A 57,671-nucleotide genomic window follows, 5' to 3' on the forward strand; every position below is an offset into this window, starting at 1 on the left:
CGGCATCGGCCTCGGCCTGCTCACCAATCCGGGCCGGGGCGTGACCCTCGACCTGGGTGGCGCGGCCGCGCCGAAGAAGACCGGCTCGTGGACCGACTTCCTCACCGGCATCGTGCCCACCAACCCGGTCGGCGCGTTCGTCGAGGGCAACGTCCTCCAGATCGTCTTCCTCGCCGTCGTCATCGGTGCCGCTGCGCTGCTGGTCGGCGAGGCCGCCGAACCGTTCGTGGCGCTGAACCGCTCCCTGCTGGAGATCGTCCAGAAGGCGCTCTGGTGGGTCATCCGACTCGCCCCGATCGGCACCCTCGGCCTGATCGGCAACGCCGTCGCCTCGTACGGCTGGGACCTGCTGGCCCCGCTCGCGAAGTTCACCACGGCCGTCTACGTCGGCTGCGCCATCGTGCTGTTCGTGGTGTACCCGCTGGTGCTGATCCTCGCCGGTCGCCTCAACCCGCTGCGCTTCTTCGCCGGCGCCTGGCCGGCGATCGAGCTGGCCTTCGTGTCCCGCTCGTCGGTCGGCACCATGCCGGTGACCCAGCGCTCCGTCGAGCGCCTCGGCGTCCCCCGCGAGTACGCCTCGTTCGCGGTGCCCTTCGGCGCGACCACGAAGATGGACGGTTGCGCCGCCATCTACCCGGCCCTCGCCGCGATCTTCGTGGCGCAGGTGTTCGGCGTGCAGCTCGGCATCGGCGACTACCTGCTGATCGCCTTCGTCTCGGTGGTCGGCTCGGCGGCCACCGCCGGCCTGACCGGCGCGATCGTGATGCTCACCCTGACCCTCAGCACGCTGGGCCTGCCGCTGGCCGGCGCCGGTCTGCTGCTGGCCATCGACCCGATCCTGGACATGATCCGCACCGCCACCAACGTCGCGGGGCAGGCGCTGGTGCCGACAGTGGTCGCCGCCCGCGAGGGCACCCTCGACCGCGCCGCGTACGAGTCCGCCGGCCGACGCGACCTGACCGAGCCGGAGCCGGTAGCGGAAACCCGGCCCGACCTGACCCCTGTTCCTGCCTGATCAGATCAACCGGTACGGCGGCGGACCTCCCTCCCCGGGGGCCCGTCGCCGTCGCCGTTTCGAGAGGATGTCCCCATGAGCTCCCTGTTCACCCCCCTGGCCCTGCGCGGGGTCACCCTGCCCAACCGGATCGCCATGGCACCGATGTGCCAGTACTCCGCGGGCCCCGACGGCCTGCCCACCGACTGGCACCTGATCCACCTCGGCAGCCGCGCGGTCGGCGGGGCCGGCCTGGTCATGACCGAGGCGACCGCCGTACTCCCCGAGGGCCGGATCAGCCCCCAGGACACCGGGCTCTGGTCCGACGCGCACGTCGACGCCTGGCGACCGGTGACCGCGTTCGTCGCCGCCCACGGCGCGGTGCCGGCCGTGCAGCTCGCGCACGCCGGCTTCAAGGCATCCACCTGCCGGCCCTGGGCGCCCGAGCGCGGTGGCGTGCCGGACTCCGAGGGCGGCTGGACGCCCGTCGCCCCCGGCTCGGAGCCGTTCACCGCCGACTACCGGACGCCGACCAGCCTCGACGAGGCCGGCATCGCGGGTGTGGTCGACGCGTTCGCGGCCGGAGCCGTACGCGCCCTGGACGCCGGCTTCGCCGCCGTGGAGATCCACGCCGCCCACGGCTACCTGCTGAACGAGTTCCTCTCGCCGCTGACCAACCACCGCACCGACGCGTACGGCGGCGACCGCGCGGCCCGGATGCGGCTCACCCTGGAGGTGGCCCGCGCGGTGCGCGCCGCGGTCGGCGAGGACGTGCCGGTGCTGACCCGGATCTCCGCCACCGACTGGGTCGAGGGCGGCTGGACGATCGAGGACAGCGTGGTGCTCGCCGGCGAGCTGGCCGGCGTCGGCGTCGACCTGGTCGACGCGTCCTCCGGTGGGGTGAGCACGGACCAGCGCATTCCGCTCGGCCCGGGTTACCAGGTGCCGCTGGCCGCCCAGATCCGTCGCGAGGCCGGCGTGCCGACCGGCGCGGTGGGCCTGATCGTGGAACCCGAGCACGCCGAGCAGATCGTCGCCAGCGGCGAGGCTGACCTGGTGCTGCTGGGCCGGGAGTTGCTGCGCGACCCGTACTGGCCGCGCCGGGCCGCCGCGAAGCTCGGAGTCGCGTACTCCGGACCCGCCCAGTACGCCCGCGCCTGATCCTTCCGGTCGGGCGGCTGCTCACCGAGCAGCCGCCCGTCGGCACTCAACCCGCCAGGTGTGACCAGTCGCCCTCCAGGTCCTGCCAGGTGCCCTGGGCGGCCACCGTGCCACCGAGCAGCACCACCACGTGGTCGGCCCGGACCAACGCGGCGCGCTTCGCGGTCGAACCGACGACCGTCACCCCGTGGCCGCGCAACGCCTGCCACAACGCCAGCTCGGTGGTGACGTCCAGCGCCGACGACACATCGTCGGCGACCAGCAGTTCGGTACGCGGGGCCAGCGCGCGGGCCAGCGCCAACCGCTGCAACTGCCCGCCGGAGAGCCGGGTGCCCTTGTGCCCGATGAGCAGGCCCAGCCCACCACCGGCGGCGGCCAGGTCATGGTCGAGCTGGGCGGTGCTGACCGCCCCCGCCGCGTCCACCTGGTGCCCGAGGGCGATGTTGTCGGCCACTGTGCCGGACAGCACCCGGGGCAACTGACCGACGTAGCCGACCTGGTTCGGGCGCAGGAACAGCTCCGGCTCGGTGACCGGGTCACCGTTCCAGGCCAGCTCACCGGTGTGGTGCACGATCCCGGCCAGCCCGCGCAGCAACGAGGACTTGCCGGACCCGACCGGCCCGACGACCAGCACCAACTGCCCCCGCTGCACGGTCAGGTCCACGTCCCGGACGGCCACCGTGCCGTCGGAGTGCACCACCCCGAAGCCACGCAGCTCCAGCCGGCGCAGCGGATGCCGGGGCGGCATGGTCGGCGCGGGCGCCGTCCCAGCCGTCAGGTCGACCTCCGGCACCCCCGCGGAGTACGTGCTCACGCCGGTCATCGCCACGGTCCGTCGGGTCCAGACCCGGGCCGAGGGCAGCTGCGAGATCAACGACGCCGTCGTCCAGGCGAACCAGCGGGCCGCGCCCAGTGTGGAGACGGCCACCAGCACCGCCCCGGCGGAGAGCGACCCGTTCAGGTAGAGCGCCCAGGCCCCGATCGGCAACAACCCGCTGGCCATCGACGGTGTGGAGCGGGCCCACACCTGCACCGAGATCTCCCGCCGCTGCCGGTCGCTGCGCAGCACGTCCAGGCCCGCCAGGTGGCGAAGCACCGCCGTGGTCGCGCCGGCGAGCTTCACCGTCCGCGCCGCGGACAGCGCGGAGACCAGCGCCGTGGCGAAGGAGGCCCGCGCCGCCACCGTCGCCCGCGCCGCCCGCTCCAGCTTCGGCCCGAACAACGTCGCGGCCAGCCCCGACACGACCATCGTGCCGAGGAAGAACAGCCCGGGTACGACGCTGCCGGTGACCGCCGTCATGGCGACCACGAGCACCAGCGCGACGGTCTGGTCCAGCACGTTGTCGGCGAGTTGGACCACCCGCTCGGTGTCCCCACCCTGCGCCACCACCTCGGCGGGAGTGTGTGAGCTGACCCGGCGCGGCCCGGTCTGGCCGTGCACCAGCCGAAGGCCGATCCGCAGCATCTGCCGCACCCACCACTGCGGGAACCAGACATGGGTGTAGAACGGCAGCGGCAGGGTGACCAGCAACCCGGCGACGATCCCCACCGCTGGCAGGTACGGGTTGCCGGTCCCGTCGACCAGGTCCGCCCAGAGCCAGGGCAGCATCGGGCCGTCCAGCCCGAGCAGGCTGAGCCCGAGGAACAACACGATCGCCGCCGCCCCGTACCGGGGATCGTTCCTGCACAGTCGGAAGATCTCCCGCAGCGTCCGGGCCGGCGGCACCGGCGGCAGCGGCGGCGGGTCGGCCCGGTTCGGCCCGACCGCGTTCCGCGTGCTGTCGGGGGGTGTCTCCCGGGTGGCCTGCTCACGCGGCTCGGCCCGCGTCGACGCCGGTTCGGTCGGCCAGGCGGCGCCCGCCCCGGTCGTTGCGACCGGCTCGTCCCGCGCGGGCGCCGGCTCGCTCGGCCACGCGTCCGGGCCGGGGCCGACCAGCAGGTCGGTGCCGACGCCGGTACGACCGGCCGGCGCCGCCGTCGCGTACGCGGCGGCGTGGCTGGTCGCCAACAGTTCCGCGAAGCGGGTCGAGGTCTCCAGCGGACCGGCCTCGACCACCGCGCCGTCGGCCAGCACAACCACCTCGTCACAGCGGCGCACCGAGGAGAGTCGGTGCGCGATGACGATGCCGATCCGGTCGCGCAGCAGTCGTTCGGTGGCCCGCTGCACCCGCGCCTCGGTGACCGGGTCCAGCCGCGCGGTGGCCTCGTCGAGGATCACCACGTGCGGCTCCCGGACCAGGATCCGGGCGAACGCCACCAGCTGCTCCTGACCGGCGGAGAGCACGTGCCCGCCCTCCCCCAGCCGGGTCGTCAACCCGTCCGGAAGCTCCGCGATCCAGCTCGCCAGGCCCAGCTCGTCCAGCGCCCGTGCCGCCGCGTCGAGCAACTCCGGGTCGAACAGCGCCACGTTCTCGGCGAGCGTGCCGGCCAGGATCTCGGTGCGCTGCGGCACCAACGCCACCCAGCGGCGCAGTTGCTCGACGTCGAGGTCGCACAGGTCGGTGCCGCCGAGGAAGACAGCGCCCGGCGGCACGTCGACCGCCCGGGTGAGCACCTTCGCCAGCGTCGACTTGCCCGAGCCGGTCCGCCCGATCAGCGCGTACGAGCGACCGCGCGCGAAGGTGAGGCTGAGCCCGCGCAGCGCGGCACCCCGGGCACTCTCCCCGTACTCGAATGTCAGGTCCCGAATGCGCAGGTCACCCTCGCTCGGGCTGGCCCCGCCGACCGGCTCCTGCCGGGCCCTGGAGAGCAACTGCACCCGCGCCCACGCGCCGAGCGCCTCCTGGATCTCCGGCACCATCCGGCTGACGTGTTCCGCTGTCGCCCCGAAGGCCAGGGCCAGCAGCCAGATGGCGGTGAGTCGGGCGGCGTCGATCCGGCCGGTGGCCAACGCCCAGGCACCGCCGAGCACCACCGCGCCGATGCCCGCCCGGATCGTCGCGGTGGCCACCGTCGCCACCCGGGCGGACAGCACCCAGACCACCAGGCCACGGGAGAGCACGGCGGAGGCCCGTCGGGCGTACAACCGCAGCACATACGGCCGCGCCAGACTGGTGCGTACGTCGTCCTGGCCGTGCACCGCCTCCTCCATCACGGCCGCCAGGTCGGACCACGCCTCCTCCTCGGCCATCCGGGCCGGGCCGATCCGCGCGGTGGGCCGGCGCAGGCCGACCGCGAGCACCACGGTGAGCAGCAGCATCGCGATCCCCGCCGGCCACCACACGAACAGCGCCACGACCATCGACAACAGACCGACGCAGAGGCCCTGGGCGAGACGGGTGCCCTGGTTCCGAATCGCCGACGCCACCTGATAGACGTCCCCGTCGATGCGGTCCAGCAACTCGCCGACCGGAGTGGTTTCCAGGGTGGGCAGGTCCTGCCCGAGAGCGACCCGGCAGAGCCGACGGCGTACGTCGGCGGACCAGTCGGCGGTCAGGCCGGCCATCAGCAGACTCACCGCGAGGTCGCTGAGGACCACAGCGACCAGGGCCACGGCCAGCACGGCGAAGAAACCAGCCGAACGATGCACCAGCACCGCGCCGGCCAGCGCCGATGCGCCCGCCTGCCCTGCGGCACCCAGCACGATCAGGACGGCCACGGTCGTCACACGACGGGTCGACGTACCCCACAGATCACGGAGCAGGCGCATGGAAGTCCTCCGGGACGTGGGTGGCGGAGACCTCAGCCTGCCGGCAGCACCCCGTCATCTCAACCGATTTACCCGCCTCTGAGCTGGACTTCCATCAGTTCCGCCGCCGCCCAGCTCCTGCCCCGGGGCAGGGACGGCAGGACGCGGTGACGACGCGTAACCTGTGGGCGTTTTGACCGATCTGAGGACTTCTGGGCAGTCCGCGACGGCCTCGCAGGTCCAGATCGACTCGGATTCTGTGATGTCGCGGTGTCCGGGCGTTCGGGACAGCGCGACATCCAGGTACGCGAGTGGATCACAGCCGGTGCGGGGTGCTTTGCTGCCGTGCGGCACGCGAGCGAAGGGGGTTTTGCCGGCTTTTGGGCGATCTGGGGTGTGGTCGGGCGCACTCGTGGGCTGGAATCATGGCCGGGGCGGGGTCGTTACACACCCTGACGATCGCAGCACCACCAACCGCCGGCCGCCCCTTCCAGGGCGGTCGCGCAGGTGGGAATGGCAGCTTTGATCCGGTCGTTGCAGTCCCCACGGCCGCAGGCACCGCCGCGATGTGGGTGCCGCCCGATGGATGGGCCGACCTCGGAATGAGGCCAGCCCCACGGTCGTTGCAGTCCCCACGACCGCAGGCACCGCCCCGATGAGGGGCCGATCCCGGAATGACCGCGGCCCGCCGGTCGTTACAACTCCCACGACCACAGGCACCGCCGCGATGAGGGTGCCGATGGATGGGCCGACCCCGGAATGATCCCCGGCCCCCCGGTCGTTACACAGGGTCCCGGCGCCACGAGCCCCCCGCTCGCCAGGCCGCCGACCTTCCAAACTTTTCCTCTTGTTTGTCGCAGCGCCGGACGAGGTGCTCACACCCCCACCACCGTTTTCCCCCCTTGTTGGTGGTGTGGGTGTTCCTACCCCCGAAGGAGCTACCCCCATGAACACGATCATGCGTAAGAGCGTTCTGTCTGTTGCGGGTCTCGCGTTCGCCGGTGGTGTGTTCGCCGGTCCGATCGCCGCCCACGCCGCCACCCCGGTGGATGCCAAGCCGGTCGCGGTGGCTGTGCAGTCGGCCGCGCCGAAGCCGCAGGGCGAGCAGTCCCACATCGGCCTCACCGACGAGCAGACCGCCAACGTCAAGGCGATCATCGCCGCGACGAAGAAGGCCGGCCTGCCCGAGCGGGCCGCGGTCATCTCGATCGCGACGAGCCTGCAGGAGTCCAAGCTGGAGAACCTCGGCCACCTGGGTGATAGGAACGACCACGACTCGCTGGGCCTGTTCCAGCAGCGCCCGTCCAGTGGTTGGGGTACGCCGGAGCAGATCACCGACCCCGAGTACTCCACCACCGCGTTCTTGAAGGGTCTGAAGCAGGTCGACGGGTGGCAGGACATGCCCCTGACCGACGCCGCGCAGACGGTGCAGGTGTCGGCCTACCCGGACGCCTACGCCCAGTGGGAACAGCAGGCCACCGACCTGGTCGCCCAGCACTGGAACAGCTGACCCGCACCACCACACGACAAGCACCGACACCACCGCACAGCACAGCACCACCGCACGACCACAGCACCACCGCACGGCACGTGCACAGAACCACCGACCGCTGGCCGGCACCCGCAACCCCGGGGTGCCGGCCAGCGGCATCTCCACCCACTGACCCCGCACAGACCGCACCACGGCACCGACCGAAAGCCGCCACCCGCACTTATGGGTGCCGGCCAGCGGTATCCCCACCCCCTGACCCCGCACAAACCGCACCACGACACCGACCGGAAGCCGGCACCCGCACCCAGGGGTGCCAGCCGCCAGCACCCGAGTCCGCAGATCGGTCGCCCGCACCGCCCTACGCCGCGTCCACATCTCCGTCCAGCAGACCCTGGCCGCAAAGTCACGCCGCCGGAACCACTTGGCATGGTCCACTCGGCAGGCGTCAGCAGATCTTGGACACTTACCGTCAAGCGAGAACAAGCGAGAACGGAAACTGTCCAAGATCTCGTTACTTGTCGGCCGCAGGCGCCGCGCAAGAGCGGACGCCGCGCGAGAGCAGACGCCGCGCAAGAGCAGACGCCGCGCAAGAGCAGACGCCGCGCAAGAGCAGACGCCGCGCAAGAGCAGACGCCGCGCAAGAGCAGACGCCACGCAAGAGCAGACGCCACGCAAGAGCAGACGCCACGCAAGAGCAGACGCCACGCGAGAGCGGACGCCACGCGAGAGCGGCTGTCACGGCGGTGAGGCGACCGGCGTGCGCCGATGAAACCCGGGCGGCAGATCTCCACCGCAGCGGTCAGAAGAGGACGGTGGCCAGGGTGCCGACCGGCTGGAAGCCGCAGCGCTCGTAGACGCGCCGGGCCGGGAGGTTGAAATCGTTGACGTACAGGCTGACGGTGGGGGCGACCCGCAGCAGCGCGTCGCGGACCACGGCTGCCATGGCGGCGGTCGCGATCCCCCGGCCTCGCCACTCCGGTGCCACCCAGACGCCCTGGATCTGCGCCGTCCGTTTGGTGACCACGGCCAACTCGGCCTTGAACACGACCTTGCCGTCGACGATGCGGGCGTACGCGCGACCGGTCCGGACCAGGTCGTTGACCCGTCGGCGGTAGCTGCGTCCGCCGTCCTCGGCCAGCGGGGAGACGCCGACCTCTTCGGTGTACATGGCCACCGCCGCCGGAAAGAGCCGGTCGACCTCGCCGGAGCGGACCTGGCGTACCTCCGGATCGGCCGGTACGGGTGGCAGCGTGTCGGTGACCAGCAGCGGCTGATTGGGGCGAACGTCTCGCGCTGGCCCCCACGTGTCGGAGAGGCGGTCCCACAGCCCGAGGACGGCATCGGCCCGGCCCACGATGGAGGAGCAGAGCCTCTCCTCGCCCGCGAGCAGGTCGGCGAAGGCGGCCACCGCGGCGTCGCTGGCCAGCACCGGTGTGAGGTTGCCGCCGAGCCAGCAGAGTGATTCGAGGTTGCGGCGGGCTCCGTACCCCAGGATTCTGCCCTCGGCCCGCCACCACGAGAGTCCGCGCGCGGCGATGCGCTCGGCGACCTGCGCGCCCGCGAACGGGTCATGGTCGAGCAGTCGCTCGACCGCGCGGCGCTCCGATTCCCCCAGTTGGCGTACCGGCACCGTCAGCACGGCTATCAGCCTGCCAGATCAGCCCCCCGCTTCGCCGGTCGAGTGAGAAGGCCGGCACCGGTTACCCGAGGCCGGGTCCGCCCGGCCCAGCGGACGACCGGGGGCACCAAGGCTCCGAGCAGGAGAAACAGGGCATCGAGTACGAGCCAGTCGGGTACGCCCCAGCCGAGGGCCAGGGTGGTCACCGCTACCGGTGCGAGCATCTTGCTCAGTTCGTAGCCCATGCCGTACGCCCCTGGTACTGCCCCCGCCGCTGCCACGCCCGGAGGAGATCCCCCAGCCGACGACGGAGTGCCACGGTTCCCGGTGACGTGCGCGAACGCCCAGCGGCCGAGCAGGCCCACCGCGTCGGCAGCACGGCGGCGCGGCGCTGGCAGCGAAGAGTACGCGGGCCAGGGCGATGGGGTTGTCGGCGATGCATTGCCGATATATCGTTGATGCATCAGCGATAGTCTTACGAAAGGAAGAGCCCCATGAGGTTCCACCGACAGCACCACCCGATGCACGAGGCCCGGATGCGGGGGTTCGGCTTCCCGCCGGTCCCGCCCGGTCCGCACGGTCATGGCCACGAGCACGGACACGGCGGCCCCTGGGGCGGCCGGGGCCGTGGTCGGGGTCGGGGCCGACGACCCAACGTCCGAGCCGCCGTGTTGGCCCTGCTCACCGAGCGGCCAATGCACGGCTACGAGATGATCCAGGAGATCGACTCCCGCACCGGCGGTGCGTGGCGGCCGAGCCCCGGCTCGATCTACCCCACCCTCCAGCTCCTGGAGGATGAGGGCGTGATCGTCGCCAGCACCGAGGAGTCCGGTGGTGGGCGGAAGCGGTTCACCGTCACCGAGGCCGGTCAGGCGGAGGCGACCGACGCCGCGCAGACTCCGCCGTGGGCGGACGTCGCCCAGGGCACGGTGAGCAGCTGGCACGACATCCGTGACTCCGGCACTCAGGCGATGAACGCGCTGCGCCAGGTGATGATGAACGGCACCGACGACCAGCGTGAGCGGGCCGCCCAGGTGCTCGACGAGACCCGGCGCAAGCTGTACGCGATCCTCGCCGAATCCGAGTGACCCCAGCCCGCACCACAGCGCCAGGCCACACCACAACGCGAGGCCACACCACAGCGCCAGGCCACATCACAACGACAGGCCACACCACAGCACCATCGCCACAACGCCAGGCCGCGCCACAACGCACGACCGCCACAAACGCACAGCGGCCGTTCCCCGCACGGGGAACGGCCGCTGTTCCAGATGGAAAATCAGTGCACGGTGACGGTCGGGCCGGTGACCAGCCCGCGCAGTTCCTCGGGAAGCTCGGCGCCCATCTCGTCGGCGATCCGCAGCGCCTCTTCGATGAGGGTTTCGACGATCTGGGCCTCGGGCACCGTCTTGACGACCTGCCCCTTGACGAAGATCTGGCCCTTGCCGTTGCCGGAGGCGACGCCGAGGTCGGCTTCCCGGGCCTCACCCGGACCGTTCACCACGCAGCCCATCACGGCGACCCGCAGCGGCACCGGCAGCCCTTCCAGGCCGGCGGTGACCTCCTCGGCGAGCTTGTAGACGTCCACCTGGGCCCGCCCGCAGGACGGGCACGAGACGATTTCCAGGCCCCGCTCGCGCAGACCGAGGGACTCCAGGATCTGGTTGCCGACCTTGATCTCCTCGACCGGCGGGGCGGACAGCGACACCCGGATCGTGTCGCCGATCCCCTCGGCCAGCAGCGCACCGAAGGCGACCGCCGACTTGATGGTGCCCTGGAACGCCGGTCCGGCCTCGGTGACGCCGAGGTGCAGCGGGTAGTCGCACTGCTCGGCGAGCTGCCGGTACGCCCGGATCATCACGACCGGGTCGTTGTGCTTGACCGAGATCTTGATGTCGCGGAAACCGTGCTCCTCGAACAGCGAGCACTCCCACAGCGCCGACTCGACGAGCGCCTCGGCGGTCGCCTTGCCGTACTTGCTCAGCAGCCGCTTGTCCAGCGAGCCGGCGTTGACGCCGATCCGGATCGGCACCCCCGCGTCCCCGGCGGCACGCGCGATCTCCTTGACCTTGTCGTCGAACTGCCGGATGTTGCCGGGGTTGACCCGGACCGCCGCGCAGCCGGCGTCGATCGCCGCGAAGACGTACTTGGGCTGGAAGTGGATGTCGGCGATCACCGGGATCTGCGACTTCTTGGCGATCGCCGGCAGCGCCTCGACGTCGTCCTGGGACGGCACGGCCACCCGGACGATCTGGCAGCCGGACGCGGTCAGCTCGGCGATCTGCTGGAGCGTGGCGTTGATGTCGGAGGTGAGGGTCGTGGTCATCGACTGCACGGACACCGGCGCGCCGCCGCCGACCGGGACCGAACCGACCATGATCTGGCGGCTGGCCCGACGGGGAGCGAGCGGCGGGGGCGGCACGGCGGGCATACCGAGACTGATAGCTGTCACTTCAGGCACTCACCTTGAGAAGAGCGTGATGGGGTTGACGACGTCCGCGGCGATGGTCAGCAGCGTGAACGCGCCACCGATCAGAATCACCGCGTACGTGAAGGGCATCAGTTTGAGGTAGTCCACCCGGCCGGGGTCGGTCCGGCCGATCCGGGCGTAGATCCAGGAGCGGGCCCGTTCGAACCAGGCGATGGCGATGTGGCCACCGTCCACCGGGAGCAGCGGCAGCAGGTTGAACACGCCGATGAAGAAGTTCAGCGACACGAAGAGCATGAAGAAGACCAGCCAGGCGTTGTTCTCCACCGCCTCGCCGCCGAGCCGGCTGGCGCCGACCACGCTGATCGGGGTGTCGATGTCGCGTTCACCGCCGGTGAGGGCCGTCCACAGGGCGGGGACCTTCTGCGGGAGGCGCTGGAGCGCCTGGGCGGTGCCGACGGCCAGGTCGCCGGTGAAGTCGGCGGTGGCGCCGAAGGCACCGACCGGGCTGTACGTCACACGGGTGGGTGTGCTGGGGACGAGCCCGACGCCGAGGGCGGCCACCGGGGCGGCGGCACCGGTCGGGTTGTCCAGCGGCGGACGCTGGGTCTGCGCGAGCACGGTGCTGGTGGTGGCCGGCTGCCCGTCGCGGACGTACGCGATCTGCGCGGTGTCGCCCGGCTTGAGCGCGCGCAGCGTGGTGAGCAGGTCGCCGTAGGAGTTGACCGGGGTGCCGTTGATCGAGGTGATCCGGTCCCCGTTCTTCAACTGCGCCTGGGCGGCGGGGCTGGCCGCGTCCCCGGGGGCGCAGGCGCGCACCGAGTTCTCCGCCACCACGCAGTCACTGAGCCGGATGACGGCGGGCTCCTGGCGGGCCTGCGCGTCGGTGGTCGGGAAGTCCGGGTTGGGCAGGCCGGCGGAGACGGCCAGGATCCAGATGGTGACCAGGGCGAGCGCGAAGTGCGTGATCGATCCGGCGGCCATCACGATGGTCCGCTTCCAGACCGGGTAGCGCCACATCACCCGGGACTCGTCGCCCGGCTCGACGTCGTCGTCCTGCGGCGTCATCCCGACGATCTTGCAGAAGCCGCCGAGGGGGATGCCCTTGAGGCCGTACTCCGTCTCACCCCGCCGGAACGACCAGATGGTGGGTCCGAAACCGACGAAGTACTTGGTGACCTTCATCCCGAACGCCTTGGCGGTCAACAGGTGACCCGCCTCGTGCAGGCTCACCGAGATGAGAATGGCCAGGGCGAAGAGGACCACCCCGAGCAGGTACGACATCAAGCTCCTTCCACCGAACCCGCGATGATCTCCTGCGCGTGCGCGCGCGCCCACGACTCGGCCGCGAGCACGTCCTCGACGGTACCTGGTTCGTCGAAGTCCGGAGCCTCCTCCAACACCCGTTCGAGGGTGTCGACGATGCCGAGGAACGGCAGCCGGCCCGCCACGAACGCGGCCACGCACTCCTCGTTCGCCGCGTTGTAGATCGCCGGCCGGCAGCGCCCGGCCTCCCCGGCGGCCTTGGCCAGGGCGACGGCCGGGAACGCCTGGTCGTCGAGCGGCGCGAACTCCCAGGTGTGCGCGGCCGTCCAGTCGACGGCGGTGGCCGCCTCCGGGACCCGGTCGGGCCAGCCCATGCCCAGCGCGATCGGCAGTCGCATGTCCGGTGGGCTCGCCTGGGCGATCGTCGACCCGTCGACGAACTCGACCATCGAGTGGATCACCGACTGCGGATGCACCATCACGGTGATGTCGGCGTACGGCACGTCGAACAGCTCGTGCGCCTCGATCACCTCGAGCGCCTTGTTGACCATGGTCGCCGAGTTGATCGTGACGACCGGCCCCATGTTCCAGGTCGGATGCGCCAGGGCCTGCTCGGGTGTGACCTGCGTCAACTCGTCGCGCCCCCGACCTCGGAACGGACCGCCGCTGGCCGTGACGATCAGCCGCCGCACCTCACCCCGCGACCCGGAGCGCAGGCACTGGGCCAGCGCCGAGTGCTCCGAGTCGACCGGCACGATCTGCCCCGGCCGCGTCACCGCGGCCTTGACCAGCGGGCCGCCGGCCACGAGCGACTCCTTGTTGGCCAACGCGAGGGTACGACCACCGCGCAGCGCGGCCAGCGTAGGAGCGAGGCCCAGCGAGCCGACCACCCCGTTGAGCACGACGTCGCACGGCCACTGGGCCAGCTCGGTCATGGCGTCCGGGCCGGCCACGATCTTGGGAAGCTTGAAGTCACCGGTGGCCCATCCGCGCCGGCTCGCCTCCGCGTAGAACGCGAGTTGCAGATCCTGCGCGGCGGACGCCTTCGCCACTCCGACCGCCTCGACGCCCAGTTCGAGGGCCTGCGTGGCGAGCAGCTCCACGTTGCCACCGCCGGCACCCACGGCGACCACCCGGAACCGGTCCGGGTTGCGCCGGACGATGTCGATGGCCTGGGTGCCGATCGAGCCGGTGGACCCGAGCAGAACAAGGTCGCGGGGGGTAGTCACCCGGCCATTCTTCCCCACCGCCGCTGCACGCCCGCTGGGAGCCTCAGCCCTCCCCCTCCGCCGGCTCCTCCTCGTCCAGCAACTCGGCCGGGTCTATGGAGAACTCGAACGGCTCCCGCATCGCGAAGGTGCTCCCCGCCGCAGCGGCGGCCAACGGCCGGTACTCCCCGTCGGACAGCTCGAACAGGGCAATGGTCGGCACCCGGTTACGCAGGTCCACCCGGAGAAAGAACGGCACCCCGACGGCGGCGTACTCGCGGGGTCGGTCGATCACGTCCTTTCGCCGGTTACCCGGCGAGACGTAGGGCAATTCGCGCTCGACCGACTGATGATCGATTCCCGCATGTGGTGTCACGATCACGCTTCCGCTCAGGACCTCAACCTTGGGGCCGTTGGTCTCCGGCAACAGGTCGAGGGCGAGGTGCGCAGTCCACGGTTCGTCGTGCCACCGCAGCACGTCGAACGACGGCTCGGTGTGCTGCGGCGCCGGCTCCGGCGCGAACGCTGCCTGGGCCATCCGGGCTCACCCCCTCAGCGGGACATTCTGCTCAGCTCAGCCTAGCCACCGCAGCCCCAGAAACGCGTCATCGCACACGGGGTCCGTCAGCCCAAATGACTGCACCGCGGCAAGGCGCGAGGCGCGTGCAGATCTTGGACAGTTTCCGTCATGGACGAACGGAAAGTGTCCAAGATCTGCGGGCCGACGCCCCACTCGACGTGGTCCGGTGTCGCACGACGGCCAGCCAGACCGCTGCGCCGACGCAGAGGACGGCCAGCAGGGCCAGCAGCACCAGGGCCGGGTTGAGCCAGGCGGGCACCAGGTCGTAGGTGGCGTTGCATCGGTCGTGGAGGGGAAACCACCTCGTCGACTCACGCCAGTGCGCGGCGCGGTAGGCGCTGTCGTAGGTGACGCCGGCCTGTCGGCAGGACTCCTCGGAGTTCATGGAGGAACCCGCGAACGCGCCGACGAACCAGGTGACAGCGGCGGCGGCGATCGAGAGCCCGCCCGTCGCGGCGAACCAGCCCGGAGTCTTCCAGCGGCCGGTGAGCAGCGGTCGGCCCCACAACCAGAGCACGAGCAGAGCGGGTACGGCGAGGCAGAGCCCGGTCGTCACGACACCCATCCTGATTCGTCACCCTCCCGCCAGCGAGCCAACCTTGATCATCGCACGGGCCGGCTCACCGCCGCGAACGTGACGAAGGCCGTCCACGCCGACGGGGGTGAAGGTTCGCCGAGACCACCGAACCGGGCGCACAGGCGGTGCGGAGGCGCCCAGCGAGGAGGACGCGATCGACTCGGCTTCATGAAAGTCGGGGTGTCCGCAGTCCGCGGACACCCCGAGTTCACTGAAACCGTGTTGATCAAACGGCGGGCTGAGGGTTAGCCGCCGTTGATGACGAACTGTGAGCCCGGCTGGATGACGATGTTGCCGTCAGCCGAGTTGGTGATCGTCACGTTCGTCAGGTTGGCGTTACCGCGCGCGCCGCTCATCGCGAGGATGCCGGCACCGTTGTTCGACTTGTCGATGCGTACGTTGGTGATGGCGACGTTCGGGATGTTGCCGCCACCGTTCTTGAACTGGATGCCGTCGAAGGTCGAGTCGATGATGTCGGTGTCGCGGATGGTGACCCCGACGATGTCCCGAGTGGCCGGGAAGATCGTGATGGCACCGAACTCCTGGTCCTCGTTCCAGAACGCGCCGCCGGTGCGGTAGAGCCCGTTGTTGGCGATCAGCGTCGTGCCGGAGAACGGCAGCGGGTCGTGGTCGGTCGCCAGCATGATGCCCGGGTAGTTGGCGGTGTCGTAGATCAGGTTGTTCTGGATCGAGTTGTCGTAGCCGCCGTAGATGGCGATGCCGTTCGCCCGCCAGGGCAGCTGGATGGTGTTGTTGACGAAGTGGTTGTCGTGCGCGATGTCGACGTTGCGGTCCTTGACGTACGGGTTGGCCCAGACGGCGAGCGCGTCGTCGCCGGTGGTGCGGAACGACGAGTTGAACACCCGCGAGTTGCGCGTGCCGTTGCTGAAGTTGATGCCGTCGGCGTACGTGTTGCGGATCCGCATGCCGCTGAAGTCCAGCCCGTCGGCCGGCCCCCACAGGTCGGGGATGTTGTCGTAGTCGCGACCCACCCAGACGCCCACGTTGGCGTGCTCGATCCAGACGTTGCTGATCTTCGTGCCGGCGCCGAAGCGACCGTTCAGACCGACGCCACCCTCGGCGTTGCCGTCACCGCCGCGGATCCGGCCCGAGCCGAAGATGGCGATGTCGGAGATCTGGGTGTTCTTGTCGATGTCGAAGCCGAAGTTGCCCTCGTGCGGGTGGTTGATGCCGCCCACCACGTTCTGCGGCTCGGTCAGCGTGTAGAGCTGCGAGTGCCACATGCCGGCGCCCCGGATCGTGACGTTGCTGATGCCGACCTGGTTGTGCATACCCCGGTTCAGCGGGTCGTCGGTCAGGATCTTCTGCTCCTGCCGCCACTGCCCGGCGGGGATCCAGACGCAGCTGATGACACCGTTCTGGTCGTCGGTCACCGCCCGCTGGATGGCTGCGGTGTCGTCGATCCCGTCGTTCGGGACCGCGCCGTACGAGGTGATGGAGGTGCAGCCGGCCGGCTGGCTCGCCGCCGGTGCCACCTGCTCCAGGTCGATCATGTCGATGACGTAGAAGGAGGCGGTGTCACCCGAGTCGCGCTGCAACTTGAACCGGGTGCCGGCCGGGTACGACTGCGCCAGCAGCGCGTTCGACTCGTCGAAGAGCCGCCGGGCATCGGCCTGCGGGGTGTTGGTCAGCGCCTCCGGCCCGTCGGTGTTGCCGTAGAGCCAGCTGTGCTTCGACGACAGGGTCAACTTCCGGGAGAAGACGTCGTTGACGTAGAGGCTGATGGTCGCCTCGATGCCGCCGCCACCGGGCGCGTCCGGAATGGAGTTGCGCACCACGATGGAGTTGGCCTGGTTGGCCGAGGTGAACTCGACGAACTGGCCGGTGCTGGTGAGCCGCACCGACTTACGACCGGACGACTCGCTGGCGAAGTTGGTGTGCCCGAACGTCCGCAGGGCGTCGGTCTCCAGCAGCGTGCCCGAGTAACGACCGGCCTCCGCCTCGTAGGAGACGTACGGGACGGCTGCCCCGCGCCCGACCACGATCGACTGGCTGAACGCGTTGTTGGTCTCGTTGGTCTCGGTGACCACGTTGGTGGCGTCGGCGGTGGCGGTGAGGGTGGCGCCGCCGCTGGTGGCGGTCCAGGTGCCGCTGACGGCAACGGTGACCGTCGCGCCGGCGGCGATCGAGGCGGTGTTGGTGTTGAGCGTGGTGCTACCCGCCACCAGTCGGGTGACGGTGGTCGCGCCGGTCGCGGTGGTGCCCCGGTTGCGAACCGTCACGGTGAAGCTGACGGACGCCCCGACGGCCGGGTTCGGCGGGTTCGAGGCGATGCTGAGCACCTGGAGGTCCGGGCCCGGGGCCTGCGCCACCACCAGCGGCGACGCCGCCGTGAAGCTGTTGTTGCCGTTGTTCTGCTCGACGATCGTGTTCGCCGGGTCGACCACCGCCGAGACGGCGTAGCTGCCCATCGGCCGGGTGCCGGCGTTGAACGACACGGTGGTCGAGGCACCTGCGGCGAGCGCGCCCACCGAGGCGCTGCCGACGACCGCGCCGGCCAGGCTGAAGTTCACGGTCGTCGCGCCGGCGGACGCTGAGCCGATGTTCTGCACCACCGCCGAGAGCGTGACCGGGGAGACCTCGCTGGGCGACGAGGGCGACCAGGTCACCGAGCTGACGACCAGGTCCGGGTTGGGCGCCGGGGTGCCGCACACCTCAAGCTCGGCCACCTGGCCGGACGGGGCACCGGTGTTACCGGTGAACCGCAACTGCACGTCCGCGGTGGTCGCGCTGACCGGGATGGTCACCACGTTGCTGCCCTGGACGAACTGGTAGGCCGCCGCCGACACCAGGCTGGTGTACGGGGACGACGCCTGGTCGCGGCCGAGGATCTGGATGGTCTGGGTACGGGTGCCCCACGACGAGTCCGGGTTGAGCTTCACAGTGACACCGGAGATGGAGTGGTTCGCGCCGAGCGCCACCGTCAGGTTCTGCGGGTAGCTCGCCGCGCCCTCCCAGTAGGTGGAGAGCTGCCCGTCGTTCGCCTTGTCCGGGGTGAAGCTGAAGGTGGAGCCGCTCGCCGTCATGCTCTTGCCCTGCGCCACGTTGGTGCAGGCCGGCGGGTTGCTGCCGGTGCGGGTGACGGTGTTGCTGTTGCCGGAGAGGTTGCCGGCTCCGTCGCGGGCCCGAACGTAGTAGGAGACGGTCGCCGTCGCCGGCTGGGTGTCCTGATAGGTGAGGACGGTGCCCAACGTGGCGATCAGGCTGCCGCCCCGGTAGACGTTGTAGCCGGCGAGCCCGCTGCCACCGGAGTCGGTGGAGGCCTCCCAGGTGAGCGTGATCGTGCTGCCCGACGTGCTCTGCGACAGCGTCCCCGGGGTGCTCGGCGCGGTGGTGTCACCACTGCCCGTACGCGTCACGGTGTTGCTGTTGCCGGACAGGTTGCCGGCCGCGTCGCGGGCCCGGACGAAGTACGACACGGTCGCCGTCGCCGGCTGGGTGTCGTTGAAGCTGGTCACGGTGCCGACGGACTGGAGGAACGCGCCGTTGCGGTAGACGTCGTAGCCGGCGATGCCGCTGCCGCCCGCGTTGTCGGTCGACGCGGACCAGTTGAGGCTGATGGTGGTGCCCGACTGGGTGTACGAGAGGTTGCCGGGGACGCTCGGCGCTGTGGTGTCGGGGGTGGTGCCGCCGCTGCCGTACACCTCCAGTTCGGAGAGCTGCCCGGCCGGCCAACCGCTGTTGGCGGTGATGGTGATCCGCACGTAGCGGGTGGAGGTCGAGCTGAAGTTGATCGTGGCGGTGCTGCCGCTCGCCGGGTTGAACGTGTACGTCTGCGACCCGACCAGGTCGGTGAAGGACGAACCGTTGGTGCTGCCGCGCACGCTCAGCGTCTGCGTCCGGGTCCCCCAACCGGAGGTCGGCAGCTTCAGCACGACCTGGTTGACGCTCTGCGACGAGCCGAGGTCGACCTGCACCCACTGGGGGAACGCGTTGTTGACGCTCTCCCAGTAGCTGCCCGCGTTGCCGTCGACGACCTTCGACGAGTCGTAGACGTCGGCGTGGCCGCTCTCCTGGGTGGGACGGCCCTGGGCGAGGTTGGTGGCCGCCGGGGCGAAGGCGCTCGGTGCCGCTGCCTCGGTGGGGCGGGCGGCGGCGGCCGGGTTCGCGAGGGCGGTCGCCCCGGCCGTCGCGATCAGCGCGGCGGCGGCCGTGGCCGCCACCATCCTGAACAGATTCGTTCGTCTCATCACTGTCCTTGTCGTCGGGGGACGGTTGCCGCGGTGGCTGGACCACGGGGGTGGGGGTGCGGCGGTGCAGCGCCGGCCGAAGCGGGAGGGCCGGTGTCGAGAGAGACGGGTGGACGGGCGGCGCGGGGGCGCCGACCGCCTTGGAAACACCAGAGGGGTACGACCATCAACGGGCCTCCCCAGGAGGCCCGTTGAATTTTCCGGGTGTGTGCACAGAACCGTGCACACCTTTGTCGAAATCTTGCGTTACTTTGGCCCAAAGGTTACTGACGTGCTACCGGAGCGTCAACACTTCGACCACGGTGACTATTGACGGACTTGTCTGCCCTGGGCGTCGATCCACGGCCCGACCTGCAGGCAATTTCGGAGAAGGTGCTGCCTCCCGACGACTGGAGGCAGCACCTTCCCCGAGTTTGCGCGGATCTTGCGTCAGGTCGTGCGGGAACGATCAGGCATCTGGTGCGGTCAGCACGAACGTCTCCAGCAGCTCCCCGCCGTACCAGTCGGTGCGCTGGCCGACATGGACCATGCCCAGCCTCCGGGCGACAGCCATCGACGCCTCGTTGCCCGGCGCCACGACCGCGTAGATCTCTCGGGTTCCGGCGGCGAACTCCCGGTCGACCGCTGCGCGGGCCGCCTCGGTGGCGAAGCCGTGGCCCCACGCGTCCGGGTGCAGGTGCCAACCGACCTCGATGTCGTCGCTGCGGCGCGACTCGTCGCGCCCCGGCAACGGCTTGAGCAGAACGGTGCCCACCACCAGTCCCGTCTCGCGTACCTCGATCGCCCAGGTGCCGTACCGGCCACCGTCGGCGGCGTGCCGCTCCTGCCAGATCCGCAGCCGCTCGACGGCCTGCGCCGGGTCGGTCAGCGGCAGACCCGGGGCGACTCCCAGCCAACGGCTGATCTCCGGACGGGAGTAGATGTCGTAGATCCTGGCCAGATCGGCCGGATCGGCGGTCCAATCGCGCAGGATCAGGCGTTCGGTGGTGAGAACAGTCATGACCGGCGATCTTAAGGAGTGACAGCCTCGGCGACAGGGAAGGAGGACCCGATGGGCAACGGATGGCAGCGCACGAAACGGATCATCAGTGCGGCGTTCCGTCCGGTGCGCGGACGGGACCTGTCGCTGCACGCCGCCGCGATCACCTTCTATGGGGCGATCGCCGTGGTGCCGGTCGCCCTGTTGGCGATCTGGCTCACCGCGCTGGTGGCCGGGGCCGACCGGGTACGCCGGCTCACCTCGTACGCCGTAGAGGCCCTGCCCACCGCGATCGGCGCGCCCCGGGCGGTCGAGGCGCTGGTCGAGGCCGGGGTGGGGTTGACCCCGCTGCTGGCGCTGGCCTCCCTGCTGCCCGCCTCGCTGTACGGCGAGGGCCTGCGCCGGGCGTTCGTCTCGGTGGCCGCGCCCCGCTCCGACGAGCACCTGGTCGGCTGGCGGGGCCGGCTCCTGCTGCTGCCACTGCTCGCGCCGGCCCCCGCGCTGCTGCTGTCGATCCTGCTGGCGCTTCCGCTCACCACCCGCCTCGTACGCCAGGGTGGTTGGCTCGGTGTGCTCGGCGTGGTGCTGTCCTTCCTGGCGGTCTGGCTGGTGCTGACGCCGGTGCTGGTGTGGGTGTTCCGGGTCGTCGGGCCGGCCTCACCGGACTGGCTCTCCACCCTCGGGATCGGCTCGTTCACCGCGGCGAACCTCTCCGGCTTCCTGCACGGCTTCGTGCTCTTCGCCTCACTCCCACTGGACCTGGGAGTGCCCTTCGGCGGCTTCGACGACATCGGCGCGGGCGTGGCCGTCCTCCTCTGGCTCTACCTGTTCCACGTGATCGTCCTGGCCGGCTACTCCGCCACCCTGGCCCTCTCAACCTGGCGCACCACCCGCCGCTAACCCACCCAACCCCAACCCCCACCCAACCCCCACCCCCACCCCGCCCCACCCCGCCACCCCGTTGATCATGAAGTTATTGCCACGACCCGCCGCGCCGAGTGGCAATAACTTCATGATCAACCAAGGAGGTCACCGGCAGCGGGGACCTGTCAGGGGGTTGTCAGGGCTTCGGTGGGGGTTTGGCGGGCGGCTCGGATGGACGGGTAGACGCCGGCCACCACGCCTACCAGGAGGGCGGCGGCTACTCCGCCGAGCACCGCGGGCAGTGGGATGGTGGGCGGCCAGCCCTGGTAACTGGCGTAGCCGACCGTGGCGAGCACCCCCAGGGCGGCACCGGCGGCACCGCCGAGCACGCTGAGCAGCACCGACTCGGTGAGGAACTGCACCCGGATCTGGCCGCGGTTCGCGCCGAGCGCCCGGCGCAGGCCGATCTCCCGACGACGTTCCAGCACCGAGATGACCATCGTGTTGGCCACCCCGATCCCGCCGACCAGCAGGGCGACGGCTGCCAGCCCGAGGAACAGCGCGGAGAAGCTGTCCTCGGTGGCCCGTTTCGCGGCGAGCGCGTCGGAAGGGCGGCTGACCTGGACCAGCCCGGGCAGCTGCGGGTTGAGGGTGGCCGGCAGCACGGCACGGACGTCCTCCAACGCGTCCTCCCTGGCCCGCAGGTAGACGACGGTGGGGTGACCGTCGAAGCCGAGCATGGCCCTGGCGGCGTCCCACCCGACCAGCACCGAACGGTCGAGATCCGGGGAGAGCGGCAACGGGTCCAGGATCCCGATCACCGTGAACCAGCGCTCACCGATGAACACCTGGGGTGGTTGCCGGGGGTCCACAGTGGCGAAGCCGAGCCGGCTCGCCGCGACGTAGCCGAGGACAGCGGTCGGAAGCCGGGCCGACCCGTCGTCGAGGGCCCGGCCGCTGCGGACCCGGCCGTTGACGGTCCCCAACAGGTCCGGCCGGGACGCGAGCACGGTGAGCCCGGACGTGTCGTACCGGTCCAGCAGGTCGTTTCGGCGTACGGCGGTGTGGGTGTTCGCGACCGCGCTCGCCGCGTGGACCGGCCCGATCCGCGACGCCATGGCGGCGGCGTCCTCGGGCAGGAGGACGGGCGGGTTCTGATCCGGCACGGGTTCGGCGCGCAGCAGGTTGGTGCCGAGGGCGGAGAGCTGCTCCATCAGGCCGCGCTGGCTGGACGCGGGGATACCCACCACGACGACCAGCGTGGCGATGCCGATGGAGATGCCCAGGGCGGAGAGGACCGCCCGCATCCGGCGGGTGGTCAGGCCGAGCAGACCGAGCCGGAGTACGTCGGTCGGGGCGAGCCGCGTCGACCGGGTGCCACCCGGGGACGCGCTCACGCCCCACCCCCGGCGACGGTGTCGGCAACGATCCGGCCGTCGCGGATCTCCACCCGTCGAGGCGTACGGGCGGCGAGATCGCGGTCGTGGGTGATCACGGCGATGGTGGTGCCCTCCGCGTTGAGGTCGGTGAGCAGGGCGAGAACCGCCTCCCCGTTCGCCGTGTCGAGGGCACCGGTCGGCTCGTCGGCCAGCACCAGCGCCGGCTCGTTGACGAGCGCCCGAGCTATCGCCACCCGCTGCCGCTCCCCGCCGGAGAGCTGCTGCGGCAGGTGGTTCACCCGGTGCGCCAGGCCGACCCGGGCCAACGCCTCGATCGCGGTGCGGCGACGGCGACGCCGGGGCACCCCGGCGTAGAGCAGGCCGGTGGCGACGTTCTCGGCGGCATCCAGCCCGTCGGTGAGGTGGAACTGCTGGAAGACGAAGCCGAGCCAGCGGCCCCGCAGCGCGGAGAGCCGACGGTCGGACAGGGCGGTGACCTCCTGCCCGGCGACGCGTACCCGACCGCTGCTCGGCAGATCGAGGGTGCCCATGATGTTCAGCAGGGTGGACTTGCCGGACCCGGACGGCCCGACGATGGCGAGCATCTCCCCGGCGCGCACGGTCAGGGAGACGTCGTCCAGTGCGGTCACCCCGCCGGGGTACGTCCTGCTGACTCCCTCGACGTTCAGCACCGCTTCGGCGATCACGATGCCGTCACCACGTCGAGGCCCTCGGTCACACCGGTGCCACTGACCTCGACCAGGCCCCGGGCGAACATCCCGGTCTCCACGGCCACCAGCGCACCGTCGGGCAGTTGCAGCGCATGTCCACCCTCGCGCAGCGCCACCAGCGCGCCGACCGGCACCGCGAGCACGCCCTTGTGGACGGTGGTGGTGAAGCGGACCTGAACCGTGGCCGCGTCCAGCTTGGCCACATCCGCCGCCCGGGTCGGCGCGACGAGGACGTCCACGGTCGGCGGGCTGCCCTGCCCGGTGCCGCCGTCCGACCCACCGCCGCGCACCGTCTGCGAGATCGAGGCGACCTTCGCCGGGATCTCGGAGCTGTCCGGCAGGGCGACGACCACGGCGGCACCCACCGTGATGGCGCCCACGTCGGTGGCCCCGACCGGCACGGTGACCAGCTTGACCTTCTCGGTGACGGCCAGCAGCTCACCGGCGACCGGGTCACCGGGCAGCGCCTTCACCGCGCTGACCCGGGCCGACCCGGCCAGCACCGCGACCTGCCCGACCGCGATCGCGCCGGTCGGGTCCAGGCCGACGGCCTGCTGCCACTTCTTGATCGCGCCGACGAGGCTCGTGGTGAGCAGGGCCTGACCGGCGTCGATCTTCGTGCCGTCGGTGGTCCGCGACGGCTGCGAGCCGGTGTGGTAGCCGAGCGCCCTCAGGTTGTCCGACACGATCCGCACGTCGCTGCCCACCAGACCCGGCTTGTCGAGCGTGCGGAAGAGCGGCGTCCCGCCGAACAGCACCGGCACCGGTCGGTCGTTGACCCAGTAGAGCGGCTTGCCCCGGGCCACCGTGTCGCCCACCTTCGGCAGCCGGGTGACGACGCCCTCCCCGGCACCCTTGACCAACCGCTCCGGGCCGAAGCCGAGTGTGCCGTTGAGCGAGCGGCTGTCCGACAGGTCGGCCCGGGTCACCGTCGTCGTGGTGACCGGCGGTGGGGCGTCCGTGGCGTCGTCCCGAGGACCGTGGCGCACGGCCAGCGCCCCGACGCCGGCACCGACGGCGACCACCAGGGTCACCGCCGCCACCCCGATCGCGGTACGCCGGGTCGTCCGCCGACCAGGATCGTCGTCCGGGCTACTTCTTGGCACCGAAGATCTCCATCGTGCAGTCCCGCTCGACCTTGTCCATCGCGGCACCCTCAAGCCCGTTGGTCGGGTCGGCGACGCCGTCGTCGTAGGTCCAGCCCGAGCCGTCCGGCAGTGAATGGATCTTCAGCCCGCGCCCGCGCAGGCACTGGACGTAGTCGTTCCACTGGCTCACGTAGTTCGGGTTCTTGTCCGGATCCAGCTCCGGCGGCTGGAGCGGCAGCTTGTTGGCGCACGCCACGTACGCCGCCTTCGGCTCCCCGCTCTGGTCCAGCGACAGGCCCGTGCCGTCCCCCACCGGGCCGGGCCGGGACCGGCCGTCGTTCAGCTTCACGCCGTTGTCGTGCAGGCAGATGTTGTACAACCCCCAGAGCTGATTCTCCTCCTCGTCGGTGCTGTCGAGGCGCAGCTGTGGACGGCCGCTGACCGCAGTGCCGGTAGCGCTCGCCGAGGCGGACGGGGTGGTCAGCGACGCCACCTCGCCCGTACCGCTGGCGGTGTCCTTGTCGGCGTCACCGCCGCCGCCGCAGCCGGCCAGGGCGGCGACGAGCACTGTGGCGGCGGCGAGCCCGGCCGCGACCCGATGGGTTGAGTTGGTCATGGCGTGCAGCTTCACGCCCGGGTGTCAGAGACCTGTAAGGAAGCGGTCGTCATCCGATAGCCCCAGCTCAGCGGCCGCACTGGAACTCCGCCGCGCCACGTACAGTCGCTGCCGTGTGTGCGTACGTGCTGGTGGCCGAGGACGACCAGAAGCAGGCGGAGTTGGCCCGCCGCTATCTGGAACGCGAGGGGCACGAGGTGACGGTGGTGGCCGACGGTCGGGCCGCCCTGGAGCAGATCCGTCAGCGGCCCCCGGCGCTGCTCGTCCTCGACGTGATGATGCCGAAGGTCGACGGCCTGGACGTCTGTCGCATTCTGCGCCGGGAGTCCGACCTGCCGGTGCTCATGCTGACCGCCAGGTCGACCGAGGACGACCTGCTGCTCGGCCTCGACCTGGGCGCCGACGACTACATGACGAAGCCGTACAGCCCCCGTGAACTGGTCGCCCGGGCCCGCAGCCTGCTGCGCCGGGGCCAACGGACGCCGGCGGACCCGGTGCTGCGGGTCGGCGCCGTGCACGTCGACCCGGTGCGCCACGAGGTACGCAGCGACGGACGCCTCGTAGACTGCACACCCGGCGAGTTCCAGCTGCTCCAGGCGATGGCCGCTCAGCCCTCCCGGGCGTTCACCCGGGATCAGCTCCTGGGCTACCTGCACGGGTTCGACAGGTACATCACCAACCGGACCGTCGACGTGCACGTGATGAACCTCCGCCGCAAGATCGAGCCGAACCCGCGCAAGCCGGCCCGGCTGGTGACCGTGTACGGCATCGGATACAAGCTCGTCGAAGAGTCACCCCGTGTCGGGTGAGGTCCCGCTGCGCCGCAGCCTGCTGCTCCGACTGCTGGCGCTGGCCGTCCTCATCGCCATCGGCTCGATCGCGGCGACCGCCTGGCTGGCCGTGCGCACCACCACCGGAGCGATCCGGCAGGAGCAGGGTCAGGCGCTCGCCGACGACGCGCGCATCTACGACACGGTGCTCGCGTACGCGGCGACCCACCCGAGCTGGGACGGAGTCGACGCGACCCTCCGGCCGCTCGCCCAGGACGTCGGCCGACGGATCGCCCTGACCACCGAGACCGGTGCGCCGATCGCGGACTCGGCCCCCGGAGCGGGCCCGTTGCCGACGACGTCGTCCGCGACTGTCGACGCGCTCGCCGTCGACACCGCCCTGATGCCCGGCACCACCCCGTCGAGCAGCGGTGACGGCGGCACCACCCCGGCGGGCGGCAGCGGTGACGGCGGCACCAGCCGCATCGACCCGCGCACCACCGGGCCGTACCTGCTCCCGCCCGAGGAGCGCGCCGCGCTGCGCGAGAAGGCGGCCCGGGCGGCCCAGTGTCTGCGGCTCCGGGCGCAGATCGACGCCACCGTCGTGGACGGGCCCACCGGCCGCCCCCGCCTCGACACCCCCGGCACCGACCTCGCCAACAGTGCCGTCTGCGCTCAGTTGCGGGAAGAACTCGCGACCCGTACGGCCACCGAGGGCAAGGCGCTCGCCCAGCTCAACGCGCTGGTGAACACCTGCCTGGCGCGGCGACGCCTGCCCGCCGTGCAGGTGGACCTGAACTGGACCTGGACGAGGCAGCCGGCGGCCAGCGCACCCGACTCCCGCAGCGCGGCCGGGGTCGACCAGGAGCACAACCGGTCGGTCAGCGCCTGCGTCGGCACCAGTCGACGCGAACAACTCCTCCCGTACGTCGCCCCGGCCGCGACCCTCTTCGTCACCGACCCGGGCGGTCGCCCCTCGACGACCTTCGACCTCTCCCCCGCCAATCAGACCCGCATCGTCGCGGTCGCCGGACTCGTCCTGCTGGTCACGATCGGCTTCACCGTCCTCGCCGGCATCCGGCTGACCCGCCCGCTGCACGCGCTGACCGGGGCCGCCCAACGGATGCGCGACGGCGACGGGGCCGCCCGGGTCCGGGTGACCGGCCGCGACGAGATCGCCCGGTTGGCCGAGGCCTTCAACGACATGGCCGAACGGCGGGAACGGCTGGAGCAGCTACGCCGGGCCATGGTCAGCGACATCGCCCACGAGATGCGTACGCCGGTGAGCAACATCCGGGGTTGGCTCGAAGCGGTCGAAGACGGCGTCGCGGCCCCCGACCGCCGGCTGCTCGCCTCACTGCTGGAGGAGGCGACACTGCTCCAACATGTGATCACCGACCTGCAGGACCTGGCCGAGGCCGACGCGGGCGCGTTGCGGCTGCACCGTGAAGAGGTCTACCTCACCGACCTGCTCGCCCAGGTCGCGGAGGCGCACCGGGCCCAGGCCGAGCGGGTCGGCGTCACCATCACGGTATGCACCGAGGCCGACCCGCGGGTGGACGCCGACCCGGTGCGACTCCGCCAGGCCGTCGGCAATCTGGTGGCCAACGCGGTACGGCACACCCCGTCGGGCGGGCACGTGACGATCAGCGCCAGCGCGACCGACGCCGAGGTCACCATCTCGGTGACCGACACCGGCAGCGGTATCAGCGCCGAGGACCTGCCCCGGGTCTTCGACCGCTTCTGGCGGGCCGAGAAGTCCCGGAGCCGGCAGACCGGCGGCAGCGGCCTGGGCCTCGCCATCGTGCGCAAGCTCGCCGAGGCCCACGGCGGCACAGTCAACGCCACCAGCACCCCCACCCAAGGCTCCACCTTCACCCTCCACCTCCCCACCCTCCCCCCATCTCCCCCCATCCCCCCATCCCCCGCCCACCGCCCCGCCCCGCCCCACCCCACCCCGTCCCGTCCCGTCCCGCCGGATCGATCATGAAGTTATTGCCCCGACACGCCGCGCAGAGTGGCAATAACTTCATGATCAACGGGGCAGGGTGGGACCCGGGCGGGGAGCAGGGTGGGACCCGGGTGGGGAGCGGGGTGGGTGGGGTTGGGGTGTGGTGGGGCTAGGGTGCGGTGGTATGAGCAGTGAGATTCCGGCCCGCGCCGACGTCGTGATCATCGGTGCCGGGCACAACGGTCTGGTCTCCGCTGTCCTGCTGGCCCGCGCCGGCCTGGACGTCCTCGTGCTCGAGGCAGCCGACGTGATCGGCGGCGCGACCCGCACCGAAAACCCGTTCCCGAAGGTGCCGGGGCTGCGCCACTCCACCGGGTCGTACCTGCTCGGGCTGATGCCCCCGGAACTGCTCGCCACGCTCGACGTACGGATCCCGGTGCTGCGCCGCGACCCGCACTACTTCCTCCCCACCCCGGGTGGCCTCGGCTCGCCGTACCTGCTCTTCGGCAGTGACACCGCCGCCACCCGGGCGCAGCTCGCCGAGTTCTTCTCCCCCGCCGACGTGGCCGCCGACGACGCCATGCAGGCCGAGCTGGCCGCGCTGCGGGAAGACCTCGCCCCGGCCTGGTTGGCCGAGCCGCTGAGCGTCCAGGAGACCGCCGAGCGGCACGTCCGTCCGGCGCTGCGCCAGGTCTTCGTCGACCTCGTGCAGGGCTCGGTCGCCGACTACCTGGCCCGGTTCGAGTTCCGCTCGGAGCTGCTGGTCAGCATGTACGCGGTCACCGACGGTCTGTCCGGGCTCAACGCCGGCCCGGACGACCCCGGCACCGGCCACAACTTCCTCGTGCACAACATGTGCCGACTGCCCGGCTCCGGCGGCACCTGGATGATCGCCGAGGGTGGGATGGGCACCGTCTCCAGGACCTTCGCCGAGGCCGCGCGCGCCGCCGGAGCAACGATCCTGACCGGTACGCCGGTGCACGCGGTGACCCTGGACGGCGGCGCGGCCAGCGGAGTGGTGCTGGCCGACGGTCGGGAGGTCGCCGCCCGGGTGGTGCTCGGCGCGTGTGACCCGTACCGGATGATGGAGCTGTTGCCCGACGGCGCGCTCCCGGCGCGGCTGGGCGAACGGATGGCGGCGGTCCGCCGGCCCGGCACCACCCTCAAGCTCAACCTGGCGCTCACCGGGCTGCCGCGGTTCTCCTGCCTGCCGGACGGCACGCCGAGCCCGTTCGGCTCGACGATCCACCTGCTGCCCGGGTCGGCGTCGCTGGTCGGCGGGGCGCAGACCTCACCGATGACCGCGCTGCGCGCGATGTGGGCGGACGTGCAGGCCGGGTTGCTGCCGGCGGAGCCCACCATCGAGTGGTACCTGCACACCACTGTCGACCCGTCGCTCTCCGACGCCGCTGGGCACCACTCGTCGGCGCTGTTCGTGCAGTCCGTCCCCTATGAGTTGGCCGGCACCACCTGGGACGCGGAGCTGCCCGGCTACGTCGACCGGCTGCTCGGGATCGTCGAGCGGTACGCCCCGGGCACCGGCGAGCTGATCGCCGACGCGGTGCCGCTGCCGCCGCCCGGCATTGAGGAGCACTTCGGCATCACCGGCGGCCACATCCACCACGTCGACAACACCGTCTCGTTCACCGATCGGATGCCGTACGCCACCGGCGTCGACGGTGTGTACGCCGGCAGCGCCGGCTGCCACCCGGCTGGCAGCGTCATCGGCGCGGCCGGCCACAATGCCGCCCGCCGCATCCTCACCGACCTCGGCCGCTGACCGGCAGTGTGCTGGCGCGGGCGGAGGGCCGGAGGTCACCCGGACCCCCGATCAGGTAGAAGCCGACCAGCAGCAGGTACGCGCACAGGCTGAGGATGGGGTTGACGAAGACGATGGCGAACGCGACCAGGTAGAACAGGGGCTTCAGCACTATCCGCCGCGCGACGGCCCTGGCCAGCCGGGGATCCAGGTCGGGGTGGAGCAGTCCGCGCCGACGAGCCCACCACCAGGTCAGGTTCACGAAGATCGCCTCACCGAGCACGGTGCCGACGTAGAGGGCGGCGGTCAGCCGCTGCTCGGTCGGGCTGCCCCGCAGGTTGTCCGACAGCAGGTCGGCGGTGAACGGGATCGTGGCGATGAAGAGCAACACGAGCAGGTTGAAGACCAGCAGCATCTGGTCCACCCGGGCCACGTACCGCCACAGGTTGTGGTGGGCGAGCCACACCTGCCCGGCGATCGCGAAGGTGATCACGTACGCCAGGTAGGACGGCCAGGCGTGGGCCAGGGCGTCTGGAAGCTCTCGCCCGCTCTCCCTGGCCGGGCCGGTCTGGAGCAGCTCGACGGCCATCACCGTCAGCACGACCCCGAAGACCCCGTCGCTGAACGTCTCCACCCGAGCGGCGTCCCGGGCCTTTTCCCGGCCGCGCCCGTACCGGTACTCGCTCTCCCGCGCGTCCGCCCCCGCCACTCACACCCCCAAGCCCGGTCGCCGCGCGGTCACCCCACCCGCGATCTTGCACTTTTTGTCGCCGCTATGGGGCGATTGCCCCACTTTGCTGGGTCCGAAAGTGCAAGATCGCGGGTGGGGTGGGGGTCAGATCACCGCTTCGCCGGCCGGGGCGGGGGTCTCCGCGTCCACCCGGTGGGCTCGTACCTTGTGGCCAACGCTGGTCAGGCAGCGGCCGGACGGCAGGTCGAAGCGCCAGCCGTGCAGCTGACAGGTGAGCTGGTCACCGTCGACGATGCCGAAGCGGGTCAGGTCGGCCTTCAGGTGCGGGCAGCGCCGCTGCACCACCCAGTCGCCCAGCGTGATGTCCTCGGCGTCGGTGCTGCGCTCGTGCTCGTCGTACCAGCCTTCGGCGTACTGGAGACGCTCCTCGGAGAGGCACTTGAAGAAGGCGTAGACGAACTCGTTGTACTGGCCGATCCGGGCCGCCGAGAACCGGCAGGACAGGAAGAGCGAGTTGACCCAGTCCACCTCGTCGATGAAGAGCAGGTGCTCGATCAGCGACCGCTCCATCCGGAACCGGTAGCGGACCTTCTCGTCGGCGTACGGCCGGACCTCCTTACCCGGGAAGTCCACCACGATCGACTCGACGCTCTCGCCGTCGTAGCCGACCAGGTCGAAACGGACCGGGCCACCGACCCCCTTGGCCAAGTAGATCGACTCGTCGAGCAGCGGTTCGATCCGACGCTTCATCTCGCCGAGCACGTCCACCTCGGGATGCCGCCAGGACGCCTTCTCCGCCTCGATGATCGGACGCTTGCGCTCCCGCATCTCCTCCAGGTGGGCGACCTTGTTGGCGAAGAACTCCTGCACCGGCACCGGGTGGGTGGTGCTCGCGCCCTCGGTGGTGACCTCGGCGACGCTGCCCGGCAGCAGCACGATCCCGTTGGTGCCGCCGACCTTGGCGTACTCGCTCAGGAAGACCGACTGGTCGGGGAAGATGTTGCCCTCGTCGCCGTGGATGTCGTTGAACTGCCACAACTCGTCGTCGAGGAAGCACGGCGGGCCGGCGATCGGGAAGACGTGCGACGCCTTCAGGTCGTCGATGTAGCGCCAGGTCCGGTCGAACTGCCGGTCGCGCTTCTGCTTGCCGAACGCGGTCTTCGCCGCCTGGGGCAGCTCGTAGACCATCGGATACCAGATCGCGCCGGAGAACTGGAGCAGGTGCGCGTGCACGTGCCCCAGCTCGGCGAAGAGGCTCAGGTCGGTGGGGCGGGCGTCGTTCTGGTTGAGCAGCCGCACCCCGTCGTACTCGACCCAGAGGGACGAGTCGCCGATCGGCCCGTCGGTCGGGCTGGTCAACGCCTGAATCATGACCTTCAGACCGCCGGGCAGCTCCACCACCTGCTCGTTGGGGGTCTTCAGGAACTTGGTGAAGCCCAGCGCCCGGAACTCGTCCTCCATCTCCGAGGTGGGGAACTCGGGGAGCAGGACCGTGGCGTCCTTCGAGACGAAGTCACGCAGGTGCTTCGCGTCGAAGTGGTCCCGGTGCAGGTGGGAGACGTACAGGTAGTCGACCTGACCCAGACTCTCCCAGTCCAGCAGTGAATTGTCGGGGAACGGGAACCACGACGCGAAGTAGGCCGGGTTGACCCACGGGTCGCACAGGATGCTGCCCGCGGCCGTGTCGATCCGCATGCTGGCGTGCCCGGTTCCGGTCACTCGCACCGCACAGTCCCCCTCAAACAGACAATCAGGTGTACGCCAAACGCTACCGGAGCGAGTCTGACCGCCGCCCCGCGACGCCGGTAGTGCCGTCCAGCCCAGGTGGGGCAGGGCCGATGGCCAGGAAACCCCCACCCCACCGCACCGCGTACGAGGCGTGCCAGACTAACCAAAGATCCGATCGCGAGGGAAGGACCGACAGTGGCAGGAAGCGAGCCGGTAACGTCGCCAGACCAGCACAAGCCCGGGCACCGCAAGGCCGGGCAGATCGGCGCCGTGCTGTCCGCACTGGCGCTGCTGGCGATGATCTGCGGCAACCACGAGGGCAGGGTCGAGGACATCTGGCTGATCGGCCTGGCCGCGCTGCTGCTGATCATCGTGATCGGCGACATCGTGTTGCGGCGCAGCGGTCTGCGCTCCTGACCCGACCCACCGCCGGACGACCGGCCGACGTACGCCGAGGGCCCGCCCCCACCCGGGGGACGGGCCCTCGTCCGTGTCGCGTCGGGGTCAGCGCCCGAAGAGAATGTCCTGCACGTCCTTCAGCGCGGCGTCGACCTCGGCCTCGAAGTAGCCACCCGGCACCAGGCCGAACCGGAGCGTGTCCAGGTCCTTCGGGTCGACCGGCATCGGGTTGCGGCGCTGCATGCCACCGAGCAGGGTGTCGAAGAACCGGTCCACCTGGTCGGGGTCGTACCCGCTGCCGAACCGGCGCACCTGGAAGCTGCGACGGATCTGGTCGACCCGGTACAGGTCACTGCCGGGCGGACCGGCCATCGGCGGACCACCCATCGGCGGACCGGCCACCGCAGGAGGACCGGCCATCGGCGGTGGACCGGCCATCGGCGGGCCGCCCATGCCCTGCTGCGGAAGTGGAGGCGGACCGGCCGGACCACGGCGCATGTCGCGCAGATCCCGCTCCGGCATCCGGATCTCGGCCGTCATGTCGGCGCGACCGTGCCGCCCGGCCTCGAAGCCGTCGAAGCGCGGCTCCTCCGGCGGCGGCGGATAACCGCCGGGCGCGCGCTGGTCGTCCTGACCGTACCCGCCGCGCTGATCATCCGGGCCGTAGCCACCGGGTGAGCGCTGGTCGTCCGGGGGGCCGTACCCGCTGGGACCGGCGGGCAGGCCGCGCTGCGGCATACCGTGGCCACCCATCGGGCCGGGGCCCATCGGGCCACCGGGACCCATCGGCGGGCCGGCCGGACCACGTGGCGCGTCGTAACCACCGCCGCGGGGGGCGTCGTACCCACCGGCGAAGGCACCGGTCGGCTCGTCGTAGCGGCCGTAGGGCGGGCCGGGCTGCGCGGGCATCGGCCGGGGCGGCATCGGCTGCGGGACCATGCCCCGGTCGTCACGCATCGGCGGACCCATCCGGTCCGGCGGGCCCATCCGGTCACCCATCCGGGGGTCGCCGCCGCGCCCGGCGTTGTTGCGCTCCTCCAGCTCGGCCAACTGCCGCTCGACCCGGTCCAGGTGCAGGTCGACCTGCCACTCGTCGTAGCCGTTGAAGCGGACCCGGAAGACGACGTCATGAACCTCCTGGGAGGCCACCGGGGCACCGACCTGTCGGCCGTCGAGCGTCGCCTCGACCCGGTCGAGGAAGGCATCCACCTCGTCGACCTTGTATCCCCGGCGGAGCGCCTTGCGCCGGAAACGCTGACCCTGACTCGCCACTATGTCTCCTGGTCTCGTTCGCCACGCCCGGTCACGCCGGTGCCTCTCCGGCGCGGTCGGTGTTGGTGTCGTTGTCTTCGGCAGCGGCAAGCTGGCCACACGCGCCGTCGATCTCGCGACCTCGGGTGTCCCGAACTGTGGTGGACACCCCGGCGTCGCGCAACCGCCGGACGAACTCCCGCTCGACCGGCTTCGGGCTCGCGTCCCAGCGGCTGCCCGGCGTCGGATTGAGCGGAATGAGGTTCACGTGGGCCAACTTGCCGGCCAGCAGCCGCCCGAGCAGGTCGGCTCGCCACGGCTGGTCGTTCACGTCCTTGATCATCGCGTACTCGATCGACACGCGGCGGCCCGTCCGGGCGGCGTAGTCCCACGCTGCGTCCAGCACCTCGGCTACCTTCCAGCGCTGGTTTACCGGCACGAGTTCGTCGCGCAGATCATCATCGGGCGCGTGCAACGACAACGCAAGGGTCACTGAGAGGTCTTCGCTGGCCAGTCGGTGGATGGCCGGAACCAGGCCAACCGTGGAAACGGTGATGTGCCGCTGGGACAGGCCGAGCCCCTCCGGAGCCGGGCTGACCAGCCGACGGATCGCCGCGATCACCCGGTTGTAGTTGGCCAGCGGCTCGCCCATGCCCATGAAGACGACGCGCGACAGCCTCGGCGGGGAACCCGCCACCACGCCGGAGGCCGCCACCCCGGCCATGTAGACCGCCTGGTCGACGATCTCCGCCGTCGACAGGTTGCGGGTGAGCCCGGCCTGCCCGGTCGCGCAGAACGGACAGGCCATGCCGCAACCCGCCTGGCTGGAGATGCAGACGGTCACCCGGTCCGGGTAACCCATCAGCACGCTCTCCACCAGCGCACCGTCGTGCAGCCGCCAGAGCGCCTTGCGGGTCGCGCCGTCATCACAGGCCAGCTCGCGCACCGGGTTGAGCAACGTCGGCAGCAACTGGTCTGCCAGCCGCTCCCGGGTCGCCGCGGGCAGATCAGTCATCGCCTGCGGGTCGCGGACCAACCGCCCGAAGTAGTGGTTGGAGACCTGCTTGGCGCGGAAGGCCGGTTCACCCAGCCCGGTGACCAGTGCCTGGCGACCGGCCAGGTCCAGGTCAGCGAGGTGCTGAGGGGGCATGGAGGCCCGGCGCGCGGCGGGGGCGACCGAGATGGCGGGGATCAGGGGCAGGCTCGTCATGGCTGGTCCAGTGTGTCACGCCGTCGGCGGCGGCTGCCGGTCCGGAGGTGTCGGACGGGCCGCGACCGCCGGAGTCGGATGACCAGGTCGCCGTGATTCATACCTCAGCTCACCACCGGCACGAAGACCGCCAACAGCAGGTAGGCCGTCGGCACCGCGAACAGGATCGAGTCCAGCCGGTCCATCAGACCGCCGTGACCGGGCAGCAGGTTGCTCATGTCCTTCACGCCGAGATCCCGCTTGATCATCGACTCGGCCAGGTCGCCGAGGACCGCCGCACAGGAGACGGCCACCCCGAACAGCGCACCCCACCAGGGGGCCACCTCGAACATCAGCCACAGCAGCAACGCTCCGCCCAGGGCCGCCGCGGTGACCGAGCCGGCGAAGCCCTCCCAGGACTTCTTCGGGCTGATCGACGGGGCCATCGGGTGTTTGCCGAAGGAGACCCCGGCCGCGTAGCCACCGGTGTCGGAGAGGACCACCCCGATCAGCGTGGCCAGGATGCGCAGATGCCCATCGTCGGGAGCCGCCGCCAGCAACGCCGCGAAACCGGCGAGGAACGGCACGTAGACGGCGATCAGGGTGGCCGCGGTGAGATCCCGCTGGAAGCCGGCCGGCCCGTCACCCAACCGCCAGATCATGGTGCCCAGCACGGTGACCAGCAGCCCCAGGCTGAGCGCGTCCGGGCCCGCGTACCAGGCCAGACCCACTGTCAACACGCCGCCGGCGATCAACGGCACCAGCGGCGGGTGCGCGCCGCTGCGGCGTACCGCGCGGGCCATCTCCCAGGTGCCGACGGCGACCGCGGCGGCGATCACCGGCAGGAAGGCCAACGGATAGAAGGCCAGCGGCACCACGATCAACGCGCCGAGGCCGAGCCCGACCCCGATCGCCGCGGGCAGGTTGCGCCCGGCTCGCCCGGTGCCCACCTGCTGGGTGGCCGGTCGGTCGAGGCTGGCCCGACGTCGCCCCTTCGACCGTCGACCGGTCGTCGGCTCCGGCTCCACAACCGGCTCTGGATCCGGCCCGATCTCCGCCCCGATGGGCGCCAGCTGCGCGGTCGGGTAATCGGCATCGTCGTCAGAACGGACCGGCCCGTCGAACGGTCCCGGGCCGCCGTACCGGCCTGGCTCACCGAAAGGCGGGAGGCCGCCGCGGGCAGGGGCACCGTCCGCACCGGCGGGCGCGCGGTCACCGTAGCGGTCACCGCGACCCCGGTCGTCGTACCGGTCGGGCTGGTTGCGGTCGTCCACGTGCCGGTCCCGGTCGTCGAAACGGTCGCGCCGGTCCCGGTCGTCGAAACGGTCGTCCGGGCGGACCGGGCGGCCACGCTCGTCGTACGGGTCCGCGGGCCGCGGGTCGGCGTACGGCCGGGCGGGCGGGTCGGCGTACAGCTCAGGGCCGGCGGCCGGACGGCGGCTCCACTGACCGGCCTCCAGCTCCTGGTCCGGCCAGGGCAGCGCCACCGGGCGCTCCGGGCGGTCCCAGCCGCGGGGCTCACTGCCGTAGGGGTCGGGGTGGGACATCACGCACCGCAAAGCGGCACGAGAACCACCACATGACGCAAGACCACAAGCATCCCCTACACGTGCGATGTTCCTCCGATTGACCGCCCCGACGGTCGGTCGATCCCCGGTGTTCACCACCCGGTGGCCGGGAATCCTGCCGAGCCTACTGCACCGGCCGAATCGGCACGGCGGACGAGGCACGCCCACCGACGTCACCCGGCACCGCCGGCCCGCCGGCCCGCCGCACACCCATCCGGTACGGCGGACAGCTCGTCCGGTGCGCGATCGAGCACCGCGCCAACCCGCCCGGCATGCTCCGCTGAGGTCGCGCCGGACACCAGGACCGTCTGGACCCCCTGCTGAGCCAGGTACGGAACGAGGCCCGTTCCCGACGTCGGGAACGGGCCTCGGAGCAGGGCTCACACCTCGAGCAGCTCGGTTTCCTTGTGCTTCACCAGGTCGTCGATGCTGGCCACGTACCGCTGGGTCAGGTCGTCGAGTTCCTTCTCGGCGCGGCGGCCGTCGTCCTCGCCGGCCTCGCCGTCCTTGACGATCCGGTCCAGTTCCTCCTTGCCACGGCGGCGGACGTTGCGGATCGCCACCTTGGCCTCCTCGCCCTTGTGCCGAGCCACCTTGATCATGTCGCGGCGACGTTCCTCGGTCATCTGCGGGAGCAGGATGCGCAGCTGGTTGCCCTCGTTGTTCGGGTTCACCCCGAGGTCCGAGTCGCGGATCGCCTTCTCCATCGCGTTGATCTGCGAGTTGTCGTACGGCTTGATGATCGCCATCCGCGGCTCGGGAACCGCGATGGACGCCATCTGCGTCAGCGGCGTGGGCGTGCCGTAGTAGTCGATGATGACCTTGGAGAACATGGCGGCGTTGGCGCGACCGGTACGGATGGCGCCGAACTCCTCCTTGGCGTGCTCAACCGCACGCTCCATCTTCTCCTCGGCCTCGAGGAGGGTGTCGTCGATCACCGGTCTCCTCGCCTCCTTCTGTGCTCGTGGTGGGCTCTGCTGAAAGTCGTCAGACCGCTGTCGTCGTCACCGGTGGGCGGACTCAGGCGGTGATCAGGGTGCCGATCTTGTCGCCACCCACCGCGCGGATGATGGTGTCGTCACCCTGCGCGCCAAAGACCAGCATCGGCAGGCCGTTCTCCATGCAGAGGCTGAACGCCGCCGCGTCGGCCACCCGCAGGTTGCGGCGCAGCACCTCGGAGAAGGTGATCGAGTCGAGCTTACTGGCGGTGGGGTCGATCCGCGGGTCGGCGGTGTAGACGCCGTCCACGCCGTTCTTGCTCATCAGCACCACGTCGGCCCGGATCTCCAGCGCCCGCTGGGCGGCCACCGTGTCGGTGGAGAAGTACGGCATCCCGGCGCCGGCGCCGAAGATCACCACGCGGCCCTTCTCCAGGTGCCGGATGGCCCGCAGCGGGATGTACGGCTCGGCGACCTGGGCCATCGTGATAGCGCTCTGCACCCGGGTCTCGATGCCCTCCTTCTCCAGGAAGTCCTGGAGCGCGAGGCAGTTCATCACCGTGCCGAGCATGCCCATGTAGTCGGCGCGGGCCCGGTCCATCCCACGCTTCTGCAGCTCCGCGCCGCGGAAGAAGTTGCCTCCGCCGACCACCACGGAGACCTGCACGCCGCGGCGGACCACTGTGGCGATCTGCCGGGCGATGGCCTGGACGACGTCCGGGTCGACGCCGATCGCGCCGCCACCGAAAACCTCACCGGAGAGCTTCAGCACCACCCGGCGGGCGCGCCCCGGCGGCGGTGCCGTCGGATCGTCCAGCTCCAGCGTCCGGTCACTCACAACCTGCGTCATCCGCCCCGCCCTTCCCCACGCGCACGCCCCGTGCGGCGCGTACCGCGAACCTGCCGCTGCCGACCCTATGTGACGAGGAGGCCGCGGTGCCTGTCACGTACACCGGCGGCCTCCTCGTTGACGTCTTCTGCCCACGGGCGCGCATGGCGCCCGGTGGCGGCTCAGGCCTGGCCGACCTCGAACCGCACGAAGCGGGTGACCTCGATGCCGGCCTCGGCCAGCAGCTGCTTCACCGACTTCTTGTTGTCGGAGACGGACGCCTGCTCGATCAGGACGAAGTCCTTGAAGAAGGAGTTGACCCGACCCTCGATGATCTTCGGCAGGGCCGCCTCGGGCTTGTTCTCCTCGCGGGCGGTCTGCTCGGCGATGCGCCGCTCGGACTCGACGACCTCGGCCGGAACCTCGTCCCGGGTGAGGTACTTCGGCCGCATCGCGGCGATCTGCATGGCCACACCACGGGCGTCGGCGTCGCCGGCCTCGTCGGTCTTGCCGGTGTACGACACCAGCACGCCGACGGCCGGAGGCAGGTCCTGGGCCTTGCGGTGCAGGTAGACGGCGGTGGTGCCCTCGACCCGGGCGAACCGGTTCAGCACCAGCTTCTCGCCGATCTTGGCGGACTGCTCCTGGATCAGGTCCGCGATGACCTTGCCGTCGAGCTCGGTGGCGAGCAGCTCCTCGGCGGAGTTCACGCCGGCGCGCTCGCCGTGCTCGACCAGCTGCTGACCCAGCGCGATGAACGACTCGGTCTTGGCGACGAAGTCGGTCTCGCAGTTCAGCTCGAGCAGCGCCTTGCCGGAGTGGGCGATCAGGCCGTTCGCGGCCGTACGGCCGGCCCGCTTGCCAACATCCTTGGCGCCCTTGACGCGCAGAATCTCGACGGCCTTGTCGAAGTCGCCCTCGGCCTCGGTCAGCGCCTTCTTGCTGTCCATCATGCCGGCGCCGGTGAGGTCGCGGAGCTTCTTGACGTCCGCGGCGGTGATTTGGGACATGGCTCTCTCTTCGGTGTTGAGACGGCGTGTGGATGGTCAGAGATGCCGGTTACCCGGATCCGGGCGGATGGTGCCCGGCGTACCGCCGCTGCCCGCCGTCCGCGAAAACGGACGGCGGGACAGCGACGGTGCGATCACTCCGCGGTGGCGGCCGCCGGCTGCTCGGTGGTGGCCTGCGCCGGCTGCTCCGGGGTGGTGGCGGGCTGCTCGGTGGCGGCAGCGGCGGGCTGCTCGGCCGGGGCGGCCTCGTCGGCCTTCTTCGGCTCCAGCAGCTCGCGCTCCCACTCGGTCAGCGGCTCGTCGCTCGCGACACCCTCGGGCTTCTCGTCGTTGCCCCGGCGACGGCCGGAGCGCGCGATCAGACCATCCGCGACGGCAGCGGCGACAACCTTGGTCAGCAGCTCCGCCGAGCGGATCGCGTCGTCGTTACCCGGGATCGGGAAGTCGACCTCGTCCGGGTCACAGTTGGTGTCCAGCACCGCGATCACCGGGATGCCCAGCTTGCGGGCCTCGTCGACGGCGATGTGCTCCTTCTTGGTGTCGACGATCCACACCGCGGCGGGAAGCTTCTGCATGTCCCGCAGGCCACCGAGGGTGCGGGTCAGCTTGATCTTCTCGCGGGAGAGCTGCAGGGTCTCCTTCTTGGTGTAACCGGCGGCGGTGCCGCTGAGGTCACCCAGGCCCTCCAGCTCCTTCATCCGCTGGAGCCGCTTGTAAACGGTCTGGAAGTTGGTCAGCATGCCACCGAGCCAGCGGTGGTTGACGTACGGCTGGCCGACCCGGGTCGCCTGCTCGGCAATCGCCTCCTGGGCCTGCTTCTTGGTGCCGACGAACAGGATGCTGCCGCCCTCGGCGACGGTCCCACGCACGAACTCGTACGCCTTCTCGATGTAGTCGAGGGTCTGGCGCAGGTCGATGATGTAGATGCCGTTGCGCTCGGTCATGATGAAGCGCTTCATCTTCGGGTTCCAGCGCCGGGTCTGGTGCCCGAAGTGGACACCGCTCTCCAGCAGCTGACGCATGGTCACGACGGCCATGGTTGGGGTACTCCTCAAGGTCCCTGGTTGTCACGTCCGGCCGGTGGCCGGGCGTCCTGGCGCCTGGTCGCCGACCCATGGTGGACCCGATCAAGATCGGGACCAGGGAGGCCGTCGCTCCACGACGATTCGTGAAGAGGGCGCGCGAGGTCGACCGCACAAGGCGGTCGCCAGTTGGCCAGTGTACGCCCCTCACCCGTTCAACCGCCCCGGGGTGCGTGTGGCGTGCTCCGCCGCCCCGCAGCTCGCTGCCCCGCCGCTCGCTCGTGCGAGTTGCGGGCGGCGGGCGAGCAGCGGGCCGCAGCCGGGTCAGCCGGCGGCGAGCGCGGCGGCCACGAAGAGCACCAGGCCGACGGTCAGGTAGGCCGTCGGTGGGCGCAGCCAGCCCCGACCGTTGTCGGCGAGCGCCAGACCTCCGGTTCGGAGCCCGTACAGCCCGGTCGCGAAGATCGGTAGTCCGGCAACCAGGGCGATACCCACCACCACGTTGCCGGCGTCCACCGGATCGCCGGTCACGCCCGCCAGCAGCACCCGCAACGCGGGGACCTCGAAGACCACCACCAACAGAGCGAAGAGTACGGCCAGCACCGGTCGACGGGTCCGATAGACGCCGTCGGCGGCCGGCGGGTACACCGCTGGTTCGCCGGTGGGCAGGTCGGGGCGAGGCCCGATCCCCGGCATCGGGCCGGTCGGCATCTCCAGCGGGTGCGGCGGGTCGCCGGCGCCCCGGGTCGGCTCGACGATCGGGTACCCACCGAGCGGAGCGGGACGAGTCTGGTCAGCGAGCACCCCGGCCGGCACTGTCGACGTGCTGTCGCGGGTGGTCTCCGGCACCGCGCTGGTCACCGGTGATCCCGCCGTGGTCGTCTCTCGGGCGGCCCGGCGACCGGGCAGCTCTCCGGAGGCCTCGGAGGGGTCCCGGTCCGCCCGCCGCGACCGGGTGGCCCGGTAACCGTCCGCCTCCGGCCGGGCGGCACCCAACGGGTCCACCGCGCCGAAGCGCCCCGAATCAGCCTCGCTCCCACCGAACCGACCGGTCTGGGCGTCGAGGGCGCGAAAGCGACCCGAGTCCGACTCCGGCGTGCCGAAGCGGCTCGCATCGACGGCACCGAAGCGATCCGAGCCCGGCTCCGGCGCACCACCGAAGCTGCTCGCGTCGACGGCACCGAAGCGGCCCGATTCCGGCTCACGGCGGCGGCCGACGCCGGTGTCCGTGACAGAGCGGTCGTCCTCCGCGCCACGCTGCTCGGGGATCTCGGTGTCCCGGTAGCGCGGTTCGCCCGCGCCGCGCCACTCCGACTCGCCGTAACCGCGACCCCGCTCGTCGGGGTACCAGCGCGACTCCTGATCTTCCGGAAAACTCCGTCGTCCGTCCACGTCAGGCACCGTATGCGACCGGCCACGCCTGCGCCATTTCAGCCCCGGCGGCCGGGCCGGGACGCCGGCACGAATCGTGCCCCCGGAATGGAGCCACGGGACCCGCATCATGATCAAGGAGACGCCGCTAGCACAGCGCGGGCATGATCGTTGCGTTGTCCACAGCACCCCCGTTGTCCACAGCTGGGCTGCCGCCGGGTCGCGGCGACCACCCTCGGGCGGGCACCGTGCCGGCCATGACGAAGCGGAACCAGGCGGTTGGCGCGTACGGCGAGCAATGTGCGGCCCGGCACCTGACCGAGGCGGGGCTGCGCCCCATCGCCCGAAACTGGCGCTGCCCGGCCGGGGAGATCGACATCATCGCGTGGGACGGGCCCGTGCTCGCCTTCTGCGAGGTGAAGACCCGCCGGGGTGAGGGCTTCGGCACCCCGGCCGAGGCGGTCGTACCGGCCAAGGCCCGCCGGCTGCGAGGGCTCGCCGCGCGGTGGCTGACCGAGACCGGCACGACCGCCGAGGAGGTCCGCTTCGACGTGCTGTCGGTGCGGCTGCCCGACGCCGGCCCGGCGCAGGTCGACCACCTCAAGGGCGCGTTCTGAGATGCGTACCCGGAGGATCGGTGACGTGCCGTGAGCTACGCCAAGGTGCTCTGCGTGGGGCTGGTCGGCGTGACCGGACACCTCGTCGAGGTGGAGGCCGACCTGGCCGCCGGTCTGCCGGCAGTGGTGATCTCCGGTCTGCCGGACACCGCACTGCACGAGGCCCGCGACCGGGTCCGCGCCGCCGTGGTCAACTCCGGCCAGCGCTGGCCCAACCGGCGGATCACCCTCAACCTGTTGCCCGCCACGTTGCCGAAGTTCGGGTCGGCCTTCGATCTGGCCATCGCCGCAGCGCTGCTGGGCGGCTCGGGTGAGTTGCCGCTGCTGCCGTTGGAGGGAGTGGTGGTCCTCGGCGAGCTGGGGCTCGACGGGACGGTCCGGCCGGTGCGCGGCGTACTCCCGATGGTCGCCGCCGCGGCCCAGGCCGGCGTCGCGCGGGTGATCGTCCCGGTCGGCAACGCCGCCGAGGCCGCCGTCATCCCCGGGGTACGGGTGCGAGCGGTGGACAACCTGCACCGACTCGTCGCCTTCGTTCGGGACGGGACCCCGCTGATCGAACCACCGGCGGACATCCCGGAGCCGCTGACCGGTGGGCCGGATCTCGCCGACGTCGCCGGGCAGCAGCTGGGTCGGCGCGCCCTGGAGGTTTCCGCGGCCGGCGGGCACCACGTGGCACTGCTCGGCCCACCGGGCGCCGGCAAGACGATGCTCGCCGAACGGCTGCCGTCGATCCTGCCCGAGCTGGACGACGACGCGGCGCTGGAGGTCACCGCGCTGCACTCGGTCGCCGGGCTGCTGCCGCCGGGTGGTCGGCTGCTGCGTCGCCCGCCGTTCCAGGCGCCGCACCACACCGCGACCGTGCCGTCGCTGGTCGGCGGCGGTTCGGGGCTGGCCCGACCCGGCGCGGTGTCGCTGGCGCATCGCGGGGTGCTCTTTCTGGATGAGGCCCCCGAGTTCAGCAAGGGTGCGCTGGAGGCGCTGCGCCAGCCGCTGGAGCACGGCCGCATCCAGCTCAGCCGCAGCGGGGGCGGCACCGTCTATCCGGCCCGGACCCAGCTGGTGCTGGCTGCCAACCCGTGCCCGTGCGCGAAGCCGGCTGGCGACGCCCACTGCGAGTGTTCGACGCTGGTGCGCCGCCGCTACCTGGGAAGGCTCTCCGGGCCGCTGCTCGACCGGATCGACGTCCAGGTACGGCTGATGCCGGTGCGGGCGGCCGAGCTGATGGCGACCGACGGCGGTGTCGAGCCCTCGGCGACGGTCGCCGCCCGGGTGGCGGCGGCCCGACAGGCGGCGGCCAGCCGCTGGGCGGACCTCGGCCGACGGCTCAACGCCGAGGTGGAAGGGCCGCACCTGCGCCGCCCGCCGTGGCGGCTGCCGGCCCGGGTCACCGTGGAGCTGCGGGGCCGGCTCGACTCCGGCTCGCTGTCGGCGCGCGGCTTCGACCGGGTGATCCGGATGGCGTGGACCATCGCCGATCTCGACGGTCGCGACCGACCCGACCGGGACGACGTCCGGGAGGCGCTTCAACTACGGACGGGGGAGGCGACGTGAGCGCCGAGGAGGAACGACGGCTGGCCCGGGTCGCCCTGACCTGGTTGGCGGAGCCGGGCACGCGCGCTGTGCATCACCTGGTCGAACGGCACGGCCCGGTGAAAACCCTGGAACTGCTGCTCGACGGGGGTAGTCCGGACGGCTGGCTGCACACCACCGTCGCGGCACGCTCGGCGGCCCGCGACGCGCGGGCAGTGGCCGCGGAGGCCCTGGAGCGGGCGGACCGACTGGGCGCCCGCCTGATCACGCCGGACGACGAGGAGTGGCCGGCCCAGGTCGCCAACCTGGCCGCGTTGCGGCTGCCGGACGTCAGCCGCCGGGTGGACGCGGAGACCGCCCCGCCGCTGTGCTTCTGGGTGCGCGGGAGCTGGCCGCTCGGCGAGGCTCTGGATCGTTCGGTGGCCGTGGTCGGGGCGCGGGCGGCCACCGGATACGGACAGCACGTCGCCACCGAGCTGGGGTACGGCTTGGCGGAGCGGGACTGGACGGTGGTGTCCGGTGGCGCGTTCGGCATCGACGCCGCCGCCCACCGGGGCGCACTCACCGCTGGCGGTCTGACCGTCGCGGTGCTCGCCTGTGGGCTCGACCGTCCGTACCCGATGGGCAACGCCGCGCTCTTCGACCGGATCGCCGAGACGGGGCTGCTGGTCAGCGAGTGGCCGCCCGGTGCCGAGCCGCTGCGACCCCGTTTCCTGATCCGCAACCGGGTGATCGCCGCAGGCACCCGGGGCACCGTCGTGGTGGAGGCGTCGGCGCGCAGTGGCGCGACGCAGACCGCGCGGCGAGCGGTCCACGCCGATCGGGTGGCCATGGTGGTGCCGGGGCCGGTGACCTCGGCGATGTCCGTCGGCGCGCACGAGTTCCTGCGCGAGTTCCCCGACAAGGTCCGACTGGTGACCGGGGTGGCGCACGTGCTGGAGGAGGTGGGTCGGATCGGCGCGGACCTGGCCCCGCTGGCGCGTGGACCGCAGCGGGCCACCGACGCGTTGGACGACGACGCGCGGTCTCTGTTGGAGGCGCTGCCCCGCCGGGGCGCGGTGGGCGTGGACCGGCTCTCCGCGCGCGCCGGCGTCGACGTACGGACCGCGTTGCGCAAGCTGTCGCTGTTGGAGGAACTGTCCATGGTGGTCCGTCGCGACGACGGCTACGCCCTTGCCGCACCCGTCAGACAAAAGCGTGCGGCGGCGGAGACGTCCGGTCGGCCTGTCGCCTGAGCGGATACGCCACCGCAGCCGGGCCGGCGTGGTCGTCCGGATGCCCGTGTTCCCTCGCTGTCGGGATCCCGGCAGCGTCTTCCGGTCGGGATCCGGCCAGCCGACCTCGGTCGGGATCCCGGCCAGCCGACACTGCCGGTACCGTGCCCGTTCATGGGTGCAATCAAGCCGTGGCACATCAGCGTGCTCCTCTGTCTCGTCGTGACCGCCGCGCTCGTGGTCGGCCTGGTCGTGGTGCTGAGCAAGAGGAACAACCGCCGGTAGTCGAGGGTGGACGCCGGCAGCGTCGTGCCGGGTGCCGGCCGCGGACCGGCCGTAGGCTGGTGCCGTGTCAGCCGTCAGTGAGGGTGCCGGGGCCGAGGAACCGGCCGGCACGTCGGCGCGGCCACGATGAGCCGACCGGACCGGGGCACCCGGGCCATGCACCAGGCGCTCCCGCCAGCGTTGCGCGACGCTGTCGACGACTTCGCCGCACACCTGTCCCGGGTCCGTAACCGCTCAGCGCACACCGTCCGCGCGTACGTCACCGATGTGGTCTCGCTGCTCGACCACGCCGTCCGGATGGGCTGCGTCGACCTCTCCGAGCTGGACCTGTCGGTGCTGCGCAGTTGGCTGGCGCGGCAGCGCACCACTGGTGCGGCGCGCACGTCGTTGGCCCGGCGGGCCGCGTCGGCGCGGGCGTTCAGCGCCTGGGCGCACCGGGCCGGCCTGCTCCCCGCCGACGTGGGTGCCGCGCTGGCCAGCCCTCGCGCGCACCGGGAGCTGCCCAACGTGCTGCGCGCCGACCAGGCCGCCGCTCTGGTCGAGGCGCCGTCCCGGCAGGCGCCTCCCCCGAATCCGCCAGCGGAGTCGGGCCCCGGCGAAGCCGCCGAGGCGGTACCGCTGCGGGACCGGGTGCTGTTGGAGCTGCTCTACGCCACCGGCGTGCGGGTCAGCGAGGCCTGCGGGTTGGACGTCGAGGACGTCGACCACGGCCGGCGGGTGATCCGGGTGTTCGGCAAGGGCGGGCGGGAGCGCTCGGTGCCGTACGGGGTGCCCGCCCAGCGGGCGTTGGACGACTGGCTGCGCCGGGGCCGCCCGGTGCTGGTGGGCGCGCGTTCCGGCGACGCGCTGCTGCTGGGTGCCCGGGGTGGTCGGCTCAACCCGACGACCGCCCGTCAGGTTGTCGGTGCGTACGCCCAGGCCGCCGGGCTGCCCCGGACCAGCCCGCACGACCTGCGCCACTCCGCGGCCACCCACCTCCTGGAGGGTGGCGCGGACCTGCGCGCCGTGCAGGAGGTACTCGGCCACTCGTCGCTGGCGAGCACGCAGATCTACACCCACGTCTCGGTCGAGCGGCTGCGGAGCGCCTACCGGCAGGCGCATCCGCGCGCCTGATCACGGGGGCCGGAGCGCACGCCCGCCCGCCTGGTCGAGGACCGTGGGCGCACCTGCGTGGCGGTTACGATCATCAGGTGAGCGTCCCGAGTCCTCCCGAGCCGATCCCGGGCGCCCGCCTGCTCTTCTCCCTGGACCCGGCGGTCAGTCACCTCAACCATGGCTCGTTCGGCGCGGTGCCGATCACCGTGCAGCGCGCCCAGCAGCGGCTGCGCGACGAGATGGAGGCGAACCCGCTGCGCTTCTTCACCCAGGGGCTGGTGGACCGGATCGCGCACACCCGCCGGCACCTCGCCGGGTTCCTGGGTGCCGACCCGGACGGCAGCGCCCTGGTGGGCAACACCACCACCGGCGTGGCGGTGGTGCTCCAGTCGATTGGTCTCAAGGCCGGCGACGAGGTGCTGAGCACCGACCACGGGTACGGGGCGGTGAGCCTGGCGATCCAGCGTGAGTGCCGCCGCACCGGCGCGGTCAGCCGGGTCCTGCCGATCCCGCTGGCCGCCACCGACGAGCAGATCGTGCAGAGCATCCGCGACGGCCTGCGCCCCGGGAGGACCCGGCTGCTCGTCGTCGACCAGCTCACCTCGGCCACCGCGAAGCTCTTTCCGACCGCCGCCATCGTCGGGGCGGCGCGCGAACACGGTGTGCCGGTCCTGGTCGATGCCGCGCACGCCCCGGGGATGCTGCCCATCCCGGTGGCCGGCATCGGCGCGGACTTCTGGGTGGGCAACCTGCACAAGTGGGCGTACGCCCCGCGCGGGACCGCCCTGCTGGCGGTGGCGCCGCGGTGGCGGGACCGGGTCGAGCCGCTGGTGGTGTCCTGGGAGCAGGAGTCGGGCTTCCCGGCCCGGCTCGAGTGGCAGGCCACGCTCGACTACACGCCCTGGCTGGCCGCCCCCGCGGGCCTGTTCGCGATGCGCAGTCTCGGCGTCGACCGGGTGCGGGCGCACAACGCGGCGCTCGCCGCGTACGGCCAGCGGGTGGTGGGGGATGCTCTGGGGGTGGCTCCCGCCGACCTGCCTGACCCCGGCGGGCCGGGGGTGGCTCTGCGCCTCATCCCGCTGCCGGCCGGCACGGGCACCACGATCGACGCGGCGCGGGCGTTGCAGGCGCGGATCGGTGAGCGGCTCGCCGCCGAGGTGGCGGTGATGAGCTGGAACGGCCGGGGGTGGCTGCGGCTCACCGGCCAGGTCTACAACGCGGCCGACGAGTACGAGCGGCTTGGCGCGCGGCTGCCGGCACTGCTCGCCCAGCGCTGACCGGACGGCCGGGACCGGACACCGAGGCGGGGTCGGCCGGGAGCAGGCGCACCGGGCCGAGGCCGAGCAGGGCCAGCGGGTCGAGATACTCCTCGCCGCGGCGCAGGCCCCAGTGCAGGCACGCCTCGGCCGGGCACCCCGGGTGGCCGGGCAGCAGGTCGCCCAGCGGCGCGCCGGCGGCGACCGGCTGGCCGGGGCGTACGCCGGGTTGGACCGGCTCGTGGGTGGTCCGCAGCCCGTCGGCGTGCCCCACGGTGACCACCGGTCGACCGGCCACCAGGCCGGCGAAGAGCACGGTGCCCGGGCCGGCGCTGCGGACCACCGTGCCGGGGGGAGCCGGCAGGTCGACGCCGCGATGGCCGGGGAGCCATGGCTCAGGTGGCGGGTCGAAGCGGCGCACCGGACGGGGCGGCCCGTCGAGCGGCCAGCGGAACCGCCCGGCGGGAGCGGGCGCGGACGCGGACGCCTGGAACGCGATGGGCACGGTCGGCGTCGGTGATTGGCCGGGCACCGCCGCGACGAGCACCGCCAAGCCGCAGAGCTGCGCGGTCAGCGCCAGTGGCACGGCGGCGCAGAGCAGCACGCTACGGCACATCGAACGGACCGATGGTTGTCGCATAACGGCAGCCTCCGGTCACGGCCGGGTGGTACGCCAGCCCAGCCGACAAACCTGTGGACAACCGACGGCGCTGTGGACGACCACCCGACGCTCTCGATGATCTGCTATGCGCAACGCCGCCACGCAGGGCCTAGGCTGGGCCGCGTACGGCGGGGTGCCGCCGTCTGTACCGGGGAGGCCGCATGACCACTCTCGATGACCGGACGTCGTCCCCGACCGGGCCCACGGTGGCCGACGTGAGCGGCCCGTCCCGGCTCGCGGAGCCGGACGAGACGATCAGCGCCGAGGAGCTGCAACTCGCGGCCCGCAACCACGGCATCCCGTTGGAGGCGCTGCGCTACGACGTCACCCCGGCCGGGTTGCACTACCTGCTGATCCACTACGACATCCCGGCGCTCGACCCGGAGACGCACACACTGACCATCGGCGGCGCGGTCGACCGTCAGCTGACCGTCACCCTCGCCGACCTGCGCGAGCGGCCCCGCGTCACCCGGCAGGTGACCCTGGAGTGCGCCGGCAACGGGCGAGCCCTGCTGCACCCCCGACCGGTCAGCCAGCCCTGGCTGGTCGAGGCGGTCGGCAACGCGGAGTGGACCGGCACCCCCCTCGCTCCGCTGCTGCGGGAGGCGGGCGTCGACCCGGACGCGGTGGACGTGGTCTTCACCGGCGCCGATCACGGTGTGGAGCGTGGGATCGAGCAGGACTACCAGCGGGCGCTTCCGGTCGCCGACGCGCTTCGCGAGGAGGTGCTGCTGGCGTACGAGATGAACGGCGCTCCCCTGCTGCCGCAGCATGGCGCGCCGCTGCGGCTGATCGTGCCGGGCTGGTACGGAATGGCCCACGTGAAGTGGGTCCACTCGATCGAGCTGCGGACCGAGCCGTTCGAGGGGTACCAGAACGCGGTGGCCTACCGGGTACGTCGCGACGCGGACGACCCGGGCGTGCCGGTCACCCGGATCGAGCCACGGGCGCTGGTCCGTCCGCCCGGCTTCCCCGACTTCATGTCCCGTCGTCGGGTGCTGCGACAGGGCCCGTGCACGCTGGATGGTCGGGCCTGGTCGGGGCACGCCCCGGTGGTCGCCGTGGAGGTGACCACCGACGGCGGGCGGAGCTGGGCGCCGGCCGAGCTGGACCCGGCGGACGCCGGGGACTTCGCCTGGCGGCGCTGGCGGCACGAGTGGGTCGCCACCCCCGGCCGGTACGTGCTCGGCGCGCGGGCGACCGACGCGTCCGGGCGGACCCAGCCGGTCGAGCAACAGTGGAACCGTGGCGGCTTCGCCAACAACTCGGCGCAGCGGGTCGAGGTCGTGGTGCCGACCGAGTGATCGGCGGCGGGTGTCACGCCACGGGTGGGGGGCCCGTGGCGGGGCCCGGCGGCTCGGGTGCGCTCAGCCGCCGAAGCCGGAGTCGGCGGGCAGCGAGATGTCAGGCTTCTCCAGCTCCTCGACGTTGACGTCCTTGAAGGTCATCACCCGGACGTTCTTCACGAAGCGGGCAGGACGGTACATGTCCCAGACCCAGGCGTCGTGCATCTCGACCTCGAAGTAGACCTCGCCGTCGGAGTTGCGCACGTGCAGGTCGACCTGGTTGGCCAGGTAGAACCGACGCTCCGTCTCCACCACGTAGGAGAATTGGCGGACAATGTCGCGGTACTCCCGGTAGAGCTGCAGCTCCATCTCGGTCTCGTACTTCTCGAGATCTTCCGCGCTCATCGCACTCCGCCTTCCATGGCCACATCTTCCCCCACCGGCGTCTGAGGCCGAGGCTGCTCGCCCAACGCCACGCCGACGGTACCCCCTGACGCCCACGAGCGCTCCATCGGCTCATCCGGGCCGTGGCCGCCGGGCCGTCGGGCGCGCGGCGGCCGGCCGTCGCGGCCGGAGACCGCGGCGACATTGACGTACGAGAACCGGTGCTCCCGGCACGGCCCGTACTCCCGCAGCGCCGCCGAGTGCTCCGGGGTGATGTAGCCCTTGTGCTCGGCGAAGCCGTACGCCGGGAACACCGCGTCCAACTCCACCATGAGCCGGTCCCGGGTGACCTTGGCCAGCACACTGGCCGCCGCCACACACGCGGCAACCCGGTCGCCCTTCCACACCGCCAACCCGGGCACACCCAGGCCGTCCACGCCGAACCCGTCGGTCAGCACGTACTCGGGGCGGGTGGTGAGCGAGGCGAGCGCCCGGCGCATCGCGGCCAGGTTGCACACGTGCAGACCCCGGGCGTCGACCTCCTCGGCCGGGATGACCACCACGGCGTACGCGAGCGCGCGGTCCACCACCTCCGCGTACACCCGTTCCCGGCTGGCCGGGGTGAGCAGCTTCGAGTCGGCCAGCCCCTCGATCTCGCCGCGACGCCCCTCGGGCAGCACCGCCGCGGCGGCGACCAGCGGACCGGCACACGCCCCCCGGCCCGCCTCGTCGGCGCCGGCGACGTGCCGGAAGCCACGCCGCTGCAACGCCCGCTCCAGGGCGTACAGGCCGGCCTCGCGGCGCACCACGGTGCGCGGCGGGGTCAGCACGACGCTCCGCCCTGGCCGACGGCGGTCGACCGCCCCAGCCGGGTCAGCAGGGCGGGCAGTTCGGGCGGGTAGAACCGGTCGCCGCTGGCCACCAGCTCGTCCGGGACCCACCAGCGGTGGTCGGCGATGCTGCGGCGCTCGACGTCGTTGAAGCCGGAGGTGTCCACCTGCCAGGAGTCCACCCGGAAGAGGAAGAAATCCTGCTCCTGGCGGTACCAGGTGCCGTCGAAGGAGAACTCGGTCGCATCGGCCCAGACCGGGTCGCCCAACCGGGCCGGGTCGAGCCGCAGGCCGGTCTCCTCGGCCAACTCTCGGGCCGCGCCCGCCGCCGGCGACTCCGACGGGTCGAGCCCGCCGCCGGGAGTGAACCAGTATCGGTGCCCGGGTCGGGCCGGGTCGAAGCCCTCGAACAGCAGGACCCTGCCGGCCGCGTCGACGAGCAGCACGCGAGCCGCGCGTCGAGGGGTGTAGACGGTCACCGCACCAGCCTGCCAGACCGACGACGGATCGCCCACGCCCCGTCGGCCTACGGCTTGGGAATGCCGTCGAACCCGTCGGGCACCGTCAGCCAGGTGGCCCGGTTGACCGGCCAGAAGACGGTGAACGCCCGCCCGACCACGTCTTCCTCGGGGATGGTGGCCTCGGTGATGTCCTGCTGGGACTGCTGCCAGTGCTCCAGCGAGTCGCCGGAGGCGGAGCGGTGGTCGCCCATCACCCACAGCCGGCCCTTCGGCACGGTGATGTCGAACTCCTGGTCGGCGGCCTTGTCGCGAATCCCGTCCATGGAGAAGATGTACGGCTCGTCCAGCGACTTGCCGTTGATCATCAACCGTTCCTCGGGGTCGCAGCAGACCACGTGGTCACCGGGGATGCCGATCACCCGCTTGATGAAGTCCTCACCGTCGGGGTTACCGCTCCACGCGGTCGGCGCCTTGAACACGATCACCTCGCCGCGGTGCGGTGACCGGAAGTCGTAGACCAGCTTGTTGACCAGCACCCGGTCATCGATCTTGAGAGTGTTCTCCATGGACGGGGAGGGGATGAAGAAGGTCTGCAGCACGAAGGCGCGGACCAGCACCGCGACCAGGATCGCCACACCCAGCAGGATCGGCAGCTCCTTCCAGAAGGAGCTGCGCGGCTTGTCGGTCTGCTCGTCAATCACGCCAAGGAGCCTACGTTGCCCGGCTGGACGGCACCGTCCGGAACGCGCGGGAACCACGCAGCGCGGCTACCAATGGAAGCATCAGCAGCACACCGCCCTGCGGAGTCGGTCGCGCCGGAGTCGCGCCGGGGGACGCCGTGACCGGCCCGGAGACGTCCTCGAACGTGGACGGCACCGACAGGGCGCTCCACCGCGACGACGGCCAGACCACCATGAAGGCCCGGCCGACCACGTTGTCGATCGGCACCGGCCCCTGGCAACGCGCGTCCTGGGAGACCTCACGGTGATCACCCATGACGAAGATCTGACCGGGTGGCACGACGATCTCGTCGAAGCGCCGGGAGCGGCACTCCGCCGGGTTGGGCGGCAGGTCCAGGGGTGAGTCCCGCAGGACGTACGACTCGTTGAGCGGGATGCCGTTGACGGTCACCCGACCCTGACTGTCGCAGCACGCGACCCGGTCACCGGGGAGACCGATCACCCGCTTGATGAAGTCCTTCTCACCGGGGCGGCTCACCCCGACCAGGTCGCCGACGGTGCGGGCGAGCCGGCCGCTGACGCCGGGCTCCGGCTGCTCGTCGACCTGCGGCGCCCAGCGATCGGTGCCCCGGAAGACCACCACCTCGCCGCGCAGCGGATCGCGAACGTCGTAGACGACCTTGTTGACCAGCACCCGGTCACCGACGAGGAGGGTGTCCTCCATCGAGCCGGACGGAATGAAGAACGCCTGGAGCAGGAAGGTGCGGATCAGCACCGCGAGGCAGAACGCGACCACCAGCAGCAGCGGCAACTCCTGCCAGAGCGGCATCTGCCGGCGGGTGCGGCGAGCCCGTCGGCGCCACGGATCGACGGTGCCGTCCTCGTCAAGCGTCTGCACCACGCCACTCCCCGGTCCGCAGAAAACACCACCGCCCGGGAGCCTCGTCGAGGCTCCACGGGCGGTCGTGGACAACTACCCGCCACCTGGGGCGGGACCGCCGCCTCGCTGCGCCCGTACCGACCAGGGTAGTGCGCTCTGGTCGGTACGGCATACGCGCAGCTCGGGCGGCGTGGCGAGCGGGAAGTCAGCTGGGCTGCTTCTCCCGCTTCTCCTTGATCTTGGCCTTCTTGCCGCGCAGCTCGCGCAGGTAGTAGAGCTTGGCGCGACGCACGTCACCGCGGGTCACGACCTCGATCCGGTCGATGCCCGGGCCGTTGAGCGGGTAGGTCCGCTCGACGCCGACACCGAAGCTGACCTTGCGGACCGAGAAGGTCTCGCGCAGACCGTCACCCTGGCGGCGGATCACGACGCCCTGGAAGATCTGGACACGGGACCGGTTGCCCTCGACGACGCGGGCGTGCACCTTGACGGTGTCACCGGCCCGGAAGTCGGGAAGGTCGGTCCGCTTCGACTGGGCGTCAAGGGCGTCCAGGATGTTCATCGCTGCGTCCTCGTAAGGCTCACGGCGCACCGTCACTCGGTGCGCGGGTGGGTGATTCTGATTCCCGGGTGGTGATCGGCGAACCGACCCCGGTCGGGGATCCTCGCAGCCGACCGCGGGCGCGGACGGATGCGGCAACCCCCCTACTTTGCCACATCCCCCGGCGGAGGTTGAAATCCGGCCTGGTCGAGGGCCGCGATGTCCCGTTTGTCGAGCCGGTCCGCCGGGAGCGCGGCCAGCAGATCCGGCCGGCGGGCGGCGGTGCGCAGCAGACCCTCCTCGCGCCGCCAGCGGGCGATCCTGCCGTGGTCACCGGAGCGGAGCACCTCCGGCACGTCGTGCCCACGCCAACTCGGCGGCTTGGTGTAGATCGGCGCCTCCAGCAGCCCGTGCGCGTGCGACTCCTCGTCCAACGAGCCCGCGTTGCCCAGCACCCCGGGCAGCAGCCGGGTGACCGCCTCCAGCATCACCAGGACCGCGACCTCGCCGCCGAAGAGCACGTAGTCACCGAGCGACACCTCGGTGACCGGCATCCGGGTGGCGGCGTGCGCCAGGACCCGCTGGTCGATCCCCTCGTAGCGGCCGCAGGCGAAGAGCAGATGCGACTCCGCCGCCAACTCGTACGCCATGGCCTGGGTGAAGGGGGCACCGGCCGGCGACGGCACCAGCAGCCGTGGCGGCGGGGCGTCGAGCGGCGCGAGGGCGTCCAGCGCCTCACCCCACGGCTCAGGACGCATCACCATGCCCGGCCCGCCACCGTAGGGGGTGTCGTCGACGGTGCGGTGCACGTCATGGGTCCAGGTCCGCAGGTCGTGCACGGCAAGGTGGAGTACGCCGTTGGCCCGCGCCCGTCCGATCAGCGACAGGTCCAGCGGGGCGAAGTACTCCGGAAAGATCGACACGACGTCGACGCGCATGCGGGCTGGTCCTAAAGGTCGAGCAGTCCGGCTGGCGGGTCGACGATCACACGTCCGCCGGCCAGGTCGACCTCCGGAACGATCGCCCGGACGAACGGGATCAACGCGGTACGCCCCTCGGGGCGCCGCAGCACCAGCAGGTCGGACGAGGGCGCGTGGTCGATGCGGGCGACCTCACCCAGGCGCTCGCCGGCCGGGGTCACCACGGCCAACCCGACCAACTGGTGGTCGTGGAACTCCTCCGGGTCGTCCGGTGGGGTCACGTCGGCGCTGTCCAGCACGAGCAGCGTCCCACGCAGCGCCTCGGCGGTGTTGCGGTCCAGGATGCCCTCGAACGCGATCAGCATCCGGCCCTGGTGGAAGCGGGCTTCCTCGATGGTCAGCTCCGCGGGAACCCGGAACGGCACCCCGGGCCCATCGCTGGCCGGTGGGGGTGTCGCCCCCGGCTCAGTGCGCAGCACACCGCTGCTGCGCGGGGACGCAGCCGGGGGCGTCGCCCCCGGCTCAGTGCGCAGCACTGCACCGGGGGCGAACCGTGCCTCGGGCTCGTCGGTCCGCACTTCCACGGTGACCTCACCGCGGACACCGTGCGGCTTGCCGATCCTGCCGACGACGAGCTGCATCAGTACGAGTCGACGATGTCGACGCGAACCCCGCGCCCGCCGATGGAGCCGATCACCTGGCGCAGCGCCTTGGCGGTCCGGCCGGACCGCCCGATCACAGTGCCGAGGTCCTCGGGGTGCACGCGGACTTCCAGCCGCTTACCCCGACGGGAATCGACCAACCGCACCCGGACGTCGTCCGGGTGGTCGACGATGCCCTTGACCAGGTGCTCCAACGCCGGACGCAGTGGCATGTCAGGCCTGCTCACCGGCGTCGGCAGCGGCCGGAGCCTCGGTCTTCGGAGCCTCGGCAGCCGGAGCCTCAGCGTCGGCCTTCGGAGCCTCGGCAGCCTTGGCGGCCTTCTTGGCCGGCTTGGCCGGGGTCTCCGGGGCGAGCCCGGCGGCGGCCTTCGCCTCAGCCTCGTACGCCGCCTTGCGGTCGGCCCGCTCGGGAGCGACCAGGAGCGGCGGCGGGGCCGGCAGGCCCTTGTACTTCTGCCAGTCACCGGTCAGCTCCAGCAGCCGCTGCACCGCCTCGCTCGGCTGAGCGCCGACGGACAGCCAGTACTGGACCCGCTCCGACTTGACCTCGATGATCGAGGGGTCTTCCTTGGGCTGGTAAACCCCGACGAACTCGATCGCCCGGCCGTCACGCTTGGTGCGCGAATCGGCGACGACGATGCGGTACTGCGGGTTGCGGATCTTGCCCATCCGCAGGAGCCGGATCTTTACGGCCACAGTTGTTTCGCTCCTGTTGCGATCTCACCGGCCCAAACGGGCGGTGTGCATGGGTGAGCGCCGACCGGCACAGTGGGGTTGGGCCGGAGACTACTCGGTGGACTGGCGACGTGCCCGGGTTAGAGGGCGCCGGACGCGCGCCGGATACCAGCTAGCCATTCTGCCAGATCCGGTGCCGATCTCCCGCATCGGAGGGGTACACCACGTCGTCGGCGACCTCGACACCGCTCAGCGCACCGGTGGACGGTCCCATCCCGGTGGCAGTTTGTCCGGTATGCCCCACTCCGGCGGGGGCGTGAAGTCACACCAGGTGCCGTCGAACGGGAACTCGCCGGACTCGGCCAGCGCGATCACCCGCTCCCCCTCGGCGCGGACCGCCTTCTCGTCGGTCACCCAGTAGTCGGCGCCGAAGGCGAGCCGCTCGACGAACTCACCCTCGTCCTTCCACTCCCAGCTGCGGTCCGGCCACACCACCACGTCCAGGTCCTGGTCCACCACGTCGACGCCGGCCACCGGGCCGTCGTCCCAGCGGACACCGGGCTCCTCGAGGTTGACGTACCAGTGGGCGAACCGGCCCTGGGCGTCGGAGAACCACCAGACGGAGTGCGCCGCCCCCGTGGGCAGGAACTTCAACAGCGGCGGGCCGTTCCAACGCCCCTGCGCCAACCGGTACGTCGACAAGATCCACTCGGCGAACGGCATCGCCCGCATCCCCAGCCCGGCCTCGGTCACCTCGTGGGCCACCGGCGAGTCCCGGGCGATCCAGACCAGCAACCCTCGATCATCGTCGCTGACCACGCGGGCCGGCCGGACCCACCCGATCCGGCCGTGCCGCACGTTCCGATGCATGATCAGCCGGCCTGGCGCGAAGCGCACGACCGTCCTACGCCTCAGTAGGCGCGGGCGAGGATGGCGACCAGATCCGGCTCGTCCTCCGAGTCCGGTACCGACCCGTCGGCGCGCAGCAGGCAGCGCACCGTGACGCCCTGACCGTTCGCCTCCGCCTCACCGGCCACGCCGACCGCCGACCACGGCACCCGCGCCCAGCCGGTCGCGGCGGCCTCGATCGCCTCGGCCAGGGTGGCCACCTCCACGGTGCGCGACTCGCGGTTGGCCAGCGCCTGGTCGTGCAGCACCTGCTGGTCCGTCTCCAGGGCGCTCAGCACCGCGGTGACCACGTCCGCCACCGGCGTCGGGGTCTTCGAACCGTCGGTCCGCCGCACCACCGTCGCGTTGCCAACGGCCAGGTCACGGGGGCCGACCTCGACGCGTACCGGATAGCCACGCAGCTCGGCGTCGACGGCCCGGCGGCCGAACGGGGTGTCGGTCCGGTCGTCGAGCGCGACCCGGACACCGGCGTCGCGCAGGCCGTCGCGCAGCTTGGCCGCCGCCTCACCGACGCCGTCGCCGTCCTTGACGATCATGACGTACGCCTGGATCGGGGCCAGCTTCGGCGGCACGCGCAGGCCGTTGTCGTCGCCGTGCGCCATGATCAGGCCACCGAGCATCCGGGTGGACGTGCCCCAGGAGGTGGTCCAGGCGTGCTCCCGGCTGCCCTCCTTGGAGGAGTAGCTGATGTCGAACGCCCTGGCGAAGTTCTGGCCCAGCTCGTGGCTGGTGCCCAGCTGCAACGCCTTGCCGTCGCCCATCATGCCTTCGCAGGTGTACGTGGCCGTCGCCCCGGCGAAGCGCTCACGCTTCGTCTTCAGACCGACCACGACCGGAATGCCGATCACGTTGACCATCAGGTCCTCGTACGCCTCGTGCAGGATCCGCCGCGCGTACGCCCGGGCGTCCTCACGGGTGGCGTGCGCGGTGTGCCCCTCCTGCCAGAGGAACTCGCTGGTACGCAGGAAGATCCGCGGCCGAAGCTCCCACCGGACCACGTTCGCCCACTGGTTCAGCAGCAGCGGCAGGTCCCGGTACGAGTCGATCCACTTGGCCATGAACTCGCCGATGACCGTCTCGCTGGTCGGGCGCACCACCACCGGCTCGGCCAGCGGCTTGCCACCACCGTGCGTGACGACGGCCAGCTCCGGCGAGAAGCCCTCGACGTGCTCCGCCTCGCGCTTGAGATAGTTCTCGGGGATGAACAACGGGAAGTACGCGTTCTCCGCACCCGCCGCCTTGATCCGAGCGTCCATCTCAGCCTGCATACGCTCCCAGATGGCGTAGCCGGCCGGTCGGATGACCATGGTGCCGCGAACCGGGCCGTTGTCGGCCAGCTTCGCCTTGGCGATCAGGTCCTGGTACCAGCGGGGAAAATCCTCCGCACGGGGAGTGAGCACGCGTGCCATGACCGCACATCCTATGCGCCGCGCGGGCGGACACCGCGTCCGGGAGTCGCCAGCCCCGTACCGTGCCGTCCTCGGCGCCA

51 protein-coding genes and 1 pseudogene (1 of these 52 cut by a window edge) are annotated in these 57,671 nt (G+C 71.5%); 15 read left to right on the forward strand and 37 right to left on the reverse strand.

Annotation, left to right across the window (positions count from 1 at the left end; all coding sequences use genetic code 11):
* Nucleotides 1-1,015: the 3' portion of a dicarboxylate/amino acid:cation symporter gene (locus tag ACZ6NZ_RS17500; RefSeq protein WP_465859483.1), read on the forward strand. The gene continues 278 nt to the left of window position 1, outside the view; only the last 1,015 of its 1,293 coding nucleotides appear in the window; the start codon falls outside the window, past its left edge; it ends in the stop codon at nt 1,013-1,015.
* A 75-nt stretch (nt 1,016-1,090) separates the two neighbouring features.
* The gene (locus tag ACZ6NZ_RS17505) at nt 1,091-2,155 is read left to right on the forward strand and encodes an NADH:flavin oxidoreductase/NADH oxidase (protein ID WP_465858992.1); all 1,065 of its coding nucleotides are present in this window, start codon (nt 1,091-1,093) and stop codon (nt 2,153-2,155) included.
* 46 nt (nt 2,156-2,201) lie between these two features.
* Here ACZ6NZ_RS17505 and ACZ6NZ_RS17510 read toward each other — a convergent pair whose 3' ends face one another.
* Nucleotides 2,202-5,804, reverse strand: a complete 3,603-nt coding sequence (locus ACZ6NZ_RS17510) for an ATP-binding cassette domain-containing protein (RefSeq protein WP_465858993.1) — start codon at nt 5,802-5,804, stop codon at nt 2,202-2,204.
* A gap of 925 nt (nt 5,805-6,729) precedes the next feature.
* On the opposite strand from ACZ6NZ_RS17510, the gene ACZ6NZ_RS17515 reads away from it, so the two are divergent.
* Nucleotides 6,730-7,293 carry a hypothetical protein gene (locus tag ACZ6NZ_RS17515; protein WP_465858994.1) on the forward strand — a complete coding sequence of 188 codons (564 nt, stop codon included), beginning with the start codon at nt 6,730-6,732 and terminating at the stop codon, nt 7,291-7,293.
* A gap of 781 nt (nt 7,294-8,074) precedes the next feature.
* Here ACZ6NZ_RS17515 and ACZ6NZ_RS17520 read toward each other — a convergent pair.
* Together ACZ6NZ_RS17520 and ACZ6NZ_RS17525 are read right to left on the reverse strand one after the other, a co-directional pair.
* On the reverse strand, nt 8,075-8,914 hold the full coding sequence (locus ACZ6NZ_RS17520; protein WP_366608288.1) for a GNAT family N-acetyltransferase: 840 nt from the start codon (nt 8,912-8,914) through the stop codon (nt 8,075-8,077).
* 5 nt (nt 8,915-8,919) lie between these two features.
* Nucleotides 8,920-9,138, reverse strand: coding sequence for a hypothetical protein (locus ACZ6NZ_RS17525; RefSeq protein ID WP_465858995.1), 219 nt, complete (start codon nt 9,136-9,138; stop codon nt 8,920-8,922).
* Between the two features lie 249 nt (nt 9,139-9,387).
* On the opposite strand from ACZ6NZ_RS17525, the gene ACZ6NZ_RS17530 reads away from it, so the two are divergent.
* Nucleotides 9,388-9,981: a PadR family transcriptional regulator gene (locus ACZ6NZ_RS17530; RefSeq protein ID WP_366608287.1), complete on the forward strand. Its 594-nt coding sequence runs from the start codon at nt 9,388-9,390 to the stop codon at nt 9,979-9,981.
* Nucleotides 9,982-10,172: 191 nt separating this feature from the next.
* Here the strand turns inward: ACZ6NZ_RS17530 and ispG are convergent, their stop codons facing one another.
* The 7 genes from ispG to ACZ6NZ_RS17565 all read right to left on the reverse strand — a co-directional run bounded on the left by ispG (nt 10,173) and on the right by ACZ6NZ_RS17565 (nt 20,163).
* The gene (gene ispG, locus ACZ6NZ_RS17535) at nt 10,173-11,345 is read right to left on the reverse strand and encodes a flavodoxin-dependent (E)-4-hydroxy-3-methylbut-2-enyl-diphosphate synthase (protein ID WP_088991003.1); all 1,173 of its coding nucleotides are present in this window, start codon (nt 11,343-11,345) and stop codon (nt 10,173-10,175) included.
* 9 nt (nt 11,346-11,354) lie between these two features.
* A complete protein-coding gene (locus ACZ6NZ_RS17540; protein WP_465858996.1) occupies nt 11,355-12,605 on the reverse strand; it encodes a M50 family metallopeptidase in 1,251 nt (416 codons plus the stop codon).
* Nucleotides 12,605-13,816: a 1-deoxy-D-xylulose-5-phosphate reductoisomerase gene (dxr, locus tag ACZ6NZ_RS17545; RefSeq protein WP_465858997.1), complete on the reverse strand. Its 1,212-nt coding sequence runs from the start codon at nt 13,814-13,816 to the stop codon at nt 12,605-12,607. Before dxr ends, ACZ6NZ_RS17540 begins: the two co-directional genes overlap by 1 nt.
* Nucleotides 13,817-13,859: 43 nt before the next feature.
* Nucleotides 13,860-14,333: a hypothetical protein gene (locus ACZ6NZ_RS17550; RefSeq protein WP_465858998.1), complete on the reverse strand. Its 474-nt coding sequence runs from the start codon at nt 14,331-14,333 to the stop codon at nt 13,860-13,862.
* A gap of 148 nt (nt 14,334-14,481) precedes the next feature.
* The gene (locus ACZ6NZ_RS17555) at nt 14,482-14,931 is read right to left on the reverse strand and encodes a hypothetical protein (protein ID WP_465858999.1); all 450 of its coding nucleotides are present in this window, start codon (nt 14,929-14,931) and stop codon (nt 14,482-14,484) included.
* 266 nt (nt 14,932-15,197) lie between these two features.
* On the reverse strand, nt 15,198-19,163 hold the full coding sequence (locus ACZ6NZ_RS17560) for a CARDB domain-containing protein (RefSeq protein WP_465859000.1): 3,966 nt from the start codon (nt 19,161-19,163) through the stop codon (nt 15,198-15,200).
* Between the two features lie 448 nt (nt 19,164-19,611).
* Nucleotides 19,612-20,163: a GNAT family N-acetyltransferase gene (locus ACZ6NZ_RS17565; RefSeq protein WP_465859001.1), complete on the reverse strand. Its 552-nt coding sequence runs from the start codon at nt 20,161-20,163 to the stop codon at nt 19,612-19,614.
* Between the two features lie 51 nt (nt 20,164-20,214).
* On the opposite strand from ACZ6NZ_RS17565, the gene ACZ6NZ_RS17570 reads away from it, so the two are divergent.
* On the forward strand, nt 20,215-21,042 hold the full coding sequence (locus ACZ6NZ_RS17570) for a YhjD/YihY/BrkB family envelope integrity protein (RefSeq protein ID WP_465859002.1): 828 nt from the start codon (nt 20,215-20,217) through the stop codon (nt 21,040-21,042).
* A gap of 149 nt (nt 21,043-21,191) precedes the next feature.
* On the opposite strand, the gene ACZ6NZ_RS17575 is transcribed toward ACZ6NZ_RS17570, so the two are convergent.
* From ACZ6NZ_RS17575 to ACZ6NZ_RS17590, 4 genes are read right to left on the reverse strand one after another with little or no spacing between them, the layout of a single operon-like run.
* A complete protein-coding gene (locus ACZ6NZ_RS17575) occupies nt 21,192-22,403 on the reverse strand; it encodes an ABC transporter permease (RefSeq protein WP_465859003.1) in 1,212 nt (403 codons plus the stop codon).
* Nucleotides 22,400-23,089 carry an ABC transporter ATP-binding protein gene (locus ACZ6NZ_RS17580; RefSeq protein ID WP_465859484.1) on the reverse strand — a complete coding sequence of 230 codons (690 nt, stop codon included), beginning with the start codon at nt 23,087-23,089 and terminating at the stop codon, nt 22,400-22,402. Before ACZ6NZ_RS17580 ends, ACZ6NZ_RS17575 begins: the two co-directional genes overlap by 4 nt.
* Complete coding sequence (locus ACZ6NZ_RS17585) at nt 23,089-24,222, reverse strand: efflux RND transporter periplasmic adaptor subunit (protein WP_465859004.1); 1,134 nt, start codon at nt 24,220-24,222, stop codon at nt 23,089-23,091. Before ACZ6NZ_RS17585 ends, ACZ6NZ_RS17580 begins: the two co-directional genes overlap by 1 nt.
* Entirely contained in the window at nt 24,209-24,820 is a 612-nt protein-coding gene (locus ACZ6NZ_RS17590) for a hypothetical protein (RefSeq protein WP_465859005.1), read from the reverse strand. Before ACZ6NZ_RS17590 ends, ACZ6NZ_RS17585 begins: the two co-directional genes overlap by 14 nt.
* Before the next feature lie 113 nt (nt 24,821-24,933).
* On the opposite strand from ACZ6NZ_RS17590, the gene ACZ6NZ_RS17595 reads away from it, so the two are divergent.
* The 3 genes from ACZ6NZ_RS17595 (at nt 24,934) to ACZ6NZ_RS17605 (ending at nt 29,321) form a co-directional block, all read left to right on the forward strand.
* Nucleotides 24,934-25,629, forward strand: a complete 696-nt coding sequence (locus ACZ6NZ_RS17595; RefSeq protein WP_355005218.1) for a response regulator transcription factor — start codon at nt 24,934-24,936, stop codon at nt 25,627-25,629.
* The gene (locus ACZ6NZ_RS17600) at nt 25,619-27,580 is read left to right on the forward strand and encodes a HAMP domain-containing sensor histidine kinase (protein WP_465859006.1); all 1,962 of its coding nucleotides are present in this window, start codon (nt 25,619-25,621) and stop codon (nt 27,578-27,580) included. Before ACZ6NZ_RS17595 ends, ACZ6NZ_RS17600 begins: the two co-directional genes overlap by 11 nt.
* Nucleotides 27,581-27,725: 145 nt before the next feature.
* Nucleotides 27,726-29,321: a phytoene desaturase family protein gene (locus ACZ6NZ_RS17605; RefSeq protein WP_465859010.1), complete on the forward strand. Its 1,596-nt coding sequence runs from the start codon at nt 27,726-27,728 to the stop codon at nt 29,319-29,321.
* On the opposite strand, the gene ACZ6NZ_RS17610 is transcribed toward ACZ6NZ_RS17605, so the two are convergent.
* Together ACZ6NZ_RS17610 and ACZ6NZ_RS17615 are read right to left on the reverse strand one after the other, a co-directional pair.
* Entirely contained in the window at nt 29,302-30,009 is a 708-nt protein-coding gene (locus ACZ6NZ_RS17610) for a TMEM175 family protein (protein ID WP_366608272.1), read from the reverse strand. The two genes, ACZ6NZ_RS17605 and ACZ6NZ_RS17610, sit on opposite strands and share 20 nt — an antisense overlap.
* 126 nt (nt 30,010-30,135) lie before the next feature.
* A complete protein-coding gene (locus tag ACZ6NZ_RS17615; RefSeq protein ID WP_465859012.1) occupies nt 30,136-31,716 on the reverse strand; it encodes a Rieske 2Fe-2S domain-containing protein in 1,581 nt (526 codons plus the stop codon).
* Between the two features lie 198 nt (nt 31,717-31,914).
* On the opposite strand from ACZ6NZ_RS17615, the gene ACZ6NZ_RS17620 reads away from it, so the two are divergent.
* The gene (locus ACZ6NZ_RS17620) at nt 31,915-32,136 is read left to right on the forward strand and encodes a DUF2631 domain-containing protein (RefSeq protein WP_036412111.1); all 222 of its coding nucleotides are present in this window, start codon (nt 31,915-31,917) and stop codon (nt 32,134-32,136) included.
* 87 nt (nt 32,137-32,223) lie between these two features.
* On the opposite strand, the gene ACZ6NZ_RS17625 is transcribed toward ACZ6NZ_RS17620, so the two are convergent.
* The 8 genes and pseudogenes from ACZ6NZ_RS17625 to ACZ6NZ_RS17660 all read right to left on the reverse strand — a co-directional run bounded on the left by ACZ6NZ_RS17625 (nt 32,224) and on the right by ACZ6NZ_RS17660 (nt 41,354).
* On the reverse strand, nt 32,224-33,390 hold the full coding sequence (locus ACZ6NZ_RS17625; protein WP_465859014.1) for a DivIVA domain-containing protein: 1,167 nt from the start codon (nt 33,388-33,390) through the stop codon (nt 32,224-32,226).
* Nucleotides 33,391-33,421: 31 nt separating this feature from the next.
* On the reverse strand, nt 33,422-34,579 hold the full coding sequence (gene rlmN / locus ACZ6NZ_RS17630) for a dual-specificity RNA methyltransferase RlmN (RefSeq protein WP_091400305.1): 1,158 nt from the start codon (nt 34,577-34,579) through the stop codon (nt 33,422-33,424).
* A gap of 104 nt (nt 34,580-34,683) precedes the next feature.
* Entirely contained in the window at nt 34,684-36,105 is a 1,422-nt protein-coding gene (locus ACZ6NZ_RS17635; protein ID WP_465859016.1) for a phosphatidate cytidylyltransferase, read from the reverse strand.
* A gap of 401 nt (nt 36,106-36,506) precedes the next feature.
* Nucleotides 36,507-37,064 (reverse strand): ribosome recycling factor, encoded by a 558-nt coding sequence (gene frr / locus ACZ6NZ_RS17640; protein WP_088946658.1) that lies wholly within the window; start codon nt 37,062-37,064, stop codon nt 36,507-36,509.
* An 82-nt stretch (nt 37,065-37,146) separates the two neighbouring features.
* Nucleotides 37,147-37,914, reverse strand: coding sequence for a UMP kinase (gene pyrH, locus ACZ6NZ_RS17645; RefSeq protein WP_030335195.1), 768 nt, complete (start codon nt 37,912-37,914; stop codon nt 37,147-37,149).
* A gap of 161 nt (nt 37,915-38,075) precedes the next feature.
* Complete coding sequence (gene tsf / locus ACZ6NZ_RS17650) at nt 38,076-38,903, reverse strand: translation elongation factor Ts (protein WP_366608267.1); 828 nt, start codon at nt 38,901-38,903, stop codon at nt 38,076-38,078.
* Nucleotides 38,904-39,037: 134 nt separating this feature from the next.
* Nucleotides 39,038-39,940: a 30S ribosomal protein S2 gene (rpsB, locus tag ACZ6NZ_RS17655; protein ID WP_366608266.1), complete on the reverse strand. Its 903-nt coding sequence runs from the start codon at nt 39,938-39,940 to the stop codon at nt 39,038-39,040.
* Nucleotides 39,941-40,249: 309 nt separating this feature from the next.
* Nucleotides 40,250-41,354: pseudogene (locus ACZ6NZ_RS17660) on the reverse strand (hypothetical protein).
* Nucleotides 41,355-41,553: 199 nt separating this feature from the next.
* Between ACZ6NZ_RS17660 and ACZ6NZ_RS17665 the strand changes: the two are divergent.
* The 5 genes from ACZ6NZ_RS17665 (at nt 41,554) to ACZ6NZ_RS17685 (ending at nt 47,314) form a co-directional block, all read left to right on the forward strand.
* The gene (locus ACZ6NZ_RS17665; protein WP_355005226.1) at nt 41,554-41,913 is read left to right on the forward strand and encodes a YraN family protein; all 360 of its coding nucleotides are present in this window, start codon (nt 41,554-41,556) and stop codon (nt 41,911-41,913) included.
* Between the two features lie 30 nt (nt 41,914-41,943).
* On the forward strand, nt 41,944-43,464 hold the full coding sequence (locus ACZ6NZ_RS17670) for a YifB family Mg chelatase-like AAA ATPase (protein WP_366608264.1): 1,521 nt from the start codon (nt 41,944-41,946) through the stop codon (nt 43,462-43,464).
* On the forward strand, nt 43,461-44,678 hold the full coding sequence (gene dprA, locus ACZ6NZ_RS17675; RefSeq protein ID WP_465859019.1) for a DNA-processing protein DprA: 1,218 nt from the start codon (nt 43,461-43,463) through the stop codon (nt 44,676-44,678). The genes ACZ6NZ_RS17670 and dprA overlap by 4 nt, the downstream gene beginning before the upstream one ends.
* 390 nt (nt 44,679-45,068) lie before the next feature.
* Nucleotides 45,069-46,055: a tyrosine recombinase XerC gene (locus ACZ6NZ_RS17680; protein ID WP_465859021.1), complete on the forward strand. Its 987-nt coding sequence runs from the start codon at nt 45,069-45,071 to the stop codon at nt 46,053-46,055.
* A gap of 77 nt (nt 46,056-46,132) precedes the next feature.
* Nucleotides 46,133-47,314 (forward strand): aminotransferase class V-fold PLP-dependent enzyme, encoded by a 1,182-nt coding sequence (locus tag ACZ6NZ_RS17685; RefSeq protein ID WP_465859023.1) that lies wholly within the window; start codon nt 46,133-46,135, stop codon nt 47,312-47,314.
* Here the strand turns inward: ACZ6NZ_RS17685 and ACZ6NZ_RS17690 are convergent.
* The gene (locus ACZ6NZ_RS17690) at nt 47,235-47,933 is read right to left on the reverse strand and encodes a murein hydrolase activator EnvC family protein (RefSeq protein ID WP_465859025.1); all 699 of its coding nucleotides are present in this window, start codon (nt 47,931-47,933) and stop codon (nt 47,235-47,237) included. The two genes, ACZ6NZ_RS17685 and ACZ6NZ_RS17690, sit on opposite strands and share 80 nt — an antisense overlap.
* A 182-nt stretch (nt 47,934-48,115) precedes the next feature.
* Here ACZ6NZ_RS17690 and ACZ6NZ_RS17695 point away from each other — a divergent pair, with 182 nt between their 5' ends.
* A complete protein-coding gene (locus ACZ6NZ_RS17695) occupies nt 48,116-49,258 on the forward strand; it encodes a sulfite oxidase (protein ID WP_366608257.1) in 1,143 nt (380 codons plus the stop codon).
* A 63-nt stretch (nt 49,259-49,321) separates the two neighbouring features.
* On the opposite strand, the gene ACZ6NZ_RS17700 is transcribed toward ACZ6NZ_RS17695, so the two are convergent.
* From ACZ6NZ_RS17700 to proS, 12 genes are all read right to left on the reverse strand, one after another.
* Complete coding sequence (locus ACZ6NZ_RS17700) at nt 49,322-49,645, reverse strand: DUF2469 domain-containing protein (protein ID WP_007075222.1); 324 nt, start codon at nt 49,643-49,645, stop codon at nt 49,322-49,324.
* On the reverse strand, nt 49,642-50,454 hold the full coding sequence (locus tag ACZ6NZ_RS17705) for a ribonuclease HII (protein ID WP_465859026.1): 813 nt from the start codon (nt 50,452-50,454) through the stop codon (nt 49,642-49,644). The genes ACZ6NZ_RS17700 and ACZ6NZ_RS17705 overlap by 4 nt, the downstream gene beginning before the upstream one ends.
* Complete coding sequence (locus tag ACZ6NZ_RS17710) at nt 50,448-50,933, reverse strand: NUDIX hydrolase (protein WP_465859028.1); 486 nt, start codon at nt 50,931-50,933, stop codon at nt 50,448-50,450. Before ACZ6NZ_RS17710 ends, ACZ6NZ_RS17705 begins: the two co-directional genes overlap by 7 nt.
* Nucleotides 50,934-50,980: 47 nt before the next feature.
* Nucleotides 50,981-51,616, reverse strand: coding sequence for a signal peptidase I (gene lepB, locus ACZ6NZ_RS17715; protein ID WP_366608254.1), 636 nt, complete (start codon nt 51,614-51,616; stop codon nt 50,981-50,983).
* 10 nt (nt 51,617-51,626) lie between these two features.
* Entirely contained in the window at nt 51,627-52,496 is an 870-nt protein-coding gene (gene lepB, locus ACZ6NZ_RS17720) for a signal peptidase I (RefSeq protein ID WP_366608253.1), read from the reverse strand.
* A 184-nt stretch (nt 52,497-52,680) separates the two neighbouring features.
* The gene (gene rplS / locus ACZ6NZ_RS17725) at nt 52,681-53,037 is read right to left on the reverse strand and encodes a 50S ribosomal protein L19 (RefSeq protein ID WP_030335223.1); all 357 of its coding nucleotides are present in this window, start codon (nt 53,035-53,037) and stop codon (nt 52,681-52,683) included.
* Nucleotides 53,038-53,180: 143 nt separating this feature from the next.
* Nucleotides 53,181-53,954 (reverse strand): tRNA (guanosine(37)-N1)-methyltransferase TrmD, encoded by a 774-nt coding sequence (gene trmD, locus ACZ6NZ_RS17730; protein WP_465859030.1) that lies wholly within the window; start codon nt 53,952-53,954, stop codon nt 53,181-53,183.
* Between the two features lie 11 nt (nt 53,955-53,965).
* A complete protein-coding gene (rimM, locus tag ACZ6NZ_RS17735) occupies nt 53,966-54,577 on the reverse strand; it encodes a ribosome maturation factor RimM (RefSeq protein WP_465859032.1) in 612 nt (203 codons plus the stop codon).
* The gene (locus ACZ6NZ_RS17740) at nt 54,577-54,837 is read right to left on the reverse strand and encodes an RNA-binding protein (protein ID WP_186718042.1); all 261 of its coding nucleotides are present in this window, start codon (nt 54,835-54,837) and stop codon (nt 54,577-54,579) included. Before ACZ6NZ_RS17740 ends, rimM begins: the two co-directional genes overlap by 1 nt.
* Nucleotides 54,812-55,294, reverse strand: coding sequence for a 30S ribosomal protein S16 (rpsP, locus tag ACZ6NZ_RS17745; RefSeq protein ID WP_465859034.1), 483 nt, complete (start codon nt 55,292-55,294; stop codon nt 54,812-54,814). Before rpsP ends, ACZ6NZ_RS17740 begins: the two co-directional genes overlap by 26 nt.
* Before the next feature lie 228 nt (nt 55,295-55,522).
* Complete coding sequence (locus ACZ6NZ_RS17750; protein ID WP_465859036.1) at nt 55,523-56,170, reverse strand: ribonuclease FAU-1 family protein; 648 nt, start codon at nt 56,168-56,170, stop codon at nt 55,523-55,525.
* Between the two features lie 14 nt (nt 56,171-56,184).
* Nucleotides 56,185-57,591 (reverse strand): proline--tRNA ligase, encoded by a 1,407-nt coding sequence (proS, locus tag ACZ6NZ_RS17755; RefSeq protein ID WP_465859037.1) that lies wholly within the window; start codon nt 57,589-57,591, stop codon nt 56,185-56,187.
* Between the last annotated feature and the right edge of the window lie 80 nt (nt 57,592-57,671).

It is taken from the genome of Micromonospora sp. NPDC047756 (assembly GCF_055587245.1).

Coding starts and splice junctions, on each gene's coding strand:
- ACZ6NZ_RS17530 (WP_366608287.1), top strand. CDS start 9,388: ATGAGGTTCCACCGACAGCACCACCCGATGCACGAGGCCCGGATGCGG.
- ACZ6NZ_RS17505 (WP_465858992.1), top strand. CDS start 1,091: ATGAGCTCCCTGTTCACCCCCCTGGCCCTGCGCGGGGTCACCCTGCCC.
- rlmN (WP_091400305.1), bottom strand. CDS start 34,579: ATGACGAGCCTGCCCCTGATCCCCGCCATCTCGGTCGCCCCCGCCGCG.
- trmD (WP_465859030.1), bottom strand. CDS start 53,954: ATGCGCGTCGACGTCGTGTCGATCTTTCCGGAGTACTTCGCCCCGCTG.
- ACZ6NZ_RS17570 (WP_465859002.1), top strand. CDS start 20,215: ATGGGCAACGGATGGCAGCGCACGAAACGGATCATCAGTGCGGCGTTC.
- tsf (WP_366608267.1), bottom strand. CDS start 38,903: ATGTCCCAAATCACCGCCGCGGACGTCAAGAAGCTCCGCGACCTCACC.
- ACZ6NZ_RS17690 (WP_465859025.1), bottom strand. CDS start 47,933: ATGCGACAACCATCGGTCCGTTCGATGTGCCGTAGCGTGCTGCTCTGC.
- ACZ6NZ_RS17680 (WP_465859021.1), top strand. CDS start 45,069: ATGAGCCGACCGGACCGGGGCACCCGGGCCATGCACCAGGCGCTCCCG.
- ACZ6NZ_RS17695 (WP_366608257.1), top strand. CDS start 48,116: ATGACCACTCTCGATGACCGGACGTCGTCCCCGACCGGGCCCACGGTG.
- ACZ6NZ_RS17590 (WP_465859005.1), bottom strand. CDS start 24,820: ATGACCAACTCAACCCATCGGGTCGCGGCCGGGCTCGCCGCCGCCACA.
- ACZ6NZ_RS17525 (WP_465858995.1), bottom strand. CDS start 9,138: ATGGGCTACGAACTGAGCAAGATGCTCGCACCGGTAGCGGTGACCACC.
- rplS (WP_030335223.1), bottom strand. CDS start 53,037: ATGAACATCCTGGACGCCCTTGACGCCCAGTCGAAGCGGACCGACCTT.
- pyrH (WP_030335195.1), bottom strand. CDS start 37,914: ATGACGCAGGTTGTGAGTGACCGGACGCTGGAGCTGGACGATCCGACG.
- ACZ6NZ_RS17605 (WP_465859010.1), top strand. CDS start 27,726: ATGAGCAGTGAGATTCCGGCCCGCGCCGACGTCGTGATCATCGGTGCC.
- proS (WP_465859037.1), bottom strand. CDS start 57,591: ATGGCACGCGTGCTCACTCCCCGTGCGGAGGATTTTCCCCGCTGGTAC.
- rpsB (WP_366608266.1), bottom strand. CDS start 39,940: ATGGCCGTCGTGACCATGCGTCAGCTGCTGGAGAGCGGTGTCCACTTC.
- rimM (WP_465859032.1), bottom strand. CDS start 54,577: ATGCAGCTCGTCGTCGGCAGGATCGGCAAGCCGCACGGTGTCCGCGGT.
- ACZ6NZ_RS17540 (WP_465858996.1), bottom strand. CDS start 12,605: ATGTCGTACCTGCTCGGGGTGGTCCTCTTCGCCCTGGCCATTCTCATC.
- ACZ6NZ_RS17515 (WP_465858994.1), top strand. CDS start 6,730: ATGAACACGATCATGCGTAAGAGCGTTCTGTCTGTTGCGGGTCTCGCG.
- ACZ6NZ_RS17700 (WP_007075222.1), bottom strand. CDS start 49,645: ATGAGCGCGGAAGATCTCGAGAAGTACGAGACCGAGATGGAGCTGCAG.
- ACZ6NZ_RS17565 (WP_465859001.1), bottom strand. CDS start 20,163: ATGACTGTTCTCACCACCGAACGCCTGATCCTGCGCGATTGGACCGCC.
- ACZ6NZ_RS17550 (WP_465858998.1), bottom strand. CDS start 14,333: ATGGCCCAGGCAGCGTTCGCGCCGGAGCCGGCGCCGCAGCACACCGAG.
- ACZ6NZ_RS17635 (WP_465859016.1), bottom strand. CDS start 36,105: ATGTCCCACCCCGACCCCTACGGCAGTGAGCCCCGCGGCTGGGACCGC.
- ACZ6NZ_RS17665 (WP_355005226.1), top strand. CDS start 41,554: ATGACGAAGCGGAACCAGGCGGTTGGCGCGTACGGCGAGCAATGTGCG.
- ACZ6NZ_RS17560 (WP_465859000.1), bottom strand. CDS start 19,163: ATGAGACGAACGAATCTGTTCAGGATGGTGGCGGCCACGGCCGCCGCC.
- ACZ6NZ_RS17510 (WP_465858993.1), bottom strand. CDS start 5,804: ATGCGCCTGCTCCGTGATCTGTGGGGTACGTCGACCCGTCGTGTGACG.